The sequence below is a fragment of the Auritidibacter sp. NML100628 genome, from assembly GCF_003185985.1.
GTDB lineage: Bacteria > Actinomycetota > Actinomycetes > Actinomycetales > Micrococcaceae > Auritidibacter > Auritidibacter ignavus.
This window is the reverse complement of the sequence record NZ_QHLP01000013.1, coordinates 1-57,671: the sequence shown is the minus strand read 5'-3', so window position 1 is coordinate 57,671 and position 57,671 is coordinate 1. Positions and strand designations below refer to the sequence as shown.

The following is a 57,671-nucleotide window of genomic DNA, read 5'->3' as shown; positions in this document are numbered from 1 at the left end:
CACCGTCAATCCGGATAATAGGTTGATCTCCGGCACCACCGTGACCGATGAACTCTACTTACTGACCCACTCCTATGGTTACACCCTGGAAGACCTGCTGGAGTTCCAGCTCAACGCCGCTCGCGGAGCGTTCATCTCGCAGGCCGAACGCGATAACTTATTGGAGAAGATCAATCGCCACTGGTGTGCTGTGATCGAGGATCACCTGGACCCTCACGATCCGCACCGCCCGACCTGCTTTACTGCCCTGAACGATGACTGATACCACCCAGCACGCCGGCCCCGTGACCTCGAGTGAATTAGCACGATTGCGCTGGATTACCGCACAATTGCGTCGGTGGTGCCCCTGGACGGCGCAGCTGACCCACCGTGAGCTAACCAACTATCTGATTGAAGAAGCCCACGAAGCCGTCGACGCCATCGAAACCGGGGATATCGCGGAGATACGCGATGAGCTCGGTGATGTGCTCTTCCAAGTTGCCTTGCACTCTGCCCTGGCTGAAACGAACCCGAAACCAGCCCAACGGTTCACCATCGAAGACGTCGCAGCAACCATTAACCAGAAAATGATTCGGCGCAACCCCCACGTGTTTACCCCGGAAGGACAGCTACAGGACCCCTCCGTTCTTGGGCAATCCACGGTCGAGGATGTCGAGCATGCCTGGGAACACATTAAACAGCAGGAAAAAGCCGATACCACTCCTGACAGCACCGATGAGTCCAGAGCACAGGCCGAACGCGTCGCTCACGCCTCGATTTTTTCAACCCCCTCGGGATACCCGAGTCTGGCGGCCGCTGCCAAGATCCTGTCGCGGGCCCGCAGACAAGAGGTCAACCCGCTTGAGGAGACCGCGGGTAACACACCAAATCCCCCGGAGTCCATCGAGACCGAGCATCAGTTGGGGGCGCAACTGTTCGCGTTGGTTGCCCAAGCCACCCAACGGGGGTTGGACCCAGAAAGAGCCTTGCGGGAATATCTGCACTGGCTTGAGGCTCAGTCTGCGCCGAGCTCTGCTCAGCGCACTGATAGGGTGACACCATGATCTGGCTGATGAATTCCACGCAAACCATCGAGGCACCGTGGGGTGTTTGGGTGGCAGTTGCACTCATCACCGGTGTGCTGGCGGTCCTGGTTGTTATGGTCGCCGCCGTTCTGCGCGGATCCTCTAATTATCGTCGCTCCAACACGTTGAAGGATTTCCGTGCCCGACAGCGTGCCGACGATACCACACAGTGTCACGAACCCAGAGAATCCACTGAACCCAGCGAATCCTCCACCGATACTTCCGAGAACTGACCGACCGATCCCTCAGATTCCCTAATCCGTTGATCTCTAAGGAGAGGACCCCAACACCATGTCCTTTATCGATGCAATCCACGCACGCGAAATCCTCGATTCCCGTGGTAACCCCACCATCGAGGTCGAAGTCCTGCTGACCGACGGCTCAATGGGGCGTGCCGCAGTGCCATCAGGCGCCTCCACCGGTGAATTTGAAGCAGTCGAGCGCCGCGACGGCGATGCAGAACGCTATAACGGCAAAGGCGTGCTCGACGCTGTTGTGGCAGTCAACGCCGACATCGCCCAAGAACTGTTGGGCGAAGACGCCACGGATCAACGTCGCATTGACCAGCTGATGTTGGATCTGGACGGCACCGAAGCCAAATCCAACCTGGGCGCTAACGCCATCCTAGGCGTCTCCATGGCAGTGGCCGATGCAGCCGCAGAGTTCACCGACCTGTCACTATTCAAGTACCTCGGTGGCCCCCACGCCCACACGTTGCCGGTGCCGATGATGAACATTCTCAATGGTGGCGCTCACGCAGACTCTAACGTCGACGTTCAAGAGTTCATGATCGCCCCGCTGGGTGCTGCATCCTTCTCGGAAGCCCTGCGCTGGGGCGCTGAGGTCTATCACAGTCTGAAAGCTGTGCTCAAAGAACGGGGCTACGGTACCGGCCTGGGGGATGAAGGAGGCTTCGCACCGTCGCTACCATCTAACCGCGACGCCCTGGACCTGATCACCACCGCGATCACCAAGGCCGGCTACACCCCCGGCACCGATATTGCTCTCGCCCTGGACGTGGCCAGCTCAGAGTTCTTTGACAACGGCACTTACACCTTCGAAGGTCAGGAACGCACCGCCGAAGAAATGACTGCGTACTACCAAGACTTGGTGACCGACTACCCGCTGGTTTCGATCGAAGATCCCCTGGACGAAGAAGATTGGGAGGGCTGGGCAACTCTGACTCAGGCCCTGGGTGAAAAGGTTCAGCTGGTCGGTGACGACCTGTTCGTGACCAATAAAGTCCGTCTGCAGCGCGGTATTGACGAGCGCGCCGGTAACGCCATTCTGATCAAAGTCAATCAGATCGGTTCGCTGACCGAAACCTTCGAGACCATCTCGCTGGCCCAGTCGCGGACCTTCAACTGCATGATCTCCCACCGTTCCGGTGAAACCGAGGACACCTTCATCGCCGACCTGTCGGTGGCCACTAACGCCGGTCAGATCAAAACCGGGGCTCCGGCACGCTCTGACCGTGTGGCTAAGTACAACCAATTGCTACGTATTGAAGAAGAACTCGACGACTCGGCGCGCTACGCCGGTCGTAGCGCATTCCCGCGTTTCCAGATTTAACGAACTTCTGTCGGTAGCCCACAATCAACGGCCGAAGAGTATCAATCGGCACTCTTCGGCCGTTGCTAGTTTACCGATTTCGAGTTTGCGGGCGCGGGCGACGGACAGTCGCCAGTTGTGGTGACTAAGGTAGGGCCAGAACAATTGCGTCAACAGTGCCAGTCAACCGGTGAACTGGTGTGAGCTGGGCGCCGGAACGGACCATCAGAGACGACGCGCCACGGAAGGACTAGCCGTGAGATCTCAAAAGCCCAGAGTACCCAAGAACTCTTCCGGAACCAGCGGTTCCCAGGCCGACAGGGGTGCCCAGCGTCGTCAGGACCAGCGCGAGCAAGCGGTGAAACGAGGCACGGCCGCGACCGGCACCAAACGCGGTCAGCGACAACTAGCCCGGCGCGCCCAAGAGCGCGTCCGGCAACGTTACAGTCACGCCACCCCGGAAGAACAACGTCCTGCCCGCAACTTCTCCGGCCGGATGATTGCGGTGATCATGGTGCTGTTTCTTGCTGTGGTGGTGATGGCACCCAGCCTGCGCACTATGTTGCAACAAAACCAGGAGATCTCCCAGGCCGAGGCCGATTTGCAGGCAGAGCAACAGCGCAACGAAGAGCTCACTCAACAACTCAATCGCTGGGACGATCCGGCGTATGTGCAACAGCAAGCCCGAGAACGGTTTAATATGGTCATGCCAGGTGAACATAAGTACCTGGTGGTCGGTGGCGAGGAACTAGCCGAAGGCGAGGAGCCGGTGACCGAGGAAGAGGAAATTACCGAAGACCAGGCACCGGCCTGGGCCGATGACTTTTGGAACTCTTTCGTCCACGCCAGCCAACACCAAACGAGCCAACCATAAAACGCAAGAACCAAAGAATACTCCCGCACAGCATGGAGGATGCGTGGCCACGGTAGACCACCCCACTGAAGCAGACCTGCAGACCCTCAGTCGTCAGCTGGGGCGACCGGTGCGCGATGTGGTGGCCATCGGTGCACGGTGTCAGGGATGCGGGTCACCCCTGGTTGCCACCACAGCGCCACGACTGTCGAATGGTATCCCGTTCCCCACCACGTTCTACCTGACCCACCCGCTGGCTACTACCGCCGTGTCCCGGCTGGAAGCCACCGGGATCATGGCGGAGATGACCGACGAACTGGCTCACAACCGGCACCTTGCTGATCAATACCGGGCTGCCCACGAGAATTACTTAGCCGAGCGTGATCGGATCGGCCAGATTGCCGGGGTGGGCGAGGTCCCCGAAATCGAAGGAATTTCTGCCGGCGGAATGCCCGAACGGGTCAAATGCTTACACGTGCTGGCCGCTCACTCCTTGTCGGTGGGCCCCGGAGTCAACCCATTGGGGGACCGCGTGCTGGATCTGATCTCCGAAGAGTTCTCGGCGCAGAGGTGCCGATGTGAACAGGGATGGGACGATGCATCAGTCGCCCCACGTCAGGATCTGTCCCGCCACGTGCGTCGACTCAACCGGCAGGGGCGGACCAACCCGATCCAGCACCGCCGGGTTAGCGCCGATGAGGCCACTGCGGTGGCTGCTATCGACTGCGGGACGAATTCGCTTCGTCTGCTGGTGGCCCGCCCGGTTGCCGACCCCGACACCGGGGCCAAACTGGTCGAACTGCACCGTGAAATGCAGGTGGTTCGACTGGGCGAAGGGGTAGACCAGAGCGGAGAATTTGCCCCGCAAGCCCTAGAACGTACTTTCGCCACCTGCCGGGATTACGCCGAAGTGATTGAACACCACCGCGCCGAGACCGTCCGATTTGTAGCCACCTCGGCCTCCCGTGATGTCTCCAATCGCGATGCGTTCATCGCCGGGGTGCGCCAGGCGCTGAACGTGACACCAGAAGTCGTCTCCGGCGCCGAGGAAGCCCACCTAACCTTCTCCGGTGCCCTGAGTGCCCTCGATGATGCACAACTCCAAGCCATTGCTGTCGAGTGCGAAAACCCGGATCAATCGGTGCGGGTCATGGTGGTGGACCTCGGCGGCGGGTCCACCGAGTGCGTGGTCGGCGAGGTGGGTTTTGCCTCGGGACATCGCGAGATTACTCTGGTCGGCTCGGTTTCAGAAAACATCGGGTGTGTCCGCTTCACCGAACGATACCTGCGTTCTGACCCACCGACCGCCGAGGAAATTGCCGTTGCAGACCGTGAGCTCAACGAGGTTTTCACCCGAGTGCACGAGGAACTGGACTTCTCCACGATCGATGCGGTCATCGGGGTTGCTGGGACCGTCACGACGCTCACCGCAGCGGCGTTGGGCCTGAAAGAATACGATGCCGATGCCATCCACGGCGCCCAACTGGATCGAGAAACCCTGAAAGCCACTGCGGCCACCTTGCTTCACTCGACCCGCGCCGAACGGGCCAACCTAGGGTTCATGCACCCGGGCCGTGCCGATGTGATCGGAGCCGGCGCGCTGATCTGGTCGACGTTGCTACAGATAGTGCACGACGCTACTGGCGGAAAACTGGCCGCCATTATCACCTCCGAACACGATATTCTCGACGGCATCGCCCTATCGCTGATCGGGCCGAACGACAGCAGGGTCCAGGACTCATAGCATGAAGGTCGTGGTGATCGTCAATCCACTGAGCGATGCAGTTCTACGTGCGACGACGCTGGCTCTTGCTCTGTTGTTATGCTTGGTCAGCACACCGGTGCCCAAAGCGCAGGCCGATCAATGGCGGGACAGCCAAGAGTGGATCACCGAGTACGGTTTCGACCAAGCCTGGAAAGAAACCCGCGGCGAGGGGGTCACCGTTGCGGTGATTGACACCGGTATCGATGACACGCACCCGGATTTGACTGGCCAGGTGATCGGGGGAACCGATGTGTCGGGGCAGGGTCACGACGACGGCACCAAACCGATTGGTGAGGACCCTCACCACGGCACGAGCGTGGCATCTCTGTTGGCCGGGCACGGCAATAATCTGCGCGAGGTTGACCAAGCCACTCAGCAAGAGCCCGAGAACGACGACAATGACGAGGAAGATGCCAACGCCTCTGAGGATGCCGAGACGGACACAGAATCAGAATCGGAGCCCTCTGCTGAACCGGGTCCCGGAGACGACGGCATCATCGGGACCGCACCCGAAGCGCAGCTGCTGAGCATTTCGGTCTATCTCGGCGACGGCGAGGATGTTCCCAGCGCCGAAGAACAGATTGCTGAAGCCGTGACCTGGGCGGTTGACCAAGGTGCCGATGTCATCAATATTTCACTGGCCTCCTCCGAACAAGATTGGCCAGAATCCTGGGACGATGCCTTTCTCTACGCTGAGGAAAACGACGTGGTGGTCGTGGTGGCTGCCGGCAACCGGGCCGGCGGATCGACGACGGTGGGAGTCCCGGCCACAATCCCTGGTGTACTCACCGTGGCAGGACTGGACGCGGATGGATCCGCCAGTTGGGACTTTTCCACTGAGGGCATCACGATCGGTGTGGCCGCCCCGGCCGACCCGCTGGTCGGAGTAACCTCGGACGGCGGGTATCAGAACTGGTCGGGAACCTCTGGTGCCGCACCGCTGGTCTCGGGCCTCGTCGCGCTCGTGCGCTCGGCCCATCCGGAGGATTCGGCAGCACAAGTCATCAACCGAATTTTGTCCACGGCCCAACCTGCAGGCGATTCCGGCACCGATGCGCTCTACGGTCACGGAGTGATCAACGCCGAACAGGCCGTCACCACGCAGGTGCCGACCGTAACGGAAAACCCGATGGGCTCGATGGGCGAGTGGATCCGCGTACACCGTCGTTCATCTGACGACGATGCGCTCACCGGTAGGTCTGACCAATATCAGGGCCACGAGCCGGTGGAGGTGCCCACCGAACTGCCTGGGGATGCCACAGCCCAATCGACTCCCGCGACACCGATGACCGGTGCGGCCAGTTGGTGGCAACCTGTCATGGTCATCGGTGGGACGGGCCTGGTGGTAGCGTTGGCCGGGACCGGAATATGGCAATTGGCGACCCGCCGAGCTGCTGGTCGTCCCACGAGTCGTTAGCCCGCCCACAACCTGAATATCTCACCGTGTCAGAATGTGGTATAGATCTCACTGTGTAGTTAATACAATCAACCGTCGCTGTTGAATTCACAACCGCGCGTAACCGGCCTAACATAGGAAACATGGCTATAACTCCTCAATTATCACCGAAACCACGCGTGCTCATTGTGGGCGGCGGTTACGCCGGCATCACTGTTGCACGGAAGCTCCAGAAAAAAGTTCGTGATCGGGGCGGTGTGGTCACCGTCGTTGACCCCAACGCATACATGACCTACCTCCCGTTCCTGCCCGAGGTTCTCGGCGGACACATTGAGGCCCGCCACGCTACGGTGGACCTGCACACTCACCTCAAGCACGCCGAAATCGTTCAGGGCTCGGTCGTCAATGTCTCTCACGCCGAGAAGATCGCGACTGTAGCCGCCGAAGACGGCGAACAGTTCGAGATTCCATATCAGGACATCGTGATGACCGCAGGTTCTAACACCCGTGTATTCCCGATTGACGGTCTAGATAAGACCGGCATCGGTATGAAGACCATTGAAGAGGCAGTCACTCTGCGCAACCAGATCCTGGAACGCGTCGAGTCGGCAGCCTTGATGACCGACGCTGCTGAGCGTCGTCGCGCGCTGACCTTCGTGCTAGTCGGTGGTGGCTTCGCCGGTGTGGAGACCATCTCCGAGATCGATGACCTGGTCCGCAACGCCATCGCCCGTAACTCCCGATTGTCGCAGTCCGAGGCTCGCATCGTGCTCGTTGAAGCCATGGGACGCATTATGCCCGAGGTCTCTGAAGCGCAGGCGGAAGGCGTTGTCGAGCACCTGCGCGACCGTGGCATCGAGGTGTTGCTGAACACTTCGCTGGACAGCGCCGTTGACTACGAAGTCAAGCTCAAAGACATGCGTGACGATTCACCGGCCGGATCCTTCTACGCTGACACCATCGTGTGGTCCGCCGGTGTTGCCGCCAACGGTATGGCCAAAGAAACCGATTTCCCGGTGGACGACCGTGGTCGCATCGAGGTTACTCCGACTCTGCAGATCTCGGATGGAGACGGTGGCGTGACTGAAGGTGCCTGGGGTTGTGGCGACATCTGCGCTGTGCCGGATCTGACCGGTGATGGCCCCGGTGGATTCTGTGTGCCGAACGCACAGCACGCCGGCCGTCAGGCGAAGCGCCTGGCCGAAAACCTATTGGCCGTACGCTTCGGCGAAGGTGTCGTTGAAGAGTACTACCACAAGTCTCTGGGTACCGTTGCCGGAATGGGGCTTGGCAAGGGCGTCGGTAACCCGCTGGGCGTTGAACTCAACGGCCTGCCCGCCTGGCTGGCACACCGTGTCTACCACGCCTACGCGTTGCCGACCCTTGAGCGCAAGTCTCGCGTGGTCTCCGGCTGGATCCAGGAACTGCTGTGGGGTACAGACACTACCCAGACCAAGCGTCTGGAGCGTCCGTTCAACGCCTTCCGCAAGGCCGCCGGTAAGCCTGAGATTCCGTCACGGTTCACCAAGAAGACCGAAGAAATCGAAGCCTAAGCTCTCGATCACACCAGCGCAGATGACATTTGTGACGCGCTGAGTTAAAACAACGGCCCCGGTCGAGCGCCTCCAGTATGATCTGGAAGGTGTTCTGGCCGGGGCGTTGTGATGTCTCGGAACCACGAACGAGCCCCCATAGCCCAATTGGTAGAGGCAAGCGACTTAAAATCGCTGTGTTGTCAGTTCGAGTCTGACTGGGGGTACCGGCGTCCTGAATAGAGGCTGATGATTCACTGAATCGCCTATTCAGTTTCGGGGACTACACTCGGGGTGATCATCCCAAGGAGACGCGCAACCGGCGCGAGGACAGCTCCTGACACCCAACCCGAAGGGACGGTAGACGTTTGCTCGGCAAAAAGATCCTCAGTTCCATCGCACTGATTGCCATGTTGAGCCTGTCAGCCTGTAGTGCAGATGAGGAAAACGCAGATGGGGCGCCCGAAGCCTCTGCATCGGCTGGCGACCAAGGAGCGCTTCCGGAACCAAATCTCGACGACGTTCCCGACGTGGTGGCCACGATCAACGATACCGAGATCACCAAAGAGGAATTTGCTACCAACTATGAGTCTCAGTATCAGCAGATGGCGTACCAGGCTCAAATGAGCGGTTCGGACGTTGACGAAGATCAGCTCAAACAGGAGAGCCTGGAGATCATGATCGGCAATGAGCTGTTGCTCCAAGAAGCAGAGGACCAAGATATCGAGGTCACAGAGGATGATGTCGATGAGTTCCTCGATGACTTTGCTAAACAACAAGGGCTGGAATCTCAGGACGAGCTCATCGCGCAGTTTGAGGAACAAGGCATGGACGAGGAACAACTGCGTGAAGATTCCAAGAAACAAGTTGCCATGGATCAGCTGATCGAGACTCTCGATGTTGACGAGCCTTCGGAAGAAGAGCTCAAAGATCTCTACGACGACCAGATGGAACAACAGAAGCAACTCATGGAGGCTCAAGCCTCGGCTGATCCGTCCGCACAGGCCGAGGATGGATCGTCGGAATCCGCCTCGGGCGAAGACCAGCTACCGAGCTTTGCGGAGTCCAAGGACGACCTGGAAGAGCAGGTCAAGCTTCAAAACGAGAATGAAGCGATCACTGAATTGGTGGAGGATTTACGCGAGGATGCCGATATCGAGATTTTCCTCGAAACCCCCGCTACTACAGAATCTAGCTCTGAGGACGATAGCGACGAGGACGCTAAGTAACAAGTGTGCCGGATAGTGCCATACAGCAGGGGATTATCACCGCTGGTAGTTAACCTAGCTTGCGGGTAGTTAGCTAACACCGGCGCAGTGGTTACCGTTAGACTGGCACATGAACACCTGACCGTCAGATACGAGAGGACGGCCCATGGCCAACCCAGTCTTTAACTCCGACAATTTCAAGCAACAAGCTTCTGGGGGCGTGCAGACTCCTCAGACCATTTCCGCATCTGAACTCGAAGAGATGTATGCTCGCCCCTCCGCGACTCCACAGGATACCGGGCGAGTCAGCTACAATGATGTGATCCTGCGGACCGCTTCCCAGCTAGCCGTGGTGTTGGTCGGAGCTTTGGGACTGTGGTTTGCCGGAACGATGCTCGGATTGGGCGGAATCGTCGGTCCCGCCACGCTCATCGGTGCTATTGGCGCGATCGTCCTGTCCTTGGTGAACGCGTTCAAAAAGCAGCCCTCACCGTTGCTGATCACGCTGTTCTCCCTCGCGGAGGGCCTGTTCCTTGGGGGGATCTCCCTCACCTTGGACGCCATGTACCCGGGGGTGGCCAGCCAGGCTGTTCTGGCGACCTTGTGCGTCTTCCTGGTGATGTTGGCGCTATTCTCCTCTGGTAAGGTCCGTGCTACGGCTCGTGGCATGCAGATCTTCATGCTGGCCTCTCTAGGTTACGCCGTATTTGCATTGGTGAACTTCGTGCTGATGATTACCGGAGTCACCGAGGGGATGTTCGGTCTACGTTCGGGCTGGCTGGGTGTCATCGTCGGCGTGATCGCGATTGTTTTGGCCGCTTATTCGCTGGTGATGAGTTTTTCCATGATCCAGCAGGGTGTGCGCAACGGTGCCCCACGCTCCTTTGCCTGGACTGCAGCATTTGGCTTGGTCACCGACTTGACCTGGCTTTACCTGGAAATTCTGCGTGTGCTGTCGATCTTGCGCGAGGTGGCCGATGCGTGATTCCCGGCGCACGGCTATCGTATTTTCGTCAGGTCACGATCTGAGGTGACCGATAATACGGGCGGTGTCACGCTGAGGCCACCTTTGGTTAGTCTGCGTGACACCGCCCGCGTATGTTCTGTCTTGGGTTTTCTTCACAATTTCCGGGACAGAGTATGCTTACAAGGGTTGAGGCTTGGCACGAGCCTTTACCGTAGTGATCAGCACAGAGAGGACCTGGCCGATGAGTTCAGCCCCTCCGAAAAGGCCTGTCGAGGACTCAGAGTTCGACTCGCCTACTTTGGCTGAAGTCGGGAGAAAACTAGCGGCTGACATTCCCTACGGTGTCACTGTCGCAACTGGATGGGCGCTACAGTTCATTATTATTGTCGTCGCGGCAGGTATCGGAATTTGGCTGTTTTCACACGTCTCCCTGCTCGTAATCCCGCTACTGATCGCTGCTTTGCTGTCCAGCCTGCTCTATCCGGTGCATAGCTTTTTGAAAAACCGGTTTCGGTTCCCCGCCTGGCTGTCGGTAGTTACCGTGATGCTAGGCTTCCTCTCGCTCATCGTGGGACTGCTGTGGCTGGCAGGGCAACAATTGGCCGTCGGGTTCGCTGATATGTGGCAGCAGATCCAAGAAGGCATCGTAGGACTTTTCGCCCTGGCCGAGTCCTACGGTCTCACCACAGACCGATGGCAAGAAATCCTGGCCGATGTCTGGAACACCTTTACCCAGAATTCCGACGCTCTCGTCTCCGGGGCCATCGGCTTCGGCTCCACCGCGACGAACATCGGTGCCGGAACACTGATCGCGCTATTCGCGTTGATCTTCTTCCTCATCGACGGTTCCCGGATCTGGAACTTCATGCTCAACTTCGTGCCACGTCGCCACCGCCGTGCAATCGACGGAGCCGGACACGCCGGTTGGAAGTCACTGGGAAGCTATGTGCGAGTCCAAATCTTCGTGGCCTTCGTTGACGCGGTCGGAATTGGCTTGGGCGCCTGGCTACTCTCGGTCCCGCTGGCCCTGCCCCTCGCGGTGCTCGTCTTCCTCGGTTCTTTCATCCCCATGATTGGTGCGGTTTTGACCGGTGCGATCGCGGTGATCCTAGCACTGGTTGCCAACGGTTGGGTCAACGCGCTGTTGATGTTAGTGGTGGTGCTGATCGTGCAACAAGCCGAATCACATATTCTGCAACCACTGGTTATGGGACGCGCCGTGCAGCTACACCCCTTGGTGGTATTCCTCGCTGTCTCTGGCGGTACTGCGCTGATGGGTATCGTCGGGGCGATCTTTGCGGTACCGGCCATTGCCTTCGCTAATTCTTTCGTCAAATATCTGGCGGCGCGACCATGGGAGAAGAACAAAGATCCCCACGCGGTCGACCCCGAAGCACCCGATGAGATCGCCCCCAGCGCTGGCGACCTCTGACGATCCGATCCGCTGCTCTCATCCATCGCGTATCAACCCTCAGGAGACCGACTCGTGACATCCACTGATTCTTCTGTACCTGTATTGCCCGCTGAGGTGCCGGTGAGTTTCGACGATATTCTTGCTGCGCGCGACGTCATTAGCGCGGTAGCGGTGGAAACCGGCATGGAGCACTCCAGAGCCCTGGGGCGGATGACCGGTGCCACGGTGCATCTGAAGTGCGAAAATCTTCAGCGTGCTGGCTCATTCAAAGTGCGGGGCGCCTACAACCGGATGTATCACATTCCCGAAGAGGACAAGGGAAACGGGGTGGTGGCTGCCTCTGCAGGAAACCACGCCCAAGGTGTTGCCTTAGCGGCGTCAAAACTTGGACTGCGCGCCACGATCTTCATGCCCCTAGGAGCAGCACTACCTAAGGTTCAGGCTACGAAAGATCACGGCGCGGAAGTCGTCTTGCTTGGCAATAACGTCGACGAAGCCTTGGCAGCAGCGAAGGACCACGCAACAAAAACCGGGGCAACGTTTATTCATCCCTTCGACGACGAGAAGGTCGTGGCAGGGCAAGGAACTGTTGGACTCGAAATTCTCGAGCAACAACCCGATGTCGACACGGTGATCACCAGTATCGGTGGTGGGGGACTGTTGGCAGGGACAGCAATCGCCATCAAGGAACTGGCACGGCGACAAGGACGCGACATCACGATTATCGGTGTGCAAGCCGAAGATGCGGCCGCCTACCCGGCCTCGCTGGCCGCTGACGGCGTCGTTTCTCTCGAGCAGCTCACGACGATTGCTGACGGCATTGCGGTGGGCCGTCCGGGCAATCTACCCTTTAGCATCATCAAGGATCTCGTGGATCACGTGGTGACAGTTTCTGAAGACCAAATCGCTAACGCTTTGGTGTTCTTATTGGAGCGGTCCAAGATGGTGGTCGAACCAGCCGGTGCGGTATCGGTGGCGGCGTTGATGTCGGGGAAGCTGAAGGACCTGGGGCTGGCACCGAAATCAGTGGTCGCGCTGTTGTCCGGGGGCAATATTGACCCGCTGTTGATGCTCAAAGTGGTTCAGTCGGGTCTGTTGGCAGCCGGACGCTATCTCACCGTGCGGATTCCCCTCCGAGATCGCCCAGGCGAGCTGAAGAACGTGTCACGGATTATTGCCGAGGCCGAAGCGAATGTCATCGGAGTGGACCACACCTCAATCGGTCCTTCGCTGGGCATGGGCGAAGTGTATATCACCATTAATATGGAAACACGTGGCCATTACCACTCAGACCACCTACTTGAAAAACTTCGTGAAAGTGGCTATGAGCCCGAAATCACGCACTAAGGCCTGGGGACGTGGCTACAGTGTAGCTGCTCCTAGCTGCGACTTAGCCATCAATGCTGAGGTGCCACTGGTCTGAGCGTGCAACACCGACAGCACCGGGTGGTGCCCATCAAGCTCGTGCACCCGGTTGCTGAAGTCCTTTTGCTCCCAACCAGCGTTGGCGGTCGCGAACATGAGGCCGGTGGCGTTGATGCTCTCAATGATGCCCAATAGTAGACGGTCTTCGTAGGTGGCCTCACGACGCCCCAACAGCACCTGCGTTAGAGGTGTGATGACCTCTTCAGCGGTGGTATCAAGAACGAGCTCGTAGTGCGTTGGCCTAAACGGTCCTGGGTTATGGGTGGACACCAAACCGTTGTGCTCAAAGTTGTCCAAGACACCCTGCAACGGATCGAACTTCTTGGACTTCACGATCCGGGAGAGCTCGTCGCCCGTCTTATCGCGCAGTTTCTCGACGACGTCGTTCAAGGCCGGGGAGCTCGGAGTTTTTTCCTTGACGATAATCTTCGGATTATCCATGTTCCACGGTTCGGTCAGCTCGGCGGGGGTAAAGGACACCACGCCATCGGTCTCCAAATCGGCCATGGTGGCTGCCACCCGTGCTTTCGAGAGCAGGGAGGAAACTCCTGCTAGCTCGTCTTGGAACTCCAGGCTGAGTACTACGAAACGCTCTACAATCTTCACAAATCCTAGGCTAGCAGTTAACTGCCACAATCACAGATGGTCTACCAGCCACTTTGTCATCTGCGTGGTTGCTCTCAGCACAGTGGGCAAGGGGAAATAACACCAGGAATATCGTCCCTTAAACAAGTCCCGGGCCTCGGTGTTGCACGCGAGGCCCGGGAGGAGGCGAAGCTTCTGAAAAAGTTACTTTCCAGGATTGTAGGGAGTAACCTTCTTCAGAACAACTTCGATGTCCTTACCATTCGGGGCAGTGTAGGACAGGGTTTCACCAGCTTGACGACCGTGAATTGCTTCGCCGAGGGGAGAGCGCTCAGAGTAAACATCGAGTTGCTCGTCTTCGGAAGCGATTTCACGGTTACCAAAGATAAAGGTCATTTCGTTACCGCCGACGGTGGCCTCAACGACCATACCGGCCTCAACGACGCCGTCGTCCTGCGGCGTGTCGCCCACAACTGCGTTCTCCAACAGCTGTTTTAGTTCCGCGATGCGGCCTTCGTTTTTGGACTGTTCTTCACGAGCGGCGTGGTAGCCGCCGTTCTCCTTCAAGTCGCCTTCATCGCGGGCTGCTTCAATGCGGTCGACAATTTCTTGACGACCTTCGCCAGCGCGGTACTCGAGTTCTTTGCTCAACCGGTCATAGGCTTCTTGGGTCAGCCAAGGAGCTGAGGGTGAGGTGGTCATAATTCCTCCTTGAAGGATCGTTTGGCAGGGAAAGTTTGAGTTGTCCACTACACGTCAAGTTCTTTACTGCACAAAGACCCGCCGTGGGGCGTGCGGTTTAACCGAATCCGATTTTATCGGATGCGATTCGCATGCCCCCACGACGGGACTTCGTCAACGCTTTTGCGGGGTTAGGGAGAATTCTAGCACTGGACCGCGACACTGTGCAGTCTGGTCGCAGTGGGAGCGTCCGCCGGGCTCTCTTGCGCCAGGCAGGCTACCGGTCGACATCAAAATATGAGATGTTGCTGGGACCGTCTTCGTAGTACCAGCAATCATTCACGCCACCATTGGTTCCTAGCCCATCGGTTCGGACCTGGACGTCGTAGTAACTAGTCAGATCTGAGGGGCTGGAATCAATCTGTTCACCGGCGGCCTCAGGGCCAATGATGACTGTTTTCCATCCCACCACCGCATAATTATCGGCCAGCACCTGCACCGCACAGGAGACCGTGGCGTCGTGCTCTTTAGTGAGCTGGAAGCGAACAGTGGCATGATCTTCGGAGACGATGTCGAAGCCCACGTCTTTATAGCTCAATCGGTCTTCGGTCATCGAGTAGGTCCACACACCGGCGAGCGCTACGGCTAGAATGAGAGCCGTCACCGCAACAATGATCCCCCAACGACGCCGTCGCTCCTGCCTTTCAGGCGAGTTCTTACTTTGGGAGCGACCATAACGATTGGCTAAGCTATCAGAAGCCGATGCCTGCGCCGGAACTGGGCTATTGACCATAGACTTAAACTCTACCCAGCCACGGCGTAGCACAGCCAATGTGACCGTGAAGCAGTGGATCAGGAGTACAGACAACTCGTGAGCGTTTCAGCACAACAAAGGTCCGGATCATCGCAACACCCAGAGTTTGGTGTGCCCGTAGGATCCGAGGACTACGGTAGCACGCAGTCGAGTGACTATCAGCGTCCAGAAGCCACCGATGTTCCGCCCTCCCAAGGGTTGCGCCTGATGGCTGTTCACGCACACCCCGATGATGAATCCTCCAAGGGGGCGGCGATGATGGCAGCATATGAGGATGCCGGTGCTGACGTCATGGTGGCATTGTGCACCTCGGGAGAAGCGGGGTCGTTGCTGAACCAGCACTACCAGGGTGAGGTTGCCCGTTTGCACCGAGACATGACCGCTGTACGGCGAGTCGAGATGGAAGAGTCCTCTCAAGCGCTTGGCATAGACTACCGCTGGCTCGGATTTATTGATTCGGGCCTGCCAGAAGGCGACCCGGTTCCCGAACTACCCTATGGGGTTTTTGCCAATTCTGATCGTGATACTCAGGTCGCGGTGCTCGTACGACTGATTCGAGAGTTTCGCCCCCATGTGCTGATTTCCTATGATGAGATCGGTGGCTACCCGCACCCCGATCACCTGCGCGCTCACGAGATCACCGTGAAGGCGTATCAAGGCTCAGGCGATCCGCAAGCTTATCCGGGAACAGGGCAAGCGTGGGAAGTATCCAAGCTGTACTACGACCGGGCTTTCAACCCGGATAAATATTTTGCCCTGCACAAAGCCTATGAAGCCTCCGGCCGGACCTCGCCTTATGCGGATCGCATTCAGTGGTACGAGCGGTTGCAATCCGGTGAAGACCCGGACGCGTGGCGGTTGACCAAGCACCAGGTCACCACACAGATTCCAGTGGGGAACTACCTGGACCGTCGCGATGCTGCACTACGGGCTCATGCCACGCAGATCGATCCGCACGGGTTCTTCTTCACCCCCCACGACATTGTGCGGGATGCCTGGCCCTGGGAAGACTACGTGCTGATTGACTCGCGCGTACCAACTCACCTGCCCGAAACCGACCTGTTCTCCGGTCTGCGCACCCCCACCCCAGACCGGGAAGATCAGGGAAATGAGGCCTGATGACAACTGCCCTGCAGACCGCGGTCCTGCTGGCCGCTGAGGAATCGAACTTGCGCCCTGGACTCGACCAGGAAGAGGTCACTCCGGGTATTGAAGGGTTTCTGCTAACCTTTCTGATGGTGGCGCTGTCCGTGGTGGTCATCCGCATGATGGTGCGCTCGGTCCGCAAAGTGAAGCTACGTTCCAAAACCGCCGAAGATATGCTGGTGGAGCGAAACCAGCCAAGACTTTCTGAGAAACAACGCCAGCGCCCTGAGATCGACGAGCTTAGCCCTGACCGTCTCGGAATGATGCGCAAGAAGTACCCCGGCTATTTGGACTCGCCTCCGCTCGAGCCACAAGAGCCTGAATCTGGGCGGGAGCATCGCTAGAGTTGGGGTATGGACTATCCCGACCTGTTTTATCGACTTTACGAGCGCCGGTTAGCTCAGGGCCTTGATGCCTCCCGTTTGCCCGGGCATATCGGTGTCGTCCTGGACGGCAACCGGCGCTGGGCGAAAGCCGCGGGGGAGCCTACTGCCCGGGGTCACCAAGCCGGTGCCGATAAGATCCTCGAGTTTTTGGGGTGGAGCGCAGAGATCGGGATCCCGATGGTCACTCTCTATATGCTCTCCACCGATAATCTGAATCGGGATGCCTCCGAGTTGAGGTCCCTGGTCGCTATTATTTCCGATACGCTCAAACGGCTGGAAGAAGGCGAAATCAACGGTCGGCCGATCAAAGTCCAACCCGTGGGGTCGACCGAGATTTTGCCAGCATCGCTCTCCGAACAAATCCGTCACCTTACGCGGCGCGGTGCCCATCACAATGATTCCGGGATGCACGTGAACGTGGCAGTCGGTTACGGCGGTCGTCAAGAAATCGTGGACGGGGTCAAAGAGCTTCTGATCGAAGCCGAAGAACAAGGACAAACCCCCGGTGACGTGGCGGAAAAACTCAGCATCGAAGAAATCTCGAATCGACTGTACACCCGAGGTCTTCCGGACCCGGACCTGGTGATTCGGACCTCCGGTGAACAGCGACTCTCCGGATTTTTGATGTGGCAGTCAGCCTACGCCGAATTTTACTTTTGTGAAGCTCTATGGCCTGATTTTCGGCGGGTTGATTTCCTGCGTGCCCTGCGTGATTATGCCTCACGACAGCGCCGGTATGGGAGTTAAAGCCACAGCTGCGCACCTGCGGGATTCACCGGGAATTCATGTCCTGGTTAGCTCTTTCTCACTGAATGCCCGTACCCTCTGATTCGTCAGGAAAGGTACGTAACCGAGAGACCTCTTACATTAACGGCAGGAGCTTCCACCGTGTCGCTTACCCCTCCCCGTTCTGTTTCCGTTCCGCAGACCACGGTGGCAGAACACAATATCGACCAAAACCAACAGACCCCAGCATCAGAAACCGAGGTCAGGACTTATCTCCTGGATACCTCGGTTTTGTTGTCTGACCCGCACGCTCTGCTGCGGTTCGCCGAGCACAAAGTCGTGTTACCGATCGTGGTCATTTCTGAGCTGGAGAAGAAACGTCACGACCCGGAACTGGGTTATTTTGCCCGCTCAGCATTACGGTTGTTGGACGATCTACGCGTCCAACATGGGTCGCTAAACCAGCCGGTCCCGCTCAATGACGAAGGCGGTCAACTGGTGGTCGAGCTCAACCACATTTCGGTCGACGTTTTGCCCTATGGCTTCCGTGGCACCGATAACGATTCCCGCATCCTCGCGGTGGCTCAGAACCTCTCGGATGAAGGTGAACGCGTCACCGTCGTGTCCAAAGACCTACCCATGCGTGTCAAAGCCTCCTCCATGGGGCTGGAAGCCGATGAATACCGCAACGAACTGGTCAAGTCTTCCGGGTGGACCGGCTTGGACCGCCTGGACGTCACCGACGAGCAACTCTCCCAGCTTTACTCCGGAGAGAACCTGCTGGATGACCGTGTGGCAGAGATGCCCATCAACACCGGGCTGGTTCTCAACTCCGGCACCGGCTCCGGACTAGGGCGCGTCACCGGAGACCACCAGATTCAACTGGTTAAAGGTGACACCGAAGTCTTCGGCGTGCACGGCCGCTCAGCCGAACAGCGTCTAGCCATCGACCTGCTCAACGATCCCAGTGTCGGGATTGTTTCGCTGGGCGGTCGCGCCGGCACCGGTAAGTCGGCGCTGGCACTGTGTGCAGGTTTGGAAGCAGTGTTGGAACGTGGCGATCACCGCAAGGTCGTGGTCTTCCGTCCGCTCTACGCAGTGGGCGGACAGGACCTGGGATACTTGCCCGGTTCAGAGGGTGAGAAGATGTCTCCGTGGGCCCAGGCGGTCTTTGACACCCTCGGAGCGTTGGTGTCTCCGACCGTGATGGATGAAGTCATCGAGCGCGAATTACTTGAGGTTTTGCCCTTGACTCATATTCGCGGCCGGTCTCTGCACGAGTCGTGGGTGGTGGTCGATGAGGCCCAATCATTGGAGCGCAATGTGCTACTCACGGTGCTGTCCCGGATCGGGCAGAACTCCAAAGTCGTGCTGACCCATGACGTAGCGCAGCGCGATAACCTGCGTGTGGGCCGTCACGACGGTATTGCTGCAGTTGTCGAGACGCTGAAGGATAACCCGTTATTCGGCCACATCACGCTGACCCGTTCGGAGCGCTCACCGATTGCAGCGCTGGTGACTGAACTACTTGAAGACCGAATGCACTAAGCCCCGGGCCGCAGCCCCGCACATCGTACACAAGTCAAGCAGGTCAGGACACGATACGTCGGGCCTGCTTGGCTTCTTTTAACGCCTTGCGTTCAGTCCGGATATCCTTGGTGAGCATCAGCGCGACCACGATGCCGGCAATCACCCCGCCCAGGTGGCCTTGCCAGGACACATCTGCCTGCGGGAACAATCCCCATACCAGTCCGGCATAGCCGATAATCGTGATCACCGAGATCAGCATGGCCCAGAATTTACGGACCAAGATGCCGTTGATCATCAAGAACGCGGCATAACCGTAGATCACCCCGGACGCGCCAGTATGCACCGAGTTGGAACCGCCGATCAGCCACGTGATGACACCGGAAATCAGCCAAATCTGAAGGGTCACCTGACCATACTTGCGCGTGATCACCGCCAGGAGTGTGCCCAGGATGATCCAGGGCACCGTATTGGAGAGCAGATGAGAAAAACTAAAGTGTAGCACCGGAGCGGCGACAATCCCGACCAACCCCTCGAGACTGCGTGGTTGAATACCGGCGGCATTCGATAATGCATACCCGGTGACGGCGTTGATGATCTGCAAAACCCACATGACCGCCAGCGGCACCAAGACCGGGGCCCACGCCCACAGAATGCGACGGGTTAGGGAATTGTCATCGCTGGACTGTTCGCGTGACTCGGCGGATTCATCTGTACGGGAACGAAAAAGGGCCATAACCGGTCCGATCCTTCAGGGGACAATAAAGGGTAGGTGAGTTTCTAGTGTCCAGTCTACTGAGAACTCCCTACCAGTCAGCTGTGGCGAGATACCCACAGGGGGCGCACTCGCGCTCGTGAGACCGCATGTCTCTTCGGTATGCTCGCAACTGTGTTCAGCCTGCTGTCGGAAATGACCTTCTCAGCCCACACCCCGGGGTTCGTGTGGCTGTGCTGTGTCATCGCGATGCTGATCTATGTGGTCAGCTGCATCGTGTTGTTCACGGTTGATGTGCGACAACACCGGCTACCCAACGGGTGGACTGCGACCTTGGCCATCGGTGCAGTGGCCTTCTTAGGCGTGAGCACGTTGATCGCTCCGCAGGATTCTGTAGCCCATGGCAGACTAGCCACGATGGTCGTGGGCTTGTTCGGATATCCCGCGGTGATGTTTGTGTTGCATCTGATCACCCGGGGTGGCTTGGGCATGGGGGATGTGAAACTTGCCGCCGGGCTGGGCGCCTATACCGGTTTTGTCGGCTGGGAAGCCACGGTGGTGGCGCTAGTGTTGGGCTTCGTGTTGGGTGGCCTCATCTCCCTGGTTGCGGTGGTGTTCACCTCGGCGACCTGGGCCTCACGCATTCCGTTCGGGCCAGCGATGATCCTCGCAGCCACCTTCGCTTTGCTGGGATAAATGTCACCTGGGGCTCCAGAGGCGATGTGTTCTAGCACGAACACCGGTTCTGATCCTAGAGTGGACATCACGTCCACCGACGCCTGTCGGGTCCACTATTCCGATGACCGACTTTTTGGAGGGTTGCCATCATGTCATCAGCTCTTTCTGCTCTGTTCGATGACCTGAAAGACATCGTTGCCCAACGTACTGAGCTCTATCAACACCTGCACCGCAACCCTGAACTGAGTATGCAGGAACACGACACCGCCAACACTATTGACAAAGAGCTCTCCGACCTGGGGTTGGAGACACAGCGTATTGGTGGCACGGGAGTCGTGGCGGTCATCACGAACGGCCCGGGTCCGACCGTGCTGGCCCGGGCAGACATCGACGGACTACCGGTGACCGAGAACACCGGGTTGGATTACACCTCGGAACGTGAGGGCGTGATGCACGCCTGCGGTCACGATATGCATATGGCCACGTTGTTCGGAGCCATCGATGTGCTACTCCAACACCGCGACGCCTGGTCCGGAACCTACATCGCCCTCTTCCAGCCTGGAGAAGAAAAAGCCGCAGGAGCCAAAGCCATGGTTGAAGACGGCCTGGTCGACAAGATCCCGACCCCCGATGTGTGCTTTGGCCAGCACGTGATGGTTTTTGAAGCCGGACATATCGGCGTCGTTGCCGGCCCGGTCATGTCGGCCGCCGATTCGGTGAAGATCACCGTCCACGGTCGAGGCGCCCACGGATCCTTGCCCCAAAACTCCATCGACCCGGTCGTGATCGCCGCGACGATCGTGTTGCGTTTGCAGACCTTGGTCTCGCGGGAGATCTCCCCCTCCGACTTTGGTGTGGTGACCGTCGGCGCGCTCAACGCTGGGTCCAGTGCCAACATCATTCCTGATAAAGCCGAGCTCCGTCTTAATCTGCGCACCTACGACAGTGCGGTGCGTGACAAACTGGTGGCCGGCATCGATCGTATTGTACAGGCCGAATGCGAGGCTGCTGGAGTTGAGAAAGAACCGGAGATTGAATACTACGACCAGTTCCCGCTGACCACCAACGATGAGAGCCTGACCGAGCGAGTGGCTGAGGCCTTTGAGCAGGTCTTTGAGGATGGTCAGGTGTTCCGTAGCGCGCGGGTGCCGGCCTCGGAGGACTTCAACATCATCCCTGATGCCTTCGGAGTGCCGTATCACTACTGGCAACTTGGTGGCACCGACCCGAAGCTATTTCGCTCGAGTCTCGAAAACGGCACGTTGGTCGAAAACATCCCGGTCAACCACTCACCGGGTTTCGCTCCGGTCATCGATCCCACGCTGGAAGCTGGCATCAAGGCGCACCTCGCAGCTGCGTTGACCTATTTGGGACAGGACCAAGCCCCCCAAAGCTAGCGGATCGATCGTGTTCCCCCTCTCGTTCTGAACGTCGTGACGCGGTTATGCTCCATGGCGTGAACATGGCGTGAGCTTTACTCCAGAGACGGCCGTTTCGGTCTCACAGATTGTCGTCATGCTACTCGTCGCAACGATGCTGGGCCCTTGGGCCAAACAGGTCTTAGCACCGCAACGACGCCACCGGAGGCATCGGTGGTTGCAGGTGACCTCGTGGCTGTCCTACTTCTCGAAGGTTTTTGCGCTGTTTGGCTTGCTGATCAACATGCAGGCGGTGTCATTGCTGCTGGTCGCGCTATCCAATAGGGCCGTATTTGCTCTCGCACAGCCTGATACCGCCGGGAGGAGACGTCCTCGGCGTGCGCTGATCAGCCAGTAGGAACTCCACAGGCCCCGGAGCAGTAACGCTGTAGCGAACTGTTCGGAGCCTGCGGTGGTTGGTACGTGGTGATCTCGGGACGATCCTGGTCCCGGGGAGCTTACTCGCCGGGGTGGGTCATCGACATCAAATCCAGGGCCTCGTCGAGCTGTTGTTCGGTAACGTCACCCCGGTCCACATAGCCCAGGGCAATAACGGCTTCACGCACGGTGACCTTTTCGTTCACGGCGTGCTTGGCGATCTTGGCAGCTGCTTCGTAGCCGATCAGCTTATTCAGCGGGGTCACGGTCGACGGGGACGCACCAGCCAAGAAGGCAGCGCGCTCAACGTTGGCCTGAATGCCAGCAATCATCTTCTCCGCCATGACCTTCGCAGAGTTGGACAGCAGCCGAATGGACTCCAGCAGGTTCGCTGACATGACCGGGATACCCACGTTGAGTTCGAACGCACCGTTGGTAGCAGACAGCGACACAGTGGTGTCGTTACCGATCACCTGCGCGCACACCTGGATGACAGCCTCACAGATCACGGGGTTGACCTTGCCCGGCATGATGGAGGAACCCGGTTGAAGGTCCGGGATCGCGATTTCGCCCAGACCGGTGTTGGGGCCCGATCCCATCCAGCGCAGGTCGTTGTTGATCTTCATCAGCGAGTAGGCGATATTGCGCAACTGTCCGGAGGCCTCCACCAGGCCGTCACGGTTGGCTTGAGCCTCGAAGTGGTTGCGAGCCTCGGTGATGGGCAGACCGGTTTGTTCCACCAAGAGCTCGATCACGCGCTGGGAGAAGCCCTTCGGGGTGTTGATCCCGGTACCGACGGCAGTACCGCCCTGGGGAACCTCGGCTACTCGGGGTAGCGAGGCGTCGATACGCTCGATGGCGTAGCGCACCTGAGCGGCATAGCCACCGAATTCCTGGCCCAAAGTCACCGGGGTGGCATCCATCAGGTGCGTCCGACCGGACTTGACGACCTCGGCGAATTCTTCAGCCTTGGCTTCGAGCGAGCTGGCCAGGGTATCCAAGGCCGGCTTGAGGTCGTTGATCAGCGCGCCGGTAACGGCGACGTGCACCGAGGTGGGGTAGACGTCGTTGGAAGACTGGGAGGCGTTGACGTGGTCGTTGGGGTGAACCTCGGTGTCCGAACCGGCCTCGGCCAGAGCGCGGGTGGCCAGAGTAGCGATGACCTCATTGGTGTTCATGTTTGAGGAGGTTCCGGAACCGGTCTGGAAGACATCGACCGGGAAGTGGTCGTCGTGTTCACCGGCAATGACCTGATCGGCTGCGGCAATGATGGCCTCGGCACGCTCGGCGTCGAGCACACCCAGTTCCTGATTGGTGCGGGCAGCGGCTTTTTTGACCTGCGCCAGGGCGTAAATGTTCTGCGGTTCGATCGGCTTGCCCGAAATCGGGAAGTTCTGCACGGCCCGCTGGGTCTGGGCTCGATACAGCGCGTTGATGGGGACTTGAACCTCACCCATGGTGTCGTGTTCAGTGCGGTACTGTTGCTGGTCGTTGTGCTGTTCGGTCATTGGTTGTGTCCTCTCTGACTGATCTGACGGATGTGACGGATCGAAGGGGGCCTGGAGTGGGGACGGTGGGGCTTAGGCAGTGACAGGTCCTAGCGTATCGCCGACCTGCACGGTGCCGTCGGCTAGCGAATAGGTCAGGGCCATCACCGCGGTGCGACCGGCTTCCACGGCCTCGGCCACCACCCGGTTGGAGTCAACCAGCCGATGGACCATCTGGTCGGTGTGTTCTAGCACGGTGCCGTCGACGTCGGTGATGCCGGCCTGGCGGGCCGCCATGACCGATGGCGTGATGCGCTCGACCAAAGAACGCAGAAAGCCACCGGGGACGGTGCCGGACTCATAGGACTCCACGGCGGTGGTGACTGCACCGCAAGAGTCGTGGCCCAGCACCACGATCAGCGGTATATTGAGCACCCCAACACCGAATTCCAATGAACCCAGCACGGCATCGTCGATGACTTGCCCGGCGGTGCGAATCACGAATACATCGCCGAGACCGACATCAAAAATAATCTCGGCAGCCAACCGCGAGTCAGCGCATCCGAAAATGATCGCAATGGGTTCTTGAGAGGTGGCCAGCTCTTGGCGACGGGCAGCATTCTGGTGCGGGTGGGTGACTTGTCCGGAGACGAACCGGGCGTTGCCGTCTTTGAGCGCCTGCCATGCCTGATCAGGGGTCAGTGTAGCGTTGGCGTCCTCGGTGGGGGTATCGGTCATGCGTCAGCCTCCTGGGGCGGGGTAGCAGTGGATGGTGCGGTAGCCGAGGTCTTCTCCACGGCGACCTCACGGTCTTCGATCAATGTTGCGGTCAGCTGCGATAACTGGTCGTCGGGTAGCGAACCTGACACCACGAGGGTGACCGGTTCGGTGGCCTTCGGGTCGGGGACCTCCCCAACTAAGTAGGTGTGTCCATCTTCTGCATAGTAGACCTCGAAGGGATAGTTCAAGATTTCTGCAGCACCCTGGGGCTCGCCACTTTTGACCCGGTCATCAATCCACAACTCTCCAGCCCCAGCCGCCTGATCGACGCCAAAAAATTCGTCGTCGTCGCTGGAGTACCCCACCGACCAGTAGGGTGTGTCATCATCGGCAGAGGGATTGTGCCAGCGGGCGTAGTTGGCCGACCAGTCCTCGGGAAGTTCGGGAATGACAGGATCAAAGCTGGCCACACTGCTGGCCTCGGACGCGGTGGCTGCGACGTCAATGTCCAGGTCGTAATCGCCACCTTGGCGCGGGTTAAAAGCGATCACAATACCGACCACGACCAGCGTGATTAACACCGAATAGGCGATTCCCTGAATATTTTGACGCATCCGCTGCGACTGAGATTTCGTGACCCGCGGTTTGGGCGCCTCCACGGGTTGCTCGGATGCCCCAGCGGGGCGGGACTGGTCTTGGCGCTCAGAACTCACCCCTCCATTCTGCCAGCAATGCGGACCGAGGGGTGGCTAGCTTACGACGCGGCGAGTGTGACCGACGGTGGCATCGAGGACGACGGACTACGATAGAAGAACATCTACACGAGCCATCATTCGGCTCACCGAACATGATCCACAGCTGGGAGCGCACTATGACGAGCGAAGACATTGGCACCACCGACCCGACACGCCCGGACCGAAACTTGGCAATGGAGCTGGTCCGGGTCACCGAGGCCGCCGCGATTGCTGCCAGTCATTGGGTGGGCTACGGAGATAAGAACCGTGCCGATGGCGCCGCGGTCGACGCGATGCGCGCCTTCATGGACACCGTGAACATGCGTGGCACCGTGGTGATCGGTGAAGGTGAGAAAGATGAAGCCCCGATGCTGTACAACGGCGAAGAGGTCGGCGACGGTTCTGGCGCTGAAGTTGACGTGGCGGTGGACCCCATCGACGGCACCCGGCTGACTGCGATGGGATACAACAACGCGTTGTCGGTGTTTGCCGTGGCAGAGCGGGGTACTATGTTTGACCCCTCGGCAGTGTTCTACATGGAAAAGATGATCGTCGGACCTGAGGCTGCTGAAATGGTGGACTTGCGTCTGCCGGTTAAACAGAACGTGCACCTGTTGTCCAAGGCCCTGGATAAGCCGGTCTCACAACTCAATATCTGCGTATTGGATCGTGGCCGTCACGAGGGTCTTGTGCGAGAAATTCGTGAAGCTGGTGCTCGCGTGAAGTTCATTATGGACGGCGACGTGGCCGGCGGTATCGCCGCGGCCCGGCATAACACCGACGTGGATATGATGCTCGGCATTGGTGGCACCCCGGAAGGCATCATCACTGCGTGCGCGGTGAAGGCCATTGGCGGAATGATTCAGGGCCGGCTAGCTCCCACCGATCAAGCCGAGCGCGAGAAAGCACGTGAATACGGCCATGACCTGGATCGGGTGCTGACCACCAATGATTTGGTGTCATCCGATAACTGCTATTTCGCGGCCACAGGCATCACCGATGGTGACCTGTTGCGTGGTGCTCGGTACTACCGGGACCGGGTTGAGACCCAGTCGATCATCATGCGCTCAACGTCCGGAACGGTGCGCATCGTTGAAGCAGAGCACCGGCTGGATAAGTGGAATAAGTGGGTGCCGGCGCCAGAGCGCTAAACGTGGGCGCTAACTCCGCGCGGTGGGCACGCCAGTGGCAAAGACCGTGGAGTTCACGGATTGGGCGACCATCGATACCGGGGCTCCGGCTGCGTGGGAAGCGCTGGCGTGCGGGAGCACGGCCGCCTGACCGGGGTTGAGCTCCAGCTGGCGGGTTCCACTGGAGAGCACCACTGACCCGGCGGTGCAGACCAGGATCACCGGCTGGGCGAGGTCCGGGACCGAGACAGTGGCCGGATCGAGAGTTAAACTGAGGTTCTCGGTCTCGAAATCAGCGCGAAGCACGCAGAATTCCTTGACCGGTGGGCACAGCGAGCTGAGCGTAATGCCTGTGGCGAGGTCGGTGTTGGCACGTTCATCACGGGGGTAGACCAGTGGTTCACCCACCGGCGCATAGTCGAGCATGGTATCGAGCTGGTCTCGGTCAATATGCTTGTTGGTCAGCCCACCACGCACGACGTTATTCGAGGCAGCCATGACTTCTAGCCCGAGTCCTTCCACATAGGCGTGGAGTTGCTGCGCGGCGAGGAAGATGGCCTGTCCCGGGGCCAGTTGTACTCGGTTCATCAGCAACGTGACCAACACGCCCGGGTCTCGGGGGAAGAAGTCCGCTACCAAGGCGGCGGTATCGAGGCTTTGGTCATCCCGACGAAGTTGTTCGGCGTGATGGATGACTTGGATCACTCGTTCGACCCACCCGGATTCGGGATCGACCCAGGGTCCGGAAGGGTCCAAGAGCAAGTGTAGGGCTTGCCGGATGTTGCCACCGCTAAGAAGCAAGGAAATCCGGGCCAGGGCTGCTGAGAGGTCGGTGGTGACCTGCTCGTGGTGTTCTGCTTCGGCCTCGGCCAGACGCTGGAAAGAATAGGAGGCCTGCACCGGATCCCGGAAACCACACAGGGCGACGAAATGTGTGAGTGCGATCAGCATTTCAGGTTTGTGCTGATCATCCTGGAAACACCGGCGCGGGTCGGATAGCGCGATACCGGCGGCGTTTTCTCGGGCGAAGCCCTCGCGAGCCTGCTGTTGGTTGGGGTGAGCCTGCAACGACAGGGGCTGGGCGGCTGCCAAGAGCTTTGTAAGAAAGCCAAGCTCTCCGATGATCTCGGTCAGCGGGACCGTGGGGTGTTCCTGACCTTGCGGGGCTGAGTCGAAAGGATTGAGATCGTGCTCGTCGATGTGCACAGCGGAGATCCCGGACGGGTGGGTGCCGAACCACATCTCAGCTTCGGGTCGCCCGGTGGGTTCGCGGGATTGCAGGTCCGCTAGCAAAGTGACTGAGCCCCAGTCGTAGTCTTTCAGAGTGCCCTGAAGCGCGAAGAACGCAGGGGCGGGCGAGGTCTGTGTGTGGGAAGTCATGAAATCACCGGTGTCCTAGTCCCCGGGGTGGCAGTACTGGTTGGTGGAGGAAGCTTCCTCCAGGATCGCGGTTTGTCCGGCATCATCGGCTTGCATCAGGAATTCTTCGGTGAGCGGTTCACCATTGGGTTGCTTGGGCGGTTCTGGCCAGTCCTCGGAGTCTTGCGAGGTGGCGCCACCACGTTCCCGCCCGGTGATCTCATCACCTTCAATATCGGTGGGAATGTGCACCGGGACAGGGGCCAGATGCGTTGCCAGGGGAGTGATATGGGTACCGGTCGCCGCGTTGAGCGGAGTGCCGTCCTCAGCCACAAGGGAACCTACCCGCTGATGAATCTGATCGAAATCAGGATAGGTGGAGAACTGGTTGCCTTGTTCGCCGAAGTCGGGCGCACCAATCGTGAGACGTTTCAAGGGTAGCTTCTGTGACTGGGCGCCGAGGTTCAAGAACGTACCCAGCTGTTGATCGGGCAGATCGGTTTCGACGATCTGTTCGCCGGCGCTCAGAATGTCTTGGAATTTCGTCAAGAGTGTTGGCAGATCAAATTGGGCGAGCATCGCCTGTTGGATACATTGCTGACGCCGGATTCGAGAATAGTCCGAAGAATATTTACGCGATCGTGCATAAGCCAGCGCGTCATCACCGGAGAACGTGTAGGTTCCCGGACCCCACCAGATATTGCCCCATTGTCCGGTATCCGGGCGGGTACCGCGGTGAATGACCCAGCCGCCGGAGGTCACCGTGACCCCGCCCATGGAATCAATGAGTTGGGCGAAACCGTCCATATCGAGCATGATGTAGCCCTGAACCTCCAGGTTGAGAATGCCGCTGGCCGCATCCTTCATCGCTTCAGCGCCTGGATCGTCAGCGTTGGGGTAGAGGTCGGCGTGATTGTTGGTCACATCGGTGTACAACGCGTTGATGATGCACTCATCGCCACAGTCGAATCCGTTGGGGTAGACGTCCCAGAGCGGAGAACCCTCCCGGAACTGCGCGTTCTGGAAGTTGCGCGGAATGGAGAACAAAATGATCTGACCGGTTTCGGCATTGATGGAGGCGACCGAAATGGAATCGGGCCGTAGACCGGCGCGCCCCTCACCGGCGTCTGCACCCATGACCAGAAAATTATAGCGCCCATCGACCGGGGCCAACGCCGGGCCGGAGGCGAAGATATTGCCGATGGTGGTTCGGGAAGAGTTCACGATCAACGCGGCAGCGAACATGGACCCTGAGGTCAGCAACATCGCCAGGGTGGTCACCACAGCCACGATGGGTTTCATTCCCGGCGCTAAGGCACGTAGGCCAATGATGGAAAAAGTTGAGATCCACAGCACGAGCCACACCAGACCTAAGAAGGTCAGCACGACCACCAAGAGCAGCTGAGCGGAGGGATAGCTGAGGATGTGAAGCAGGAAGCCTCGCGCAAACAGAGCTAAAAGCGCGGTGACCACAATTAACGCCCACACGGCAACAGTCACGCCCAATCCGAAGCGCCCCAATTTTCGACGCCCAGTAATCGACTGCGCGCCACCAGGGACAAAAATGGTCAGCGCGATCATGATGAAAGCGCGTTTGGTGCGTTGTTTCCAAGTTCCAGCAGAGACGTCAACGAGAGCATCGTCGCTGCGATAGCCCTCGAATTGGGCTTCGAAGCGCTCATAGCGTTCACGCCGGGCAGCAGCTGATTCCTTAGCAACTCCGCGTTGAGTAGCGGTAGGGCGGGGAGGGGGAGGCGTCATAGTACTACCGGAGTTTAGTCGTTGGTAACAGACCTACGGTGGTATGTGAGGTGGCGAGTTTAGGTCGTCGGGCGAGTTTAGGTCGTCGCTTGCCCAGCGTTACCAGGACGGTCAGCCAAAGTTGAGCGCAAACGCTGGCCTTTGGCATGAGCCGCATCGCGCAACTCGGCGGAGAAGGTGTGCAGCCGGTCACGCAGAGCTTGTGCTGTCTCGGCATCGTGGTGCGAAGCCCCCAGGATGCGGGCAGCCAGTAATCCGGCGTTGCGTGCTCCGTTGATCGAGACGGTGGCCACCGGAATCCCAGCGGGCATTTGCGCGATGGACAATAATGAGTCTAGCCCTTCTAGGGACTTGAGCTTCACCGGTACGCCAATAACGGGTAGCACCGTGGTCGAGGCCAACATTCCGGGCAGGTGCGCTGCTCCGCCGGCTCCGGCGATCAGCACTTCGAGCCCATTGGCTTCTGCCTGGGTGCCGTATGCGATCATTTCGTGTGGCATCCGGTGTGCGGAAACGACATCGGCCTGATAGCTGACCCCCAGTTCTTCGAGAACTTGGGCCGCCTCCTGCATGACCGGCCAATCTGAGTCCGAACCCATCACCAAGCCCACGCGAGGAGCCGTACCACCGTGTGGTTGCGGTGCTGTGGTTTGGGCGGTGCTGTGCTGTTCAGGATGGTCGGATGAAACCATGAGCCAGAATATCCTTATCTATCCGGAAGTTCGTCTGTTGCCGGCTCGGAGCCGTCGCGGATGATGGCCGCGGTGCGTTCGGCGATGCGACGGGCATCGTCTAAGGAACGCTGCGGGTTCGTCAGGACGTTGACATGGCCCACTTTACGCCCAGGACGTACCGATTTGCCGTAGGCATGGATCTTCGCCTGCGGATAGCGTGTCATCGCAGTATTGAAAGCACCGTAAAGGTCTTCGTTCGCCCCGCCTAGGTAGTTTTTCATCACCGTGAATTCAGCCACCGGCGTGGTTGACCCGAGAGGCAGATCCAGTATCGCGCGTAAGTGCTGTTCGAACTGGCTGGTTGTGGCTCCATCCATGGACCAGTGCCCGGAATTATGGGGCCGCATTGCCAACTCGTTAATCGAGAAACCCGACTCAGAATGGGGGTCCTCGAACATCTCCACAGCCAACATGCCGGTCACGCCCAGTTGCTCGGCAATAGTGACAGCCGCCTGCTGAGCTGCGCTAGAGATGGTCTGGTCAAGGTTCGGGGCCGGTGCGGTCACCAGATCACAGACCTCATTGGTCTGGATGGATTCCACCACCGGGTAGGGGGCGGTTTCTCCGCTGGGCCGACGCGCTACCTGAGCGGAGAGCTCCCGGGTAAATTCCACACAGTCTTCGACCAACAGTGCGTCGAAGGGCAGGTCAAACCAGTTAGCGCTTTCGTGAGCGTCCTCTGCACGGCGAATCAGACGCACACCTTTACCGTCGTAGCCACCGCGCGGGGTCTTTAATATCACCGGGTACCCAATGGACTGCGCTGCGGAAATCAATTCCTCCACGTTGGATACGGCCCTGTATGCCGGTTGTGGCAGGCCTAAGGCCGTCATTTTCCGGCGCATAGCCAATTTGTCTTGGGCATAAAGCAATGCGTCAGGGCCGGGGTGAAGCGCGACACCCTCAGCCTGCAGGGTCCGGAGGTGCTCACTGGGGACATGCTCGTGGTCAAAGGTCAGCACATCCACTGATCCTGCGAAACGTCGCAACGTGTCCAGATCGTGATAATCACCCACGGTGGACCGACAAGCAGCTGTGGTGGCGCTGACGCCCTCAGCTTCAGCAAGAACGTGTAATTCGATTCCTAACTCAATGGCGGGTGGGGCCATCATACGGGCCAACTGTCCGCCGCCAACTACGCCAATCTTCGGAAAACTCACCCTCTTAGGGTACCCACTTCTGGTGCGGTAGCGTGAAATTCAGGAATTTGGCAGGTGAAGGTACTAGAGTATCGACGTTATTCAGCAGCCCACCTTGGCTTCACCTATCGACGCACTCAAACCAAGGAGAGACAAACACGATGTTGTCCAGCCTCTACCAGCGCATTCGAGGTCTGGTGGCCTTGCTGTGGCGCGAGGTTGCCAAATTCGGTGTGGTGGGTGGCATCGGATTCTTTATTGACACCGGTGTGTTTATCTGGCTGATATCAGGACCAATGGAGGGGTCCAACACCAAAGCCAAACTGGTGGCCACTGCGGTGGCCACCGTGTTCTCATGGGTTGCGAACCGCTACTGGACGTTCCGACACCGGCGACAGTCCAACGTGGCGCGTGAGCTGGTGCTCTTCCTGGTGATGAACGCTATCGGTGCGGGTATCCAAGGCGCGTGTGTGTTCATCGCCGACTACCTGTTGGGTGTCAACTCTGCCTTCGGGCTGGTCATCGCCGGTAACGTTATCGGGTTGTTCTTTGGCACCGTTTTCCGGTTCTTTGCCTACCGCTTCTGGGTGTTCAGCGAAACCGTCGAAGCCGACCCCGCCTTTTCCGATGACGAAGTCCTGATCGGCTCGCGCAGCGGAGACACCCCTGCAGACAACGCCAGCACCCCGCAGACGTCCTCGTCTGGTGGAGCCCGCGGGACTAACGGGACAAACGTTGCTCGGCCAGAATCTGATTAACGAGCCTCTGCTCCTCAGGGGCCTGTAGCGAGCTGAGTCCGAGCAACACCACCACCCCGTGGTGGCTCCATGTGTGCAGGATAGCTTCGACCAGCTGGCGTGAGCACCGTAGCCCGTCGGTGGCAATTAGCACCCCACCGGTGACTAACTCCACGCGGGAGCTCAAGCCGGCCTGGGACAACTCCCGCGAGAGAGCAACCGGATCCATGGGGGGTTGCCAGGCGGAAAGGATATTCTGGGGCGGATAAGTCGGCTGATCGGGCTGAGCGAGAACCTCTTGGTCAACCGAGATTAAGGACGGATCGTCGTCGGCGCTAGCACCTACCACAAAGATCTCAGCTGAGGTATCTAACCACCGCTGGGGGCGGTCTGTGATGACCAAATCTGGCTGGTCACCGGTCTCAGTAGACTCACCCAATACGCCATGGTCATTCGGAGCGGGAGATGCCAATGTTACGTGGCGTTGATGGAACAGGGCCCCGAAGACTAAACACGTTGTGAGCCAATCAACCGGTAGGTCAATGACACACGTGTGATGCGGATCGTCGCATCCAGTAGCACTCAACAGGTTCGCGACCTTATGTACCCAGTTCATGACCACCGTTCCTGAGAGTTCGGTGCGAACTGTCTCAGAATTAGCTGAGGAATCAGGGCCCGGATCAGGTGTCGCACTGGTCGCATAATCGACAATGACGGGGGTAGGTCTATGGGCCACTTCGGCGAAAAGATCGTCCTGGTCACCTAGCGGGTCTCCCGGTATAGAGCCGGACGAAAACAACGAGGTTATCGATACCACGATCACTGCCCTTTCACGGCAAACACCTTGAGATTTGGTTTCTTCTCACGCCGGATCTGCAGTTAATTGTAACTTGACCTCAGGGAGTTACAACGGTGTAATTAGAGGAAATACGACGTAGAGAAAGTGGCCCTACCGGTCTGATCTACGGCTTGGCGCTTCCCGTGCTTCACATCGTTATGGCGGTCAGCTCTGCTGGACGAGCTGTGGTCCTGTTGTGGATAGGTTCCACCTTGCCAGAGCTGTCGGTGACCTCGGGTGAGCCACGCCGTGACCGACGGGTCGGTCATGATGAAAGGAACCTGAAGGTATGGACAACGCACAACGGCAGGAAGAATCCCGCCGCGGCGCACAGCATCGGGGGTCAGCCTCGCGTGCCGTGCCATCAGACTGGTTTCTCGACCCGGCCGATCCAGATGCGGCCGAAGCGATCGAGGCGAGCCTCGACGATCAGGCCACCGCTTTTTTGGCAGCCCACGAAGCTCTCGAGGATCTTGACGAGCAACAACAAGCCGACCTGGAGGCTGGCCAGTCTCATAATGTCACAGCTCTACACTCCGTTCCGACCGCCCCGCAGAAACAGGCGCCTTCCGCAGGGGTACAAAGCATCTGGCTGGGCTTGCCCGGATTCGGTGACACCGCCGATGACGGCGAGCTGGCCTGGCAGGCCGATGCGCTATGTGCCCAAACCGACCCGGAAGCCTTTTTTCCCGAAAAAGGTGGATCAACGCGCGATGCCAAACGCGTCTGCGCCCAATGCACGGTGCGCCAAGAATGCCTGGACTACGCCCTAGCTCACGATGAACGCTTTGGGATCTGGGGCGGAATGTCAGAACGCGAACGGCGCCGGTTGCGTAAGAAAATGTCCTCGTAGTTCCCATTATCGTGCCTACACCCCACGTCACCGCTGTCGTTTTAGCTCAAACCATCACCGGTGGTCTGCCTGAAACTGTCGCTTCCGTCCTGGGACAGCATCGGGTTCCCGACCAGCTGGTGGTGGTCACCTCGGCAACTGTCGACGCTGAGGAGCTCGACCGTGTCAATGTCCTATGTATTGATGCGGATATGGACTGGCACCATCTGATCCACCCCGACCCCTCGTCCACGTCGCTGGCGACGGCGTTGCGCAATCTCCCCAAGAACGGCCAGGTAGGAGAACCGGCCGAGCAACAGTCTGATTGGCTGTGGTTGATGACCAACTCGACCGTGGCTCAACCCAACGCGCTGCAAGCGGTGCTGAACGAAACGGAAGTCTCGCCTTCGGTATATATTGCCGGGGCGAAACAGGTCGCCTTTGAGGACCCGCGCCAGCTTCACGACGTGGGCCTGACCATCTCCACCCGGGGTGAGACCTACACGCTGGTGGGACCCGGTGAATTAGACCAGGGCCAGTATGACGACCGGTCTGATGTCTTTGCCGTCTCGGTGCCCGGCATGCTAGTTCGGGCAGATATCTGGGACAGACTCGACGGTTTTGACCGCCTCAGCCCCGCGCTGTCTCGCGGAGTAGATCTCTGCTGGCGGGCCCGGCTGGCTGGTGGTCGCGTCGTGGTGGTTCCCTCGGCGGTGATCGAGAACTTCGACGACGACCAGATTCTGCAACGAATTGAAGCGATCAACGAACGTCGCCAGCACCAGGCCGAGCAGGACCAGTCTGACCAAGGGCAATCCGAACAAGACCACGTCGAACAAGACCCCACCTCAACGTCAACGACGACCGTGCCGATGCCCGACAGCCCGGGGGTGGCCGAATACCAAGAGTCGGCAACCTGGTTGCGCATCAAACACTGCCCCGGTGCCACCCTGATTGTGCTGTGGCTGTGGGTGCTGATCTCTAGTTTCGGTATTTTGCTCGGCTCTCTGGTCGTGAAAGCGCCCGGCGTGGGCTTTGACCGTTTCCGCGGGATCTGGCGCGCCGGAAGTCACCCGATCCGGCTGGCTCGCTCCATCTCGCGGGCCTCCGAAACCCGCACAATGAGCCTCTCGGCCGTCGATGACCTCCGGGCAGATCCTGCCGAAATCCGCAACTTCCGACGTTCGCTGGTTGCAGAAGACGAACCTGAGTTCACCATCGGTGACGGTACCGGCTCCACCAGCGCGCCAGCGCAAGACGAACCCACCGGCGGGCACGACGAATTCGTCGCACTGGCCACCCCCGAGCGCAACTGGGTCGGGCTCGGTGCGGTCGCTTTGCTTCTTGGTTTGGGTGCGCTCAGCCTGATCGGGTTGCGTGCCTTTTTTGGCACACCGGCCCTGAGTGGTGGGTCCATAGTGCCGGTGACAGCCGGCATCACCGAGCTGGTCGACACCGGTTTCGCCGCCTTCGCGCCCGTTGCCGCCGGTGCGTCCGGCTATACGGGTCCCTCCATCTGGATTCTGGTGTTGCTGGCCCTTACCGGCTCGGCCTCCATCGCCGTAACGACCCTGATGATGTTAGCGATGCCACTGTCCGGTATCGCCGCTTGGGCCATGGCTGGGGCGATCACCCGACGCCGGGGCGCCCGCGTGGTGATCGGACTGTTCTGGGGGCTTGCACCCACTTTGTTGATCTCCCTCGGACAGGGCCGGCTCTTCGCTGTTGTGGCCCACCTGCTCTTGCCGTTGCTCGTGCTGGCCGTCATCCGCGCCACCGGTTCCGCCAGGCCCCGCCGGGCACCGTCACTGATCGGAGCCTCCGCCAACCCCGATGTGAGGACCGCGACCACTCGCCCCGGATTCGGCGGGGCATTATCCTGGACCGCATCCGGCTGGGTGGCGATCCTGATGGCGCTGATTACCGCCGCTGCACCGGTGTTGCTTCTGCCCCTCGTGCTGATCGTGGTCCTGCTGGCATCCTTTGTGGGCACCCGTGGCAAAACGCTGTGGTGGACCCCGCTGCTAAGCCTGTTACTGATGGTCCCGGTGCTCTTCACGCAGTGGAATAATCTGCGCGCCATCTTTGCCGATCCCGGTGTACCCCAGGGTTATCTGCCCGCCAACCTTCTGGAACAGCTCCTGGGTTTCCCCGAAGCCCTAGACCCCCACCGCGGAGTCGCCAGCCTGCCCTGGCTGAGTGACTGGTTACCGCAGATCCCGTGGGCCGGGGTTATCGTGGCGGTGATCAGCCTGCCGGTGCTACTCTTGGCGATCTGCGGTGCCTTCCACCGTGGTGTCAGCGGTGTCCATGGGCGTGTGGGGTTGCTGATCGCTGCCGCTGGGTTGCTGACCGGATGGTTGGCGACCACGGTTCCCGTCTCGGTGGATAGTGCGGGCACCCCGGTATTGATATACACCGGCACCGCCGTCTCGTTGACCGGAGTCGGGCTTCTCATGGCCGCCTGTAGCGGATTCGAGGTCGTCATTCGGGCCTCGACCGCTCTTCACGTCATCGCGGTCAGCACCGGATTGGTGACCAGCCTGGTCGCGGCCATGGTGTGGTTGATCCCCTCGGTGGTTCCGCACGACATCTTAGACGATGCCCGCCAAGACGCCGCGACCACGGTCACCTTGGAAACCGCCAACCCTGACCCGAGCTTTGCCGACCTGACCGCCCAACGTCTGATCACCGGTTCCCCAGTGCGCACCCTTCCGGCTACCGCCGCCGATCAGGGCACCTCACCGGTCAACACCCGCACGCTGGTATTAGAACGCACCCACGACGGCATGAACGCCACCCTGGTCACCGGTGCCGGTGCTTCGCTAGAGGACTACTACGGAACCTGGACCTCGCGGGCGCTGACCGGGCCCCTCTTCAATCCTGCAGTCGCCACTGCCGATGAGGCGGACGAAACCCTCCGCTCGGTGGCAGCGACTCTGACCGCTGAGTCTGGTGGGGACCCCCGCCAGCAACTAGAAGACCTCGGCGTTGGCTTCGTCGTGCTCCGCGACCCTGATGGGGGAGAGGCTTCCATCGCGTCCTCGGTCGACGCCATCACCGGGCTGGCCCCGGTCGGACTGACCTCAGAAGGATGGCTGTGGCGGGTGAACGCTCGCACCGATGACCAGCAAGACCAAGGTCTCGCCGTGCTGGCCACAGAGCACACCGGTCAGCACAGTAGCGGCGTGAATACCGCAGCGATGCGTATCACCCGCGAGGACGGACAACCGGTCTGGCTGGTGGGCTCCGATGGTCTGGATGGCCAGGCCCAGTTCCCCGAGGTCCTTCCCACCAACCTCACCGAGGACTCCGAGCAGCCGTTACGCTTGACCCTGGCCTACCGCGCCGATCCCGGATGGCACGCCGAGCTTGACGGCGAACCCCTTACTGCCGTTACCGGCGAGAATTCTGGTTGGCACCAGCAGTTTGAGCTACCGGACGACGTGGCCGGCAAACAGCTACGTGTCAGCTACGATCCGGGGCTGTTCACCTGGTATTGGCTGATTCCTGCCGTGGCGCTACTGGCCACGATACTGTTGGCCATCCCCTCGCCGGTCACTCGCCGTCGCCCCAGTGCCCCGTCCTCGCAGGCGGGTCCCGGTCAGACCAACGACCTCGGTCTGTCCGATTCCGAGGACCCCTCCCATGCAACTCCCGCCGATGCCGAGGCCGATGCCTTCGGGTTTGGCCCCTACACGCCTGATGACTCCTGTAGCGGAAGGCAATGATCCCCATGACCGACCACGAAACACCATCGTCCGATCACACCGACCGCACCGAGCCTGTCGAAAACGCTGAGCGCCTCCGCCGGGATCGCTCTCGAGCTACACGAGGTCGTCGTGCAGCCTCCGGGGAGAACCTTGTCGCTGAACAATACGCAGAGGCCCGCGGCGCTCGTCGTCGCGCGGTACGACGCGATCAGGCGCTGAAACGGTACCGTAAAGAGTCCGCCCGCGCGAAAACCGGTTCCTCAACCCGCCGGATGTGGATCAGCGCCCTAGCGGGTGTCGGTGCACTGGTCGTGGTGGGCGGGATCATCGGTGCCCACCAGGTGATCGATACCGCGCCGGTCTCTCTCGATACCTCGGCCCGTCCAGCCTCCATCCCCTCGGCACCGTCCCAGAGCGTCTGTGCCCCGGCCCCACGGCTACCCGCCGGGGCCGGAGAAGGCGAAGACGTGCAGTTCTCCCCGGTGTCTTCCGACGCAGCCACCTCCATCAATGTGGCCGCCCGATCGGATCTGGCCGGAACCATCTCCGGACTGACTTTGCGGGCCAGCACCGACAGCGGTGTACCCGAAGATGCTGATGCCCAGGCCGGCCAGGACGCCGAAGAGCTCTCGGCATCGCAACCCGAAGAAGTCCAACAGGGTGAACCCGCCAGCGCTGGAGCCGATGGAACCCCGGTGCGCCGGGCCCTGATTTCCCAGAATTCCGACGCGCTGGCAGACGAGGGCATCGCCGGAGTCATCGCCGCTGAACCCCTCGGCGGTTCCCCCGCCGTGGTGGCGGGCTCCTCGGAATTCACCGCCTCAGACGGCGACCTGCACGGCTTGAGTCTCTCCGGTTGTACCCCGGCCAGTCACCAGCAGTGGCTTACCGGCGCTGATACCACAATCGGAACCACCTCGGTGCTGTCCGTGACGAACCCCTCAGCCTCGGCTGCCGCCGTCGACATCTCGCTCTACGACACCGATGGTCCCGTAGCGGCCACGGGAGTCTCCGGAATTACCCTGGCACCGGACCAGACCCGTAGTTTCGTGCTGGGTGGTCTCGCTGCCGATGCCTCCGACCTGGCAGTGGGGATCTCCTCCACCGGCGGGGCGGTTTCCGCCTCGATCCAGCACCACCGCCTCGACGGGGTGGATCCGGTAGGAGTTGACACCATTCAAGCTGTGGACTCCTTGGAGAACCGAGTGGTGATCCCCGGGATTGTCGTGGATCCCGACAACGACACCGCCGGTGCCGACCCCAGCCTCAGTATTGCTTCCCCATTAGCGGACGCATCGGTCGAGGTCCAGATCGTCGACGAGGACGGTGTGGTCGCCGGCGCGGTTCCTGACACGGTCGACGTCGATACCGCAACGGTGTCCACCCTCGATTTGAGCGAACTAGATACCGGGACCTATTCGGTCTACCTGGTCTCCGATGCGCCTGTGGTCGCCGCCGGCACCGGGACCACCTCGGATACCGGACCCGACCACGAAGTGTCCTCGGTAGCCTCGGCCCCGGCTTTAGGCTTCGACCAGGTGGTACCCTTTGGATCAGCCGGTGACTCGCAGCTGGTTTTCACCGCCCCCGAAGACGCCGAAGTCACCGTCACACCGATCGATCACGAGGGCGAGATCGGGGAAGACCAGACCGAAACTATAGCCGCCAACACTTCCGTGCCGGTCAGCTTTGACGACGACGCCGCCGGTGTTGAAATTTCGACAGATTCCTCGGAAGTCTACGCTGCCGTGACCACAACGTCCTCGCAGGGAATTTCGGCCTATCCGGTGGTGGGGCCACAAGCAGCTCCGGCCGGTGCCCCGGTGCGAGTCGGCTGGTAACAGGCCGGCCCTATCCGTCCTGCAAGCGATATCGACGGCCACCGGGCGTTGGGCCGGGCGTGGTGTTGGTGAAATCCACCAGGTACCGCGAGTACAGTATGTGGAGTGGCAACCATACGACAGTGTTCGAAAACAGGGTGTAAATCTCCGGCAGCAGCGACGCTGACCTTCAACTACCGTGATTCCACGGTCGTGGTCGGTCCCATGTCGCAACGAGCCGAACCACACGCCCATGACCTGTGCGCTCGCCACGCTGTGGAAATGACCGCCCCGGTGGGATGGGAAATGATGCGGTTATTCCCCGATGAGAACGCGGTTCCCACCCCGGAACCGGTCGCCGATCCAGATGATTTGCTAGCGCTGGCCCATGCGGTGAGTCGGCCCTCCACCGACCCTGCCCAGACAGAATCCGAGCCACCCGAGGCCTCATCGACCACCGAGGAACTCGACAAAGACCCCGGTCGCACGGATCGTAGTGTTGAATCGGCACACACCGATACTGCCTCCGGTTTACGTCGCCCTGAAGCTATGGGGCCCGAGGGGCCGGCACGACCGTTACACGCCTCCGGTGGAGAAGCTCCCGGGCTACGGCTGGTCAAACAACCCCGCCCCCGGTATCGCGAAAGCTGAATCTGCCAGAACATTCTGGTCGTCATGTCGAAATTTACCGTCTGAGGCCCACCATCGTCCTGTACCGGATACGCTGGGAGCTATGAGCATTAACCCTGCAGCAGATCCTGCCTTCTCTAATCCCACGACCGTTGCCAACGCGCCCTTTGATTTCGCGATTCGTGACATCAATCTCGCACCAGCTGGCCGGCACCAAATCCGGCTGGCAGAACAAGAAATGCCGGGCTTGATGGCCCTGCGGGAAGAATACGGGGAATCCCAGCCACTAGCCGGGGCCCGTATTGCCGGGTCGATTCACATGACGGTCCAGACCGCCGTGCTCATCGAGACTTTGGTGGCCCTGGGGGCCGAGGTGCGTTGGGCCTCGTGCAATATTTTCTCCACCCAGGACGAAGCCGCAGCTGCCATTGTGGTCGGTGAGGGCACTCCCCAGGCCCCCGCCGGGGTGCCGGTATTTGCCTGGAAGAATGAGTCTTTGGCCGAATACTGGTGGGCAGCAGATCAAATCTTTGCCTGGCCTGAGGGGACCGAACCAAACATGATCCTCGACGATGGCGGAGACGCCACCATGCTGGTGCACAAAGGCGTGGAATGTGAAGCCGCAGGAGCAGTTCCGTCTCCCAGCGAAGAGGACTCGGAAGAATATGGTGAGGTGCTCAAGGTCCTGGCCGCCTCCCTGGAGGCCGACCCGCAACGTTTCACCCGTCTGTCGCGCGAACTACGCGGCGTGACCGAAGAGACCACCACCGGTGTACTGCGGTTGAACCAGTTGGCTGAATCCGGTGAGTTGTTATTCCCTGCTATGAACGTCAACGACTCGGTCACCAAGTCTAAGTTCGATAACAAGTACGGCATTCGCCACTCGTTACCCGACGGCATTAACCGTGGCACCGACGTGTTGCTGGGAGGCAAGACGGTCGTGGTGGCCGGGTATGGTGACGTGGGCAAGGGAGCAGCCGAGGCCCTCTCCGGTCAAGGCTCTCGAGTGATCGTCACCGAGATCGACCCGATTACCGCCCTGCAGGCGGCCATGGATGGCTACCAAGTGGCTCGGTTGGAAGACGTGGTCTCTACCGCCGATATCTTCATCACTGCTACCGGTGGCCGGGACATTATCATGGCCGAGCACATGCAACAAATGAAGGATAAAGCCATCGTCGGAAACGTCGGGCACTTCGATAATGAGATCGATATGGCCGGTCTGGCCCGGATTCCTGGAATTAAGAAGGTGGAAATCAAACCGCAGGTCCACGAATGGGTTTTCGAACCCGGTACTGAGAACGAGCACTCGGTGATTGTGCTCTCTGAGGGGCGACTGCTGAACCTGGGCAACGCCACCGGCCACCCTTCTTTCGTGATGTCAGCATCGTTCACAAACCAGGTGATGGCTCAGATCGAGCTCTTCCACTCTCAAGGTGGTACCGGTTCGATTACCGGCCAGACGTATCCGGTAGGGGTCTACACGCTACCGCGCATTCTTGACGAAAAGGTCGCACGGTTGCATCTTGGGGCCCTTGGGGCGCAACTGACCGAATTGACAAAGACACAGGCCGAGTACCTGGGCGTCGACGTCGCGGGGCCGTATAAGTCCGAGGACTACCGCTACTGACCCCTGTTGACGAGTAGCGACGGCCGGTACCGGAGCGGGTATAGATACTCCTTTTCCGGTGCCGGCCGTGGTCGCGCTTAGTGTTGGTTGAGCTCAGCTGAGAGCTGGCGCTGGGACTGCTGACGGCTGATCAATAGCTGATAGTCACGATTGCGTCGTTCGGCCACGACCGCGTGGAGATACACCGTCGGCGGTGTTTGTGCAGGTGGCGCCGGGGAGACATAAGGATCCACTAGTTGAAGCAACCGTTGGGTATGCAGGTTCTGGGCCTGTGGGGTCATCCGCGAAAAGTTTCGCAAGTACTGGTTGATTTCTACCAGTAATTCATCGGGTATGCGTCCTACATCGGCGATCTGAGCCCAACGATGTAGTTCCGCTGGCACGGTTGGCAACGGCTCAGGTAGTCGCGGTTGCCGGTCGTGAATCACATAGGTTCCTGCCATCATGTCGCCGAGACGTTTTCCGCGATCATTGAGAATGGCACTGATGAGTGCCACGGAGCCCAAGGTCAGCAACAATTCGAAAAACCCGCTCAGCGTCCGGATGAGGCTGTGCCGAAAAACGACGGCTCCGCCGTCGTCACGGATTACTCGGGTGCCGAAAACCAATTTGCCCACCGATTTTCCGCCCGAGACCGTTTCCACCGTGAGGGGAATTAGCACGAACCAGAAGACAACGGTGAGAAGGCTAAACATTCCCAACGCGGCCATATCTAACTGTTCGATGACGCTGGCCAAGACAACAAAAGTGGCCCACAGTCCGACCGCACTGAGCAAAATGTCGATGATTGTCGACATGCCACGCACGAAGACGGTAGCTGGGTTCAAATGCAGAAGAACCGCCTGACCGGTCACGACCGAGGTGGAGTTGCTCACGGCACCAAACTTTCGACTCGCTGAAGTGATGGTACTTCTTCAGCATAGCGGGTAGCCTGGCCTCGTGGACTTAGAGGCATACACGGCAGTGAATCGCGGTGACTGGGAGCGGCTTCAGACCTTGTCGAGAACCCGCCGACTCAGTGCGGCCGAAATCGATGAGCTGACCGAGCTCTATGGGGTGGCATCCACGCACCTGTCGGTCATCCAAGCCCAAGACCCACATGGCCCCCAGGCTCGCGGACTGTCACTCATTGTCGCCGGCGCCCGACAACGGCTCAGCTCTACCCCGGGAGATTTTACCCGCGCGTTTACGGACTTTGTGATCTATCGGCTCCCGTATGCTTTCTACACAATTCGCTGGTTGACTCTTGTGCTCGGGGCGCTCTTTTGTGCGGTAGCCACCGCTTATGGGGCTTGGGTGTATCAACACCCCGAAGTCGCCAATGCTCTGATGTCCGAACAACAACAAGAAATCTACGTGGAACACGAGTTTGTGGGTTATTACTCGCAGAACCCTGCCGCTTCCTTCGCTGGACAAGTCTGGACCAATAACGCCTGGATCGCCGCCCAAGAGGTTGCCTTCGGGATTACCGGGTTCTTCGTGCCTGTAGTGCTCTACCTTAACGCGGCGAATGTCGGGGTTGCTGGTGGCATCATGGCCCGCCACGGTGAAACTGACACCTTCTTCAATTACATTCTGCCCCACGGCTATATGGAACTTACCGCCATTTTTATTGCCGGCGCTGCCGGGCTGTACATCTTTTGGTCCTGGGTGGCGCCGGGCCGACACACCAGGTTGTTTTCCTTAGCCAGAGCGGGGCGAATGTTGATTACCGTGGCCATCGGTTTGGTGGTCGTGCTCTTTGTTTCTGGCCTGGTCGAAGGGTTCGTGACCCCCGCCGAGATACCCGACGTCTTGCGTCACGGTATTGGCCTGCTGGTTCTTGCCGCTTATTGGTGCTACACCTGGATTCTGGGAGCTCGGGCGGCACGGATGAACTTGGACGCCGACGTGGGGCAATACGATGGTGGAACCGTAGAACTAACCGCCTAAATTCGGACTTTCACGCTGGCTGGAGCTCTCTCAGCACACCATTTCCGCCACGTGTCGGTGTGGCCTAGAAATGACCGGGGTAGCGACGACTACTGTGGGGGACAACGAGTGCTACCCGTTGCTATTCACCCGCGCCGCGGAAAGAGGTTTCTTGTCGATGTCTGACAAAACATCACCCACCCCCGATGAGGCCCCAGAGTTTGAATCTGGCATTGACTACGCCCGTTTTCAGGAACCCGACGACGCTGAGAGCGCGGACGAGCAGAACACGACCGAGTCCTCTCCCACAGCATCGTCACCACAGTCCACCCGGGACACCTCGGAATCAACCCCGCTCTACAGCCAGCTCTCCGAACAGGACACGGTGAGTCATGACTCGGTGGATCAACCCACCCACCCAATCCAGACCCTCCAGCCTGACGCTGAGCCCTCATCCGCCCCCCGGGACTCTGATGACTCGTCTCGGACAACCCCTCCGGCGGACCCTCACGACTCCGGATCGGCCACGACCGCCGCCACCACTGCCATGCCGAACTTCCTCAAAGACCATGACGACAGGTCCTCGCTCGACCGTACTCAGGCTCTCGACGATGGAGTAAGCAACAGCACCACGATGGCCGAGTCTGAAACGGTGCACGAAACCCGGGCCAGCCGGCGACGGCCCAACGCGCAGGGTGAGCTACCTCAGCCCGAAGCTACGGGGGCTCCTGACGTTGCCGCCGTCGCTGGTGCTACCCCTGTTGCTGAACCAGCAACAGCAACCGGAACGCAGCACAACCTGCTGGCAGACCACGACGGTCTACCGGCAGACACCCGGGAAGATCGGGTAGCCGAACAACAACGCCTCCTCACAGACGCGCAGGCGCGTCTTGCTGCCCGCGCCCAAGCACTTGAAGGACCCAAGACTCTCTCCCGGATCCTGCAAACTGTGCTGGCAATCATTGCCCCCATTGCCTTCTTAACCGTGGTCATTCGCGCCGTGGCTTCACCCTTATTTCTCTGGATTGAATACCACCGACCCGGGTTCCCCGCCGATGACTTTGGCCTGACGACCACTGAACGGCTCGACTACGGTTCCTATGGGTTGGATTACCTGTTTAACCTCGCCTCACCCAACTACCTGGCGTCATTGACCTTCGCCGATGGGTCACCACTGTTCACCCAGGACGAGGTCTCTCACATGGCAGACGTCAAGTCGGTGATGCTAACCTCGATGCTGATCGGAGCCGTATTGGTCATCGCTTCGGCGATCATCATGGTGGTGCTCTCTCGGATCTCGAAAGGCGCCGTTCGCCGTTCACTGTTTGCGGCCAGCATCTGGCTGTTGCTCGTGATCGTGGTTCTAGGCGTGCTGGCCATCATCGCCTGGCAGGATTTCTTCGCCGGCTTCCACGCGCTGTTCTTCGCTGACGGAACGTGGACTTTCTACGCTTCCGATACCCTGATCCGGTTGTACCCCAATCAGTTCTGGATCGACGCCGGTCTCGCCGTCGGAGCGCTGACGGTGTTGACCGCGGTGATCACGCTGGTGGCAACCTGGCCGACGAAGCGCCGGAAAAAGCGCTCCGCCCAAACCCAGCTGATGATGCTGGCAGCCCGCCAGCAGTGGCCGACGACCGACGGGAAGGTCACCGAGGTCAGTTTGGAAGAAGGATCTCGCCCTGGGCGTTAAGTAGTACGCTATAAATTCCTGGCAGAGCCGGAGGAGTACAGGCTCTCGATCTGGTCCTGGAAGTCCTCAATGACCCGGTTGCGCTGGAGCTTAGCCGCTGGAGTGACATAGCCGGCTTCCTGGGTCAGCTCGGCGGAGATGATCTTAAACTTCCGGACCGACTCTGCCCGAGACACCGACTCGTTGGCCTGATCGATATACTGCTGGATCTCCTCGCGGACCTGCTCATCGGTGGCCGCCTCAGTCAAGCTGAGCGGATGCCGGTCGTGCTGTTCGCACCAGTGCTTTAGCGCATCGGTATCTAGTGCGATCAGCGCACCCACAAACGGACGGTTATTGCCCACCACAACAGCCTGGTCGACCAGCTCGCAGGTGCGGATGGCTTCTTCCAGGGGAGTAGGTGCGACGTTCTTTCCGCCTGCGGTCACGAGCAGTTCCTTCTTCCGGCCGGTGACATATAGGTAGCCCTGGTTATCCAGGCGACCAATATCACCGGTGTGGAACCAGCCGTGCTCATCGACGGCGGATTCGCCGGAAGCCTGTGCCCCGTAGTAGCCGGGAGTGACCGCAATACCGCGCAATAGAATCTCATCGTCGTCGGCCAGCTGGACTTCCATGCCGTGCATGGGTCGGCCCACGGAACCAATGCGGGTAACGCCGGGAACATTCACCGTCGCCGGGGCGGTGGACTCGGTCAGGCCATAGCCCTCTTTGACGCGAATTCCCATACCGGAAAAGAAGTGCGCCAGTTCGGGATGCAGCGGGCTGGCACCGGAGATCGCCACTCGGGCATTGCCACCCATCAGCGCTCGGATCTTGGAAAAGACGAGCTTGTCAAACACCTTGTGCTTGAGCTTCAATGCCATGGACGGACCGGAGCCTTCTCCGCGTTGTTGAGCGTCGCAGGCAGTAGAGTACTCAATAGCGACCTGGCGGGCAGCGCGGACGATCTTCTCCTGGCCCCCTTCTCGGGCCTTGTTGATGATGCCGGCCTCGATCTTCTCCAACATGCGCGGAACCAGCAACAACCAGGTTGGGCGGAAGGATCCGATATCCCGCAACAGGTAGCCCAGGTTGGGGGTATGGGCAATCTGAATCTTGCCCACCAAACAACCAAACTGCACCGCACGTGCCAGAATATGGGCCAACGGTAGAAACATCAGGGTCCGATTTTCCGGTGCGGCCAGGATCTCACTGGTGTACTCCAGCAGATTGGCTGCGCCCAAGGCAAGATTCCCGTGTGTGATGATGGTGCCCTTGGGGCTACCGGTGGTCCCGGACGTATAGACAATGGTAGCCGGGTCTGAGAGCGTAGCGGCGGAACGGGCCTGCTCGAGCTGCTCATCGGAGATGGTCTCGCCGTCGGTCGTCAGTGCATCGAAGAGGTCCTCGTCGAGAGCCAGCCGTTCGATGCGGGTGGAATCGGTGGCGGACTGGTTCAGCTCATCAACCGCTTTCTCAGCCGCCTGGGCCTGTAGTGTGCCCTGGTGCAAGATCACCGTGGTCCCGGAATCGGAGAGAATATGACTAATCTGGGCCGGGGAGGAGGTGTCATAGATTGGCACTGAGATCGCTCCGGCAAACCATAGGGCCTGGTCAATCACGGCCCACTGATAGGACGTCGGAGCTAACACAGCAACGAGGTCGCCGGGTTTGATGCCACGGGCAATGAGGCCTTTGGCGACCGCCCGGACGCGATCTAGAAATTCGCGATAGCTCACATCGATCCAGCCTCCGATGCCGTTGGAGAGCGCGTAGGCGGGAGCCTCGGGGCTGTGGTGGGCGGTTTTCAGTACCAAATCGGTGAGATTGGAGTCTTCGGGAAGGGAGACTTTCAACTGGGCGTTTACGTACCGCATGGGTTCCTTCTCTACTCTCGCTGAACGGTTAAGACGCATCGTTGATCAGCGGTTCTCACCGAATTAAATCCAGGACTGAATCCACATCCGCCACCGCCATTGATCATAGGGAATCTCTTCGGCGGTCCAGATCGGCATAAAGAACGCTGAGACCAGCATAATCACCAGAATATAACCTAGGACAATGACCAGATTTCGGGTTTTGGCTCGGGGATTGTGGCCGGTTTCCCACCGCAACAACCAGCCTAGGCAATAGACGATGGCCAGAATCAGGAAGGGCTCGTAAGCGATGGTGTAGAAGAAGAACATCGTCCGCTCCGGCCAGAGCACCCAGACCAGTTGTCCGGCCACATAGGCACCCAAGATGGCGCCGACGCGCCAGTCGCGCTTGGCAAACCACACCACCGTGAGGATAATAATGGCCACCGTGCCCGACCACCACAGGATGGGGTTGGCCAGATCCAGGATAGCTTCCGAACAGTGTGCTGCCCCGCAATCACCCGAACCGTCGTCGGTGGATTCGTAGTGGAAGGAGACCGGCCGGCCCATAAAGGGCCAGGTCCACGGCGACGAAGCGTAGTTGTGTCCCGAATCCAGACCGGTATGGAAGTCGGTGGAGGCACGATGGTAGTGGAACCAAGAGCGCAACGTGTCAGGGATGAGCGATCCCAGCCACGATTCGGCAGGGTTGTCCTCGGCCCAGTGACGGTGATAGCCCCGGGAGGAGACAAACCAGCCGGTCCAGGTGGCCAGATAGGTCAGGAATCCAACTCCGACCACGCAGACGAATGCCCACAGACCATCGCGGAGAATTCCGCCCAGCGCCCAGCGCCTGATCCCGACCACGCGACGGGCGTTGAGGTCCCAGAACACCGTCATCAGCCCGAAGATTGCCACGAATGCTAGTCCGGAGAGCTTCACCGAACACCCGGCTGCCAACAAAATGCCGGCCACAATGCGCCACGGACGCCACCAGATCATCGGTCCGTAGCCCAGTACCTGGGACAGGGTTCCGCTGCGATAGGCGGAGCTGATTGTGTCGGCGAGTTGCCGTCGTCCATGATCACGGTCTAAGACCAGGGCGCCGAAACCAGCCAGGACGAAGAAGGACAAGAAGATATCCAGCAGACCGGTCCGGGACATGACCAGGTGGTGGCCGTCGACAGCCATCAATAATCCCGCGGTGGCGCCTAAAAAGGAAGAATGAAAGATTTTCCAGGCGATCAGTGACAAAATCAGCACCGACAAGGTTCCGACCATCGCCGAGGAAAAGCGCCAGCCGAACCCGTTATCGCTACCAAACAGCAGCATCCCCAGGCCGATCAGCCATTTGCCCAAGGGTGGGTGGACCACATAGGCGGGCTCATTGAGCGGTTCGGCCTCACCGGCGATAAAGGCGTCGTTGATGTCTTCTTCCCACTCCATCTCCACACCGAAGTGCAACAAGGAGTAGGCGTCTTTGACGTAGTAGGTTTCGTCAAAGATCAACTTGTGTGGGTGGTCGAGACGGTGGAATCGCAACAGCGCGGCCACGGCAGCGACCGCCAAAATCAGAATCCATTCCCACCGCTGGGTGGGCAGTTTCTCACCCAGTAATCGAGCACGAAGCACCGTGTCGGTATAGGCATGGTCGATAGAATCGAGCCAGGTGGGGCGAGCACCTTGCCTGGCTGTGGGAGCGGGAGTTTCTGTCGACGACACACAGAACATCGTACGTGAGAACACCCGGCGGTACGGCATTTGCGGGAGAAGTATTGAGAGGGGATCAATGAAGGGTGGCCCAGACACCGAAGCTCATGACTTGCACCAGGCGGGCGAGGGCCAGATTGTGTTGGTCGCGACGCCGATCGGAAACCTGCAGGACGCCACTGACCGGCTACGGACCGTGCTGGCTAGCGCCGAGATTATCGCCGCCGAAGACACCCGCACCACTCAACGGTTAGCTACTGCCCTGGGAGTGGAGATTCGTGGTCAACTCATCAGCCACCACGATCATAATGAACAACGGTCCACCCCGGAGCTACTGGAGAAAGTACGCCAAGGGGCCACGGTTGCGGTGGTGACCGATGCTGGCATGCCGGTGGTGTCAGACCCTGGTTTCCGTCTGGTGCAGGCGGCGGTACAAGACGGGTTGACCGTGACCTGCGCCCCGGGGGCTAGCGCGGTCACGACCGCGCTAGCAGTCTCGGGATTGCCGAGCGATCGGTTTAGCTTCGAAGGGTTTGTTCCGAAAAAACACGGCGAGAAAACCCGGTTCTTGACGGATCTTCAGGATCAACCGCGCACGCTGATTTTCTTTGAGTCCCCCCACCGAGTGGTCGATACGCTACAGGTGATGACTGAGGTCTTTGGCGAAGATCAGATCGGGTGCGTGGCCCGGGAATTGACGAAACGGCACGAAGAAGTGGTGACCGCCTCCTTGCGTGAGTTATTGGGTTGGACACAGACGGCGACGCTTCGCGGAGAGTTTGTGCTCTTACTGGCTCCAGCTGACAACCGACGGGTCGAACTCGATGACGAACAACAGCTACGGCTCGTGGACGAATTGGTTGCTACCGGGATGCGCGCTAAAGACGCCACCAAACAGATCGCACACGGATACGGCGGTTCGGCCCGGACGCTGTACAACCTCTACCAACAACGTCGGTGATCTCCTGCGACCAGGGGTTAGCTCCGACAGATCAGCCCCGGACACTCAGTGACCTGCCGGCTGGTGACCGGTCTGGGGTGGACTGTGTCTTCCGGGGCTGTGACGAGGAATTCATCGTCGGTCGGGCAGGGCGCTAGGGGAGCAGGCCCCCCACACTGGCACGGAAGCCACCTGAACCAGCGGCACGCCGGGCCCGTGCAACGTCATAACCGGGACCGTAGGAGGTCAATGCCGGGCGCTGATCTGCCGGGGTACCTTTCAGGCGTTCTTCCACCAGGTCGACGAGGGCCGAGACGAATTCGGGGTGGGTGCCCGGAGTGGCGACGCGTTTGAAGATCAGTCCGCGCCCCTCGGCTTCCTCTTTCGCCTCGTTATCCAGGTCCCACCAGACTTCCATGTGATCAGACAAGAAGGTGACCGGAACGACGATGATGGCCTTCTTCGACTCGTCGAGTTCGCTAATGGCATCTCCAATGTCTGGTTCCAGCCACTTCTGCCAGGCCGGGCCCGACTCCGACTGCCACACCGACTGCCAGGAGATCTCGGGAACACCGAACTCCTTCAGGACAGCGTCAACGATGAGTTCAGCCACGGCCACGTGCTGTTGCTCGTAGGTACCGCGCACCTCGGGGTCGTGCTCATCGGACTCGTCTGAGACCTCATTGTGGGTCAGCGGAATCGAGTGGCCAGCGAACATGAACTCCACATCGCGTTGCAGGTCCAAGTCCGGGGTCTCGGTCTGCAGCTCGCGCACCTTGGCGATGGTGTCTTCGATGAAGGGGGTGACGAAACCGGGGTGGTCGAAGAATGCCCGGATCTTATCGATCTGGACTTCATTCCACAGGCCTAGGTACTCCAGCGCGTCGGCGAAATCCTCGCGGTATTGGCGATTGGAGGAGTACGTCGAGTAGGCCGAGGTCACCAGGGCAAAGATCTTGGTCGGCTCTGGTTTCGCACCGTCTTCGGTGTGGTCGGTCTTGCGAGCCTGCGCGTCGGCGTGAGCCTGGTGGATGGCCTCGGTGAAGTAGGGCTCCCAGTTGCGGTTGCCGAAGTAGATCGGCAGGTCAATACCGCGGGCAACCAGTTCCTTCTCCAGGGCTTCTTTCAGCGCCAAGTTCTGTTCGTTGATCGGGCTGACACCACCGCGCTCGCGGTAGTGTACGGCGACTTCTTCTAAACGCTCGTCGGGGATGCCGCGACCGGCAGTCACATTGCGCAAGAACGGAATGACGTCGTCCTGGCCATTGGGCCCGCCGTAGGAAGCCAATAAGATCGCGTCAAACTCGGTGGGTTCTTCAACCCATTTCACACCTGACTGGGCGTGGGGTGTGGCTGCGGGAACGGCTGCACCGGCCTGAAGCACGACGCGGGAAGCCGGTTTGGGTTTGGACCATTCGGTCACGGTTCCTCCTGAGGATCGGGGCCACGTTAAATCACAGCCGTGACGCGCGGTCACGACCTGATCTGTAGGGTCACTTCTCAGTCTAGTTCTTCCTCAATACACCGCTGTCAATGCGACCCTGTGCCCCGTAGAACGGGAGTGGTCATGGGCGGAGAGTACACTACAGATCTGGTGCTTGCATAGCCGTCAAACCGTCAGGAACGGAGTCATGATCGGAGTGGGAGGTGACTCCGATCTACCGTTGTCCGTGCTCACGCGTGGTAAGGAAATGATGAGTTCGAAGAAGTCGAAAAAGTACGATCAGACCGGAGTGCCCGAGGCCTATCGGGTGCACTGGCCTGATCCTGCCCGTCCCGGAGTCATAGACACTGTGTCCGAAGGGGATGGCCCACGTCGTGACACCGTGGATGAATACACCGGAAAGCAGCGGGTGCTGGTCTACCCGAAAGCGCCGGAACCTTTGGTCTCGCCGATCATCGACAACCACGCTCACCTGGATTTTCGTGATGGACTCGTCGAGGTCTCCATTGCTGATGCACTCGATACTGCCGAGTCCGTTGGTGTAGCCGGGGTAATCCAAGTCGGCTGTGATCTGGACTCGGCGCGGTTCACTCTTGAGTCCATCGAGACTCACCAGCGCTTACTCGGGGCCGTGGCCCTGCACCCTAATGAAGCTGCCGAGATCTGGGATCAGCAAGGCCGGGCCGGGCTGGAGCGGGCCATTGAGGCTATTGCAGAGATGGCCCGGCATCCTCGCGTCAGGGCGGTGGGAGAGACCGGGCTCGATTATTACCGTACTGGTGCAAAAGGCCACGAAGCGCAACAATATTCCTTCCGAAAACACGTGGAGCTGGCAGTTCAGTTGGGTAAAGCAGTACAAATCCACGACCGCGAGGCGCATGAGGATGTTGTCGAGATTCTGCTGTCTATGCCGCAACGCCCCGAACACGTGGTTTTTCATGCGTTTTCAGCAGGGCCCGAGCTGGCCGACATTTGTAACGAACACGGTTGGTACATGTCTTTTTCAGGTCCGGTGACTTTTAACGCGAATGACCGCCTGCGAGAGGCTGCAGCCCTGGCACGGCCAGAGCTGATCCTGACCGAGACAGATTCTCCGTTCTTGACTCCTCATCCGCGTCGGGGACGGCCTAATGCTCCGTATATGACGCCACTGACGTTACGAAAAATCGCTGAGGTGCGTGGTACTGGTGAACAGCAGATGTGCGAACAGGTGATGGCCAATACTCGGCGTGTTTACGGGGATTTTTCCTAGATTTCGGTTCGGCAACGGTGATGCGAGGATACCGTCAGTCAACCCTCGGCAACGGTGTGTTGTTCACAAAAATCGTTATAGAGTTGAGACCTTCGTTATCTTTCCGTTATCGTATTGGAATGTCGACGAGGGACACCCCCTTTGTTGAGGGCTTCCCCAATTTTCAGATCTCTCGTTGGTCGCTAACCATCACCTACCCGAAGCATTGGAACACCTTTTCATGTCACGAGTATTTAGTAGTAGCGTGAGCAAGCTCGTCGCGCAGCTGGCAGCGCTTGCGCTGGTTCTGGGCGGGCTAGCAGCTTTCATCCTGACTCAGAACAACGGAAGCGCTCAGGCACAGGATCAGCAGAACTCTGGCCAAGGGGAAGCACTCGATATCGATCTGGCCTCCAGCGTTCAGCCACTAACCGACTTCATCCCGGCAGCACCCACTGTTGTGGAGGTGACCCGTGCCGGTGAAACCGAAAACTACGCGGTGTACGCCGATACTGTCGGGGAGGCTCTGAGCTTGTCCGGCATCGAGGTCGGCGAGAAGGACAAAGTGAGCCCTTCCACCGACACTAAGATCTCCACCGGTGACAAAATCACCGTGCAGGTTGTCACCACCGAAGAGGTTGTCGAAGAAGAAACGATTGAGTACGAAACCGTTCGTGAAAACGACGACAGCCTGGAAAAGGGAAAGACCAAGGTAGAGACCAAAGGTGAAAACGGCACCGCTGAAGTCACCTACACCGTCACCGTGATCGACGGCGAAGAATCGTCCCGCGAAGAGACCCACCGTCAAATCACCAAAGAACCGACCGACGAAGTCGTGAAGGTCGGCACCAAGGAGAAAGAGCAGCAGGCTAGCTCTTCATCGTCTACTTCCTCGTCTTCCTCATCATCGTCGTCCACCTCCTCCGATGATGACTCAGAGGATTCCTCCTCGGATGATTCTGAAGAGTCCTCCAGCTCCGGCGGTGCGGCTCCCAGCTCTGGTGTCTGGGCGAAACTGGCCCAGTGCGAGTCCGGTGGCAATTGGTCGACCAACAGTGGTAACGGCTACTACGGTGGCCTGCAGTTCTCCGGTCCCACCTGGAAAGCCATGGGTGGCACCAAGTACGCGCCGACTGCTGATAAAGCCACTCCGGCCCAGCAGATTGAAATTGCTAGCAAGTTGCAACGTCAGTCTGGCTGGGGCCAGTGGCCAGCTTGCTCGCGTTCCCTGGGGCTGCGCTAATAACACTCTGGGCTGACCGCAACGGTCAGGACCACGAAAGAGCTCGAGCATCTCTCAAGAGGTGCTCGAGCTCTTTCGTGTGGTCAAGTGAGGTGGTAAATACCACTAAAATGATGACTGTGACTGCTGAAGCCCAACGTCTGCTGTCGGCCGCAGATATTCGTCGTCTTGCCGAGCATTTGCAGCTGCGCCCGACGAAATCGTGGGGTCAGAACTACGTCATCGATCCGAACACCATTCGTCGAATTGTTGATCAGGCACAGCTTGACCCCACAGAGCACGTTTTAGAGATTGGTCCCGGGCTGGGCTCGTTGACTCTGGGCCTGCTTGACCAAGCCACCGCGGTGACCGCGGTCGAAATTGATCCGGTCCCCGCCGCAGCGTTGCTTGAGACCCTAGAACACTTCCGTCCTGGCGCGTCGCGTTGTGCCAGTGTGCTGCAAGCAAACGCTCTGCAGATTGATGCTGACCAGCTCCATGACGTACGCCCGACTGCGACCAACTCAGCACCGACCGCGCTCGTGGCAAACCTGCCGTATAACGTGGCGGTCCCTGTCCTCCTGCACATTCTGGCGTCAGTGCCCAGCATCCGACACGGGTTGGTGATGGTGCAACAAGAAGTCGCCGATCGGCTCTGTGCGGCACCGGGCACCAAGATTTATGGAGTTCCCTCTGCCAAACTGGCCTGGTACGCTACCGCACGCTCCGCTGGAACTGTGGGAACCCACGTTTTTTGGCCCGCACCGCGTATTAAATCCGGGCTTGTGCATTTTCACCAACGCGAACCAATCCAGACCACAGCATCTCGGAACGAGGTCTTCACCGTTATCGACGAGGCGTTCGCACAGCGACGCAAGACCCTGCGGGCAGCACTATCGAACTGGGCCGGCTCTGGTGCCTCAGCAGAACGGATTCTGCGGGCAGCAGGCCTCAACCCCCAGGCCCGTGGGGAAGTGCTCAGCATTGAAGATTTTGCCGCCATCGCTGAGCAGTCCAAGACCCTCGGAGTCGGCGGATGAGTCTACGTCCCGGAGAGTTCTACGGACACGTCACGGTTACCGCGCCGGGCAGGATTAACCTCACCACCGAGGTCGGGCAACAGCTCAGCCCGTTCTACCACCAGCTAGCCACCATCTCACTGGCGATCTCCCTCAGTGACGAGGTCGTCGCCGTCGCCCGTGACGACGAACATATCACCGTCTCCATCTCCGACTCCTCCCGCGGAATCCTCGATCCCGCTGATATCCCCGATGACCATTCCAATGTGGTTTTTCAAGCAGCTGACCTGTTGCGACGCCGGTTGCAGCTTAAGCCGGAAACTCACGGGGTTGACCTGTATTTGACCAAAGACTTGCCGTTGGCAGGCGGAGTGGGTGGTCGCGCGGCCGACGCTGCGGCGGCACTGATGGCCTGCGCTGCCCTGTGGGACCTGCACCTGTCACGGCGGGACCTGGCCCAGCTGGGAACCGAAATCTCTACCCAGGTCCCGTTTGCCATCCTGGGCGGTGCAGCGGTCGGGATGGAACGCGGTGATGTATTGTCGCCGATCCTGACCCGGGCAAGCCTCAACCTGGTGATCGTTCCAGCCTTTTCGGTCTACGCGCCGCGCGAGGTCTACGCCAACCTCGCCTCCCTCCGTGAGGAAGGTATCCAACCGCAACGGGAGTGCGCAGCAATTGATCCCGAACTACTGGACGCTCTGACTCGTGGGGACGTGGAAACGATCGCGTTGCTCATGCACAATGATCTGCAAGCCGCTGCCGTCTCACTGTTGCCGGAGCTCTCCGACGTGCTGGATATAGGCATGCAAGAAGGTGCTCTGGCTGCCATGATCTGTGGGGCCGGACCGACCGTGATGTTCTTGGCCCGTAACGCCGACGACGCAACGCAGTTGGCCTCACGGGTAGAAGAACGTTGCGGGATCGCCTCCATCCCGATTAGCGCACCGGGGTCGGGCGCTCGCATTCTGTAGAGTGTTTTACCGGTATTAACCTGACCGATTCGTCATGTTGACGTAGTTCAGGACAGAGGAGGGACGCTGTCGATGGCTCACTTGCTTGGTGCTGAAAATATCTCGATGACTTTTGGAACCCGTACCGTGTTGGACGGGGTGACGCTGGGTATCTCGGAAGGCCAACGAATCGGTATCGTGGGTCGAAACGGCGACGGTAAATCAACGTTATTGTCGATTCTTACCTCACAACAGAGTCCCGATACCGGCCGGGTCACCACCCGCAATGGGCTCCGAATCGGTGTGCTGACCCAGTCCGATGAGTTGCGTGGCGCGGACACGGTGGGCTACAGCATTGTGGGAGGCCGGGCAGAGTACGAATGGGCCTCACACCCACGCATCCGCTCGATCATTTCCGGGCTGGTGGCCGATCTGAACTGGAACGCCGCGATCTCAACGCTCTCGGGTGGACAACGCCGTCGCGTGGCTCTGGCCCAGTTGTTGGTCGAAGACTGGGACGTGATTGGCCTGGACGAGCCTACCAACCACCTGGATTTGGAAGGGATTCGGTGGTTGGCCGATCACCTCAATCAGCGTTGGACAGCTCATGAAGGCGGGCTGTTGGTCATCACCCACGACCGGTGGTTTCTGGATGCGGTGTGTACGGACACGTGGGAGGTTCATGACGGCATGGTGGAGCCTTTTGAAGGCGGCTACGCCGCCTACGTATTGCAGAAAGTCGAACGGCAACGCATTGCTGCCGCCGCCGAGGCGAAACGTCAGAATTTGATGCGCAAGGAGTTGGCTTGGCTTCGTCGAGGGGCACCGGCCCGGACCTCGAAGCCCAAATTCCGGCTCGACGCTGCCGCTGAGCTGATTTCTCAAGAGCCCCCAGTTCGTGACTCGATTCAGCTTCAAGCGCTGGCCGTCTCCCGATTGGGCAAAGATGTGGTGGATCTGGAGAATGTTTCGGTTGACTATGACGGGACCCACGTGCTGACCAATGTCACTTGGCGCATTGCACCGGGGGAGCGCACCGGAATTCTCGGCGCCAACGGCGCCGGCAAGTCCACGCTGCTGGGGCTGATCGCCGGAACCGTCGAACCGGACTCCGGACGTATTAAACGTGGGAAAACCGTGAAATTGGGAGTGCTCGACCAGAAGTTCTCGCAACTCGAAACGATTCGCAACGACCGGGTCCGAGACGTCCTGGCACGTACCAAAACCTCATTCACCATCGACGGAAAAGACTTCACCCCGGCCCAATTATTGGAACGGCTGGGGTTCAGTCGTGACCATCTGTCCACCCCGGTCAGAGACCTGTCCGGAGGACAGAAACGACGGTTGCAACTTTTGTTGGTGCTGTTATCGGAACCGAACGTGTTGATCCTGGATGAACCGAGCAACGACGTGGACCACGAAATGCTGACGGCTATGGAAGATGTGCTGGACTCCTGGCCTGGCACTTTGTTGGTCGTCTCCCACGACCGATACCTGCTGGAGCGCGTCACCGATCAGCAATATGCCATCATCAACGGGACCTTTCGGCATTTGCCCGGTGGCGTCGACCAGTATCTCCAGCTGGCCGAACAGGCTGAGAGTCAAGCCAAGACGACACCGTCGAGGAACCAGAAACAGCAACAACACAATTCCTCCGGCGCTGACAACGTCGCCGGTGACGAGCAGTCACGTGGCTTGTCTGGGGCTGAGAAACACGCTGCGCGGAAAGAAGCGTCCTCGATTGAGCGCAAACTGGAGAAACTCAACACCGAACTCACTGAGCTAGAAGAAAAAATGGCCACTCACGACCAGACAGATTTCGAAGGGCTTGCGGACCTGACAGCCCAAGCCTCCGAGCTCCGCGAAGAGATTGATACCAAGGAATCCCGTTGGCTGGAGTTGCTCGAAGCGGTAGAGAGCTAACTGTACTTCCCCGGGAGGTTGTGAACACTCGCGGTAGGAAGAAGACCTCCGGTACAGATGGGGTTAGCACAACCTGCATCTGAAAACCGGAGGTCTTCATGTTCCACCCTAATGCACCGTTGACTCCTGAAGGCTGTCGTCGCCTTGCTGTGTTGATTGTTGAGGAGGGCTGGACGATTCGTCGAGCGGCCGAACGCTTGCAAGTCTCACCTGCCACGGCCTCGAAGTGGGCCGCTCGCTATCGGGCCGGGGAGCCGCTGACGGATCGATCGTCGCGGCCGCATCGGTCACCCC

The 57,671-nt window shown here is 59.4% G+C and carries 51 protein-coding genes and 1 tRNA gene (1 of these 52 running past the window's edge); 36 read left to right on the top strand and 16 right to left on the bottom strand.

Annotated elements, in window-relative coordinates; all coding sequences use genetic code 11:
* The 13 genes from DCC24_RS09250 to ilvA all read left to right on the top strand — a co-directional run.
* Positions 1 to 262, top strand: partial view of an adenosine deaminase gene (locus DCC24_RS09250; RefSeq protein ID WP_110099640.1) — the end only. 941 nt of this gene lie to the left of the window's left edge; the window shows 262 of its 1,203 coding nt (coding positions 942-1,203); its start codon lies beyond the left edge, outside the window; the stop codon is at positions 260 to 262.
* Complete coding sequence (locus DCC24_RS09245) at positions 255 to 1,043, top strand: MazG nucleotide pyrophosphohydrolase domain-containing protein (protein WP_110099639.1); 789 nt, start codon at positions 255 to 257, stop codon at positions 1,041 to 1,043. Before DCC24_RS09250 ends, DCC24_RS09245 begins: the two co-directional genes overlap by 8 nt.
* A gap of 8 nt (positions 1,044 to 1,051) precedes the next feature.
* A complete protein-coding gene (locus tag DCC24_RS09240; protein ID WP_146206313.1) occupies positions 1,052 to 1,297 on the top strand; it encodes a hypothetical protein in 246 nt (81 codons plus the stop codon).
* Positions 1,298 to 1,355: 58 nt separating this feature from the next.
* Positions 1,356 to 2,636: a phosphopyruvate hydratase gene (gene eno / locus DCC24_RS09235; RefSeq protein ID WP_110099637.1), complete on the top strand. Its 1,281-nt coding sequence runs from the start codon at positions 1,356 to 1,358 to the stop codon at positions 2,634 to 2,636.
* A gap of 235 nt (positions 2,637 to 2,871) precedes the next feature.
* Positions 2,872 to 3,489 (top strand): septum formation initiator family protein, encoded by a 618-nt coding sequence (locus tag DCC24_RS09230; RefSeq protein WP_110099636.1) that lies wholly within the window; start codon positions 2,872 to 2,874, stop codon positions 3,487 to 3,489.
* 43 nt (positions 3,490 to 3,532) lie between these two features.
* On the top strand, positions 3,533 to 5,212 hold the full coding sequence (locus tag DCC24_RS12565; protein ID WP_304529233.1) for a DUF501 domain-containing protein: 1,680 nt from the start codon (positions 3,533 to 3,535) through the stop codon (positions 5,210 to 5,212).
* Position 5,213: 1 nt separating this feature from the next.
* Positions 5,214 to 6,650, top strand: coding sequence for a S8 family serine peptidase (locus DCC24_RS09220; protein WP_110099634.1), 1,437 nt, complete (start codon positions 5,214 to 5,216; stop codon positions 6,648 to 6,650).
* A 122-nt stretch (positions 6,651 to 6,772) separates the two neighbouring features.
* Positions 6,773 to 8,182 (top strand): NAD(P)/FAD-dependent oxidoreductase, encoded by a 1,410-nt coding sequence (locus tag DCC24_RS09215; protein WP_110099633.1) that lies wholly within the window; start codon positions 6,773 to 6,775, stop codon positions 8,180 to 8,182.
* A 132-nt stretch (positions 8,183 to 8,314) separates the two neighbouring features.
* Positions 8,315 to 8,388: transfer RNA gene (locus DCC24_RS09210), tRNA-Leu, on the top strand.
* A 141-nt stretch (positions 8,389 to 8,529) separates the two neighbouring features.
* On the top strand, positions 8,530 to 9,390 hold the full coding sequence (locus DCC24_RS09205; protein ID WP_110099632.1) for a SurA N-terminal domain-containing protein: 861 nt from the start codon (positions 8,530 to 8,532) through the stop codon (positions 9,388 to 9,390).
* 145 nt (positions 9,391 to 9,535) lie between these two features.
* Entirely contained in the window at positions 9,536 to 10,354 is an 819-nt protein-coding gene (locus DCC24_RS09200; RefSeq protein WP_110099631.1) for a Bax inhibitor-1/YccA family protein, read from the top strand.
* 223 nt (positions 10,355 to 10,577) lie between these two features.
* Positions 10,578 to 11,768 (top strand): AI-2E family transporter, encoded by a 1,191-nt coding sequence (locus DCC24_RS09195; RefSeq protein ID WP_199223131.1) that lies wholly within the window; start codon positions 10,578 to 10,580, stop codon positions 11,766 to 11,768.
* Between the two features lie 54 nt (positions 11,769 to 11,822).
* Positions 11,823 to 13,097, top strand: a complete 1,275-nt coding sequence (gene ilvA / locus DCC24_RS09190) for a threonine ammonia-lyase (protein ID WP_233492048.1) — start codon at positions 11,823 to 11,825, stop codon at positions 13,095 to 13,097.
* A gap of 15 nt (positions 13,098 to 13,112) precedes the next feature.
* Here ilvA and DCC24_RS09185 read toward each other — a convergent pair whose 3' ends face one another.
* From DCC24_RS09185 to DCC24_RS09175, 3 genes are all read right to left on the bottom strand, one after another.
* On the bottom strand, positions 13,113 to 13,781 hold the full coding sequence (locus tag DCC24_RS09185) for a GPP34 family phosphoprotein (protein ID WP_158524645.1): 669 nt from the start codon (positions 13,779 to 13,781) through the stop codon (positions 13,113 to 13,115).
* 183 nt (positions 13,782 to 13,964) lie between these two features.
* Positions 13,965 to 14,462: a transcription elongation factor GreA gene (greA, locus tag DCC24_RS09180; RefSeq protein WP_110099629.1), complete on the bottom strand. Its 498-nt coding sequence runs from the start codon at positions 14,460 to 14,462 to the stop codon at positions 13,965 to 13,967.
* Between the two features lie 256 nt (positions 14,463 to 14,718).
* Positions 14,719 to 15,234, bottom strand: a complete 516-nt coding sequence (locus DCC24_RS09175; RefSeq protein ID WP_110099628.1) for a DUF4307 domain-containing protein — start codon at positions 15,232 to 15,234, stop codon at positions 14,719 to 14,721.
* A 228-nt stretch (positions 15,235 to 15,462) separates the two neighbouring features.
* Here DCC24_RS09175 and mca point away from each other — a divergent pair, with 228 nt between their 5' ends.
* From mca to DCC24_RS09155, 4 genes are all read left to right on the top strand, one after another.
* On the top strand, positions 15,463 to 16,374 hold the full coding sequence (gene mca, locus DCC24_RS09170; protein WP_110099662.1) for a mycothiol conjugate amidase Mca: 912 nt from the start codon (positions 15,463 to 15,465) through the stop codon (positions 16,372 to 16,374).
* The gene (locus DCC24_RS09165; protein WP_110099627.1) at positions 16,374 to 16,745 is read left to right on the top strand and encodes a hypothetical protein; all 372 of its coding nucleotides are present in this window, start codon (positions 16,374 to 16,376) and stop codon (positions 16,743 to 16,745) included. Before mca ends, DCC24_RS09165 begins: the two co-directional genes overlap by 1 nt.
* A gap of 9 nt (positions 16,746 to 16,754) precedes the next feature.
* Positions 16,755 to 17,534 (top strand): polyprenyl diphosphate synthase, encoded by a 780-nt coding sequence (gene uppS / locus DCC24_RS09160; protein WP_110099626.1) that lies wholly within the window; start codon positions 16,755 to 16,757, stop codon positions 17,532 to 17,534.
* A gap of 201 nt (positions 17,535 to 17,735) precedes the next feature.
* On the top strand, positions 17,736 to 19,061 hold the full coding sequence (locus DCC24_RS09155) for a PhoH family protein (RefSeq protein WP_369860186.1): 1,326 nt from the start codon (positions 17,736 to 17,738) through the stop codon (positions 19,059 to 19,061).
* A gap of 43 nt (positions 19,062 to 19,104) precedes the next feature.
* Here DCC24_RS09155 and DCC24_RS09150 read toward each other — a convergent pair whose 3' ends face one another.
* The gene (locus tag DCC24_RS09150) at positions 19,105 to 19,776 is read right to left on the bottom strand and encodes a rhomboid family intramembrane serine protease (RefSeq protein WP_110099624.1); all 672 of its coding nucleotides are present in this window, start codon (positions 19,774 to 19,776) and stop codon (positions 19,105 to 19,107) included.
* 141 nt (positions 19,777 to 19,917) lie between these two features.
* Here DCC24_RS09150 and DCC24_RS09145 point away from each other — a divergent pair, with 141 nt between their 5' ends.
* From DCC24_RS09145 to DCC24_RS09135, 3 genes are all read left to right on the top strand, one after another.
* Positions 19,918 to 20,451, top strand: coding sequence for an A24 family peptidase (locus tag DCC24_RS09145; protein WP_110099623.1), 534 nt, complete (start codon positions 19,918 to 19,920; stop codon positions 20,449 to 20,451).
* A gap of 131 nt (positions 20,452 to 20,582) precedes the next feature.
* On the top strand, positions 20,583 to 21,830 hold the full coding sequence (locus tag DCC24_RS09140; protein ID WP_110099622.1) for an amidohydrolase: 1,248 nt from the start codon (positions 20,583 to 20,585) through the stop codon (positions 21,828 to 21,830).
* Between the two features lie 70 nt (positions 21,831 to 21,900).
* Entirely contained in the window at positions 21,901 to 22,209 is a 309-nt protein-coding gene (locus DCC24_RS09135; RefSeq protein WP_110099621.1) for a hypothetical protein, read from the top strand.
* A gap of 100 nt (positions 22,210 to 22,309) precedes the next feature.
* Here the strand turns inward: DCC24_RS09135 and DCC24_RS09130 are convergent, their stop codons facing one another.
* From DCC24_RS09130 to DCC24_RS09120, 3 genes are all read right to left on the bottom strand, one after another.
* Positions 22,310 to 23,737, bottom strand: a complete 1,428-nt coding sequence (locus tag DCC24_RS09130) for a class II fumarate hydratase (RefSeq protein ID WP_110099620.1) — start codon at positions 23,735 to 23,737, stop codon at positions 22,310 to 22,312.
* Between the two features lie 72 nt (positions 23,738 to 23,809).
* The gene (locus DCC24_RS09125; RefSeq protein ID WP_110099619.1) at positions 23,810 to 24,454 is read right to left on the bottom strand and encodes a carbonic anhydrase; all 645 of its coding nucleotides are present in this window, start codon (positions 24,452 to 24,454) and stop codon (positions 23,810 to 23,812) included.
* A complete protein-coding gene (locus tag DCC24_RS09120) occupies positions 24,451 to 25,149 on the bottom strand; it encodes a DUF4245 domain-containing protein (RefSeq protein WP_110099618.1) in 699 nt (232 codons plus the stop codon). Before DCC24_RS09120 ends, DCC24_RS09125 begins: the two co-directional genes overlap by 4 nt.
* Before the next feature lie 158 nt (positions 25,150 to 25,307).
* Between DCC24_RS09120 and glpX the strand changes: the two genes are divergently transcribed.
* The gene (glpX, locus tag DCC24_RS09115) at positions 25,308 to 26,321 is read left to right on the top strand and encodes a class II fructose-bisphosphatase (protein ID WP_110099617.1); all 1,014 of its coding nucleotides are present in this window, start codon (positions 25,308 to 25,310) and stop codon (positions 26,319 to 26,321) included.
* Between the two features lie 9 nt (positions 26,322 to 26,330).
* Here glpX and manA read toward each other — a convergent pair whose 3' ends face one another.
* The 4 genes from manA to DCC24_RS09095 all read right to left on the bottom strand — a co-directional run bounded on the left by manA (position 26,331) and on the right by DCC24_RS09095 (position 31,314).
* Entirely contained in the window at positions 26,331 to 27,680 is a 1,350-nt protein-coding gene (manA, locus tag DCC24_RS09110) for a mannose-6-phosphate isomerase, class I (protein ID WP_110099616.1), read from the bottom strand.
* A gap of 15 nt (positions 27,681 to 27,695) precedes the next feature.
* A complete protein-coding gene (locus DCC24_RS09105; RefSeq protein ID WP_110099615.1) occupies positions 27,696 to 29,420 on the bottom strand; it encodes an LCP family protein in 1,725 nt (574 codons plus the stop codon).
* A gap of 77 nt (positions 29,421 to 29,497) precedes the next feature.
* Positions 29,498 to 30,019, bottom strand: a complete 522-nt coding sequence (gene purE, locus DCC24_RS09100; protein WP_166769906.1) for a 5-(carboxyamino)imidazole ribonucleotide mutase — start codon at positions 30,017 to 30,019, stop codon at positions 29,498 to 29,500.
* A gap of 107 nt (positions 30,020 to 30,126) precedes the next feature.
* On the bottom strand, positions 30,127 to 31,314 hold the full coding sequence (locus DCC24_RS09095) for a 5-(carboxyamino)imidazole ribonucleotide synthase (RefSeq protein ID WP_199446258.1): 1,188 nt from the start codon (positions 31,312 to 31,314) through the stop codon (positions 30,127 to 30,129).
* A gap of 140 nt (positions 31,315 to 31,454) precedes the next feature.
* Here DCC24_RS09095 and DCC24_RS09090 point away from each other — a divergent pair, with 140 nt between their 5' ends.
* The gene (locus DCC24_RS09090) at positions 31,455 to 32,051 is read left to right on the top strand and encodes a GtrA family protein (RefSeq protein ID WP_110099612.1); all 597 of its coding nucleotides are present in this window, start codon (positions 31,455 to 31,457) and stop codon (positions 32,049 to 32,051) included.
* Here DCC24_RS09090 and DCC24_RS09085 read toward each other — a convergent pair.
* Positions 32,014 to 32,646 carry a hypothetical protein gene (locus DCC24_RS09085; RefSeq protein ID WP_146206312.1) on the bottom strand — a complete coding sequence of 211 codons (633 nt, stop codon included), beginning with the start codon at positions 32,644 to 32,646 and terminating at the stop codon, positions 32,014 to 32,016. The two genes, DCC24_RS09090 and DCC24_RS09085, sit on opposite strands and share 38 nt — an antisense overlap.
* A gap of 511 nt (positions 32,647 to 33,157) precedes the next feature.
* Between DCC24_RS09085 and DCC24_RS12345 the strand changes: the two genes are divergently transcribed.
* From DCC24_RS12345 to ahcY, 5 genes are all read left to right on the top strand, one after another.
* The gene (locus DCC24_RS12345) at positions 33,158 to 33,721 is read left to right on the top strand and encodes a WhiB family transcriptional regulator (RefSeq protein WP_110099610.1); all 564 of its coding nucleotides are present in this window, start codon (positions 33,158 to 33,160) and stop codon (positions 33,719 to 33,721) included.
* Positions 33,722 to 33,732: 11 nt separating this feature from the next.
* On the top strand, positions 33,733 to 37,431 hold the full coding sequence (locus tag DCC24_RS09075; protein ID WP_110099609.1) for a glycosyltransferase: 3,699 nt from the start codon (positions 33,733 to 33,735) through the stop codon (positions 37,429 to 37,431).
* Positions 37,432 to 37,436: 5 nt separating this feature from the next.
* Positions 37,437 to 39,254, top strand: coding sequence for a DUF5719 family protein (locus DCC24_RS09070; RefSeq protein WP_146206310.1), 1,818 nt, complete (start codon positions 37,437 to 37,439; stop codon positions 39,252 to 39,254).
* Positions 39,255 to 39,359: 105 nt separating this feature from the next.
* Entirely contained in the window at positions 39,360 to 39,884 is a 525-nt protein-coding gene (locus DCC24_RS09065) for a DUF3499 domain-containing protein (RefSeq protein ID WP_180342606.1), read from the top strand.
* Between the two features lie 82 nt (positions 39,885 to 39,966).
* Entirely contained in the window at positions 39,967 to 41,493 is a 1,527-nt protein-coding gene (ahcY, locus tag DCC24_RS09060; protein WP_110099607.1) for an adenosylhomocysteinase, read from the top strand.
* A 77-nt stretch (positions 41,494 to 41,570) separates the two neighbouring features.
* Here ahcY and DCC24_RS09055 read toward each other — a convergent pair whose 3' ends face one another.
* A complete protein-coding gene (locus DCC24_RS09055; protein ID WP_110099606.1) occupies positions 41,571 to 42,368 on the bottom strand; it encodes an RDD family protein in 798 nt (265 codons plus the stop codon).
* A 64-nt stretch (positions 42,369 to 42,432) separates the two neighbouring features.
* On the opposite strand from DCC24_RS09055, the gene DCC24_RS09050 reads away from it, so the two are divergent.
* Both DCC24_RS09050 and DCC24_RS09045 read left to right on the top strand, forming a co-directional pair.
* Positions 42,433 to 43,425 (top strand): stage II sporulation protein M, encoded by a 993-nt coding sequence (locus DCC24_RS09050; RefSeq protein WP_110099605.1) that lies wholly within the window; start codon positions 42,433 to 42,435, stop codon positions 43,423 to 43,425.
* Positions 43,426 to 43,582: 157 nt separating this feature from the next.
* On the top strand, positions 43,583 to 45,097 hold the full coding sequence (locus tag DCC24_RS09045) for a TIGR01906 family membrane protein (RefSeq protein WP_158524644.1): 1,515 nt from the start codon (positions 43,583 to 43,585) through the stop codon (positions 45,095 to 45,097).
* Positions 45,098 to 45,105: 8 nt separating this feature from the next.
* On the opposite strand, the gene DCC24_RS09040 is transcribed toward DCC24_RS09045, so the two are convergent.
* Both DCC24_RS09040 and DCC24_RS09035 read right to left on the bottom strand, forming a co-directional pair.
* A complete protein-coding gene (locus DCC24_RS09040) occupies positions 45,106 to 46,956 on the bottom strand; it encodes a long-chain fatty acid--CoA ligase (protein WP_110099603.1) in 1,851 nt (616 codons plus the stop codon).
* A 63-nt stretch (positions 46,957 to 47,019) separates the two neighbouring features.
* Positions 47,020 to 48,657, bottom strand: coding sequence for a dolichyl-phosphate-mannose--protein mannosyltransferase (locus DCC24_RS09035; RefSeq protein ID WP_233492047.1), 1,638 nt, complete (start codon positions 48,655 to 48,657; stop codon positions 47,020 to 47,022).
* 67 nt (positions 48,658 to 48,724) lie between these two features.
* Here DCC24_RS09035 and rsmI point away from each other — a divergent pair, with 67 nt between their 5' ends.
* Positions 48,725 to 49,606, top strand: a complete 882-nt coding sequence (rsmI, locus tag DCC24_RS09030) for a 16S rRNA (cytidine(1402)-2'-O)-methyltransferase (protein WP_110099602.1) — start codon at positions 48,725 to 48,727, stop codon at positions 49,604 to 49,606.
* A gap of 133 nt (positions 49,607 to 49,739) precedes the next feature.
* Here rsmI and DCC24_RS09025 read toward each other — a convergent pair whose 3' ends face one another.
* Positions 49,740 to 51,008: a ferrochelatase gene (locus tag DCC24_RS09025; RefSeq protein WP_110099601.1), complete on the bottom strand. Its 1,269-nt coding sequence runs from the start codon at positions 51,006 to 51,008 to the stop codon at positions 49,740 to 49,742.
* A gap of 208 nt (positions 51,009 to 51,216) precedes the next feature.
* Between DCC24_RS09025 and DCC24_RS09020 the strand changes: the two genes are divergently transcribed.
* The 6 genes from DCC24_RS09020 to DCC24_RS08995 all read left to right on the top strand — a co-directional run.
* The gene (locus DCC24_RS09020) at positions 51,217 to 52,281 is read left to right on the top strand and encodes a TatD family hydrolase (protein ID WP_233487942.1); all 1,065 of its coding nucleotides are present in this window, start codon (positions 51,217 to 51,219) and stop codon (positions 52,279 to 52,281) included.
* 244 nt (positions 52,282 to 52,525) lie between these two features.
* Entirely contained in the window at positions 52,526 to 53,503 is a 978-nt protein-coding gene (locus tag DCC24_RS12560; protein ID WP_158524643.1) for a resuscitation-promoting factor, read from the top strand.
* Between the two features lie 110 nt (positions 53,504 to 53,613).
* Positions 53,614 to 54,522 (top strand): 16S rRNA (adenine(1518)-N(6)/adenine(1519)-N(6))-dimethyltransferase RsmA, encoded by a 909-nt coding sequence (gene rsmA / locus DCC24_RS09010; RefSeq protein ID WP_369860167.1) that lies wholly within the window; start codon positions 53,614 to 53,616, stop codon positions 54,520 to 54,522.
* Positions 54,519 to 55,475: a 4-(cytidine 5'-diphospho)-2-C-methyl-D-erythritol kinase gene (locus DCC24_RS09005; RefSeq protein WP_110099599.1), complete on the top strand. Its 957-nt coding sequence runs from the start codon at positions 54,519 to 54,521 to the stop codon at positions 55,473 to 55,475. The genes rsmA and DCC24_RS09005 overlap by 4 nt, the downstream gene beginning before the upstream one ends.
* Before the next feature lie 72 nt (positions 55,476 to 55,547).
* Positions 55,548 to 57,377 (top strand): ABC-F family ATP-binding cassette domain-containing protein, encoded by a 1,830-nt coding sequence (locus DCC24_RS09000; protein ID WP_110099598.1) that lies wholly within the window; start codon positions 55,548 to 55,550, stop codon positions 57,375 to 57,377.
* 98 nt (positions 57,378 to 57,475) lie between these two features.
* Positions 57,476 to 57,671: leucine zipper domain-containing protein (locus tag DCC24_RS08995; protein WP_146206309.1), on the top strand; the 196-nt coding region annotated here is incomplete at its 3' end.

Bases quoted from the DNA above. Each gene is read 5' to 3' on its own strand.
- DCC24_RS09240 (WP_146206313.1), top strand. From the start codon at position 1,052: ATGAATTCCACGCAAACCATCGAGGCACCGTGGGGTGTTTGGGTGGCA.
- DCC24_RS09195 (WP_199223131.1), top strand. From the start codon at position 10,578: ATGAGTTCAGCCCCTCCGAAAAGGCCTGTCGAGGACTCAGAGTTCGAC.
- DCC24_RS09130 (WP_110099620.1), bottom strand. From the start codon at position 23,737: ATGACCGAACAGCACAACGACCAGCAACAGTACCGCACTGAACACGAC.
- DCC24_RS09020 (WP_233487942.1), top strand. From the start codon at position 51,217: ATGATCGGAGTGGGAGGTGACTCCGATCTACCGTTGTCCGTGCTCACG.
- mca (WP_110099662.1), top strand. From the start codon at position 15,463: ATGGCTGTTCACGCACACCCCGATGATGAATCCTCCAAGGGGGCGGCG.
- DCC24_RS09145 (WP_110099623.1), top strand. From the start codon at position 19,918: ATGCTCGCAACTGTGTTCAGCCTGCTGTCGGAAATGACCTTCTCAGCC.
- DCC24_RS09045 (WP_158524644.1), top strand. From the start codon at position 43,583: ATGTCTGACAAAACATCACCCACCCCCGATGAGGCCCCAGAGTTTGAA.
- DCC24_RS09165 (WP_110099627.1), top strand. From the start codon at position 16,374: ATGACAACTGCCCTGCAGACCGCGGTCCTGCTGGCCGCTGAGGAATCG.
- manA (WP_110099616.1), bottom strand. From the start codon at position 27,680: ATGACTTCCCACACACAGACCTCGCCCGCCCCTGCGTTCTTCGCGCTT.
- uppS (WP_110099626.1), top strand. From the start codon at position 16,755: ATGGACTATCCCGACCTGTTTTATCGACTTTACGAGCGCCGGTTAGCT.
- DCC24_RS09040 (WP_110099603.1), bottom strand. From the start codon at position 46,956: ATGCGGTACGTAAACGCCCAGTTGAAAGTCTCCCTTCCCGAAGACTCC.
- ahcY (WP_110099607.1), top strand. From the start codon at position 39,967: ATGAGCATTAACCCTGCAGCAGATCCTGCCTTCTCTAATCCCACGACC.
- rsmI (WP_110099602.1), top strand. From the start codon at position 48,725: ATGAAGGGTGGCCCAGACACCGAAGCTCATGACTTGCACCAGGCGGGC.
- DCC24_RS09070 (WP_146206310.1), top strand. From the start codon at position 37,437: ATGACCGACCACGAAACACCATCGTCCGATCACACCGACCGCACCGAG.
- DCC24_RS09085 (WP_146206312.1), bottom strand. From the start codon at position 32,646: ATGAACTGGGTACATAAGGTCGCGAACCTGTTGAGTGCTACTGGATGC.
- purE (WP_166769906.1), bottom strand. From the start codon at position 30,019: ATGGGTTCGGACTCAGATTGGCCGGTCATGCAGGAGGCGGCCCAAGTT.
- DCC24_RS09220 (WP_110099634.1), top strand. From the start codon at position 5,214: ATGAAGGTCGTGGTGATCGTCAATCCACTGAGCGATGCAGTTCTACGT.
- DCC24_RS09175 (WP_110099628.1), bottom strand. From the start codon at position 15,234: ATGGTCAATAGCCCAGTTCCGGCGCAGGCATCGGCTTCTGATAGCTTA.
- DCC24_RS09245 (WP_110099639.1), top strand. From the start codon at position 255: ATGACTGATACCACCCAGCACGCCGGCCCCGTGACCTCGAGTGAATTA.
- rsmA (WP_369860167.1), top strand. From the start codon at position 53,614: ATGATGACTGTGACTGCTGAAGCCCAACGTCTGCTGTCGGCCGCAGAT.
- DCC24_RS09125 (WP_110099619.1), bottom strand. From the start codon at position 24,454: ATGACCGATACCCCCACCGAGGACGCCAACGCTACACTGACCCCTGAT.
- DCC24_RS09200 (WP_110099631.1), top strand. From the start codon at position 9,536: ATGGCCAACCCAGTCTTTAACTCCGACAATTTCAAGCAACAAGCTTCT.
- DCC24_RS09000 (WP_110099598.1), top strand. From the start codon at position 55,548: ATGGCTCACTTGCTTGGTGCTGAAAATATCTCGATGACTTTTGGAACC.
- DCC24_RS09215 (WP_110099633.1), top strand. From the start codon at position 6,773: ATGGCTATAACTCCTCAATTATCACCGAAACCACGCGTGCTCATTGTG.
- DCC24_RS09090 (WP_110099612.1), top strand. From the start codon at position 31,455: ATGTTGTCCAGCCTCTACCAGCGCATTCGAGGTCTGGTGGCCTTGCTG.
- glpX (WP_110099617.1), top strand. From the start codon at position 25,308: ATGACGAGCGAAGACATTGGCACCACCGACCCGACACGCCCGGACCGA.
- DCC24_RS09105 (WP_110099615.1), bottom strand. From the start codon at position 29,420: ATGACGCCTCCCCCTCCCCGCCCTACCGCTACTCAACGCGGAGTTGCT.
- greA (WP_110099629.1), bottom strand. From the start codon at position 14,462: ATGACCACCTCACCCTCAGCTCCTTGGCTGACCCAAGAAGCCTATGAC.
- DCC24_RS12345 (WP_110099610.1), top strand. From the start codon at position 33,158: ATGGACAACGCACAACGGCAGGAAGAATCCCGCCGCGGCGCACAGCAT.
- DCC24_RS09140 (WP_110099622.1), top strand. From the start codon at position 20,583: ATGTCATCAGCTCTTTCTGCTCTGTTCGATGACCTGAAAGACATCGTT.
- DCC24_RS09150 (WP_110099624.1), bottom strand. From the start codon at position 19,776: ATGGCCCTTTTTCGTTCCCGTACAGATGAATCCGCCGAGTCACGCGAA.
- DCC24_RS09005 (WP_110099599.1), top strand. From the start codon at position 54,519: ATGAGTCTACGTCCCGGAGAGTTCTACGGACACGTCACGGTTACCGCG.
- eno (WP_110099637.1), top strand. From the start codon at position 1,356: ATGTCCTTTATCGATGCAATCCACGCACGCGAAATCCTCGATTCCCGT.